The organism is Neisseria sp. HMSC064D07 (assembly GCF_001837185.1).
Lineage (GTDB): Bacteria > Pseudomonadota > Gammaproteobacteria > Burkholderiales > Neisseriaceae > Neisseria > Neisseria flavescens_C.
The window spans coordinates 1-57671 of record NZ_KV831639.1 but is presented as its reverse complement, the minus strand read 5'-3'; the positions used below and the strand labels follow the sequence as shown (position 1 = coordinate 57671).

The 57671-nt window shown below is 49.0% G+C and carries 46 protein-coding genes and 4 tRNA genes (1 of these 50 running past the window's edge); 32 read left to right on the top strand and 18 right to left on the bottom strand.

Annotated features, from left to right (window positions below; translation table 11 throughout):
• The 4 genes from HMPREF2608_RS00285 to HMPREF2608_RS00270 form a co-directional block, all read left to right on the top strand.
• Positions 1 to 324 carry the 3' end of a metal ABC transporter ATP-binding protein gene (locus tag HMPREF2608_RS00285; protein ID WP_141761442.1) on the top strand. The gene continues 402 nt to the left of window position 1, outside the view, so the window shows 324 of its 726 coding nt (coding positions 403-726); the start codon falls outside the window, past its left edge; the stop codon is at positions 322 to 324.
• 75 nt (positions 325 to 399) lie between these two features.
• Positions 400 to 1275 (top strand): metal ABC transporter permease, encoded by an 876-nt coding sequence (locus HMPREF2608_RS00280; RefSeq protein WP_003685375.1) that lies wholly within the window; start codon positions 400 to 402, stop codon positions 1273 to 1275.
• Between the two features lie 79 nt (positions 1276 to 1354).
• Positions 1355 to 2260, top strand: coding sequence for a metal ABC transporter solute-binding protein, Zn/Mn family (locus tag HMPREF2608_RS00275; RefSeq protein WP_049336292.1), 906 nt, complete (start codon positions 1355 to 1357; stop codon positions 2258 to 2260).
• A 267-nt stretch (positions 2261 to 2527) separates the two neighbouring features.
• The gene (locus HMPREF2608_RS00270) at positions 2528 to 3865 is read left to right on the top strand and encodes a sodium-dependent transporter (RefSeq protein WP_070825572.1); all 1338 of its coding nucleotides are present in this window, start codon (positions 2528 to 2530) and stop codon (positions 3863 to 3865) included.
• Between the two features lie 128 nt (positions 3866 to 3993).
• On the opposite strand, the gene HMPREF2608_RS00265 is transcribed toward HMPREF2608_RS00270, so the two are convergent.
• Positions 3994 to 5970, bottom strand: coding sequence for a TonB-dependent copper receptor (locus tag HMPREF2608_RS00265; protein ID WP_070825571.1), 1977 nt, complete (start codon positions 5968 to 5970; stop codon positions 3994 to 3996).
• A gap of 339 nt (positions 5971 to 6309) precedes the next feature.
• Here HMPREF2608_RS00265 and HMPREF2608_RS00260 point away from each other — a divergent pair, with 339 nt between their 5' ends.
• Together HMPREF2608_RS00260 and HMPREF2608_RS00255 are read left to right on the top strand one after the other, a co-directional pair.
• Positions 6310 to 7083 (top strand): FadR/GntR family transcriptional regulator, encoded by a 774-nt coding sequence (locus tag HMPREF2608_RS00260; protein ID WP_070825570.1) that lies wholly within the window; start codon positions 6310 to 6312, stop codon positions 7081 to 7083.
• Positions 7084 to 7193: 110 nt separating this feature from the next.
• Positions 7194 to 8387, top strand: a complete 1194-nt coding sequence (locus HMPREF2608_RS00255) for an amino acid aminotransferase (RefSeq protein ID WP_070825569.1) — start codon at positions 7194 to 7196, stop codon at positions 8385 to 8387.
• 91 nt (positions 8388 to 8478) lie between these two features.
• Here the strand turns inward: HMPREF2608_RS00255 and HMPREF2608_RS00250 are convergent.
• Positions 8479 to 8554: transfer RNA gene (locus tag HMPREF2608_RS00250), tRNA-Arg, on the bottom strand.
• A 285-nt stretch (positions 8555 to 8839) separates the two neighbouring features.
• On the opposite strand from HMPREF2608_RS00250, the gene HMPREF2608_RS00245 reads away from it, so the two are divergent.
• Together HMPREF2608_RS00245 and glmM are read left to right on the top strand one after the other, a co-directional pair.
• Positions 8840 to 9706, top strand: coding sequence for a c-type cytochrome (locus tag HMPREF2608_RS00245; RefSeq protein ID WP_070825568.1), 867 nt, complete (start codon positions 8840 to 8842; stop codon positions 9704 to 9706).
• Positions 9707 to 9922: 216 nt separating this feature from the next.
• A complete protein-coding gene (gene glmM / locus HMPREF2608_RS00240) occupies positions 9923 to 11260 on the top strand; it encodes a phosphoglucosamine mutase (protein WP_070825567.1) in 1338 nt (445 codons plus the stop codon).
• 77 nt (positions 11261 to 11337) lie between these two features.
• On the opposite strand, the gene lolA is transcribed toward glmM, so the two are convergent.
• Positions 11338 to 11958, bottom strand: a complete 621-nt coding sequence (gene lolA, locus HMPREF2608_RS00235) for an outer membrane lipoprotein periplasmic chaperone LolA (protein ID WP_003682545.1) — start codon at positions 11956 to 11958, stop codon at positions 11338 to 11340.
• A 289-nt stretch (positions 11959 to 12247) separates the two neighbouring features.
• Here lolA and HMPREF2608_RS00230 point away from each other — a divergent pair, with 289 nt between their 5' ends.
• The 5 genes from HMPREF2608_RS00230 (at position 12248) to HMPREF2608_RS00210 (ending at position 16406) form a co-directional block, all read left to right on the top strand.
• Positions 12248 to 13078 carry a ferritin-like domain-containing protein gene (locus HMPREF2608_RS00230; RefSeq protein ID WP_070825566.1) on the top strand — a complete coding sequence of 277 codons (831 nt, stop codon included), beginning with the start codon at positions 12248 to 12250 and terminating at the stop codon, positions 13076 to 13078.
• Positions 13079 to 13093: 15 nt separating this feature from the next.
• Entirely contained in the window at positions 13094 to 14038 is a 945-nt protein-coding gene (locus HMPREF2608_RS00225; RefSeq protein WP_070825565.1) for a cation diffusion facilitator family transporter, read from the top strand.
• An 11-nt stretch (positions 14039 to 14049) separates the two neighbouring features.
• Entirely contained in the window at positions 14050 to 14373 is a 324-nt protein-coding gene (locus HMPREF2608_RS00220) for a hypothetical protein (protein ID WP_070647196.1), read from the top strand.
• Between the two features lie 89 nt (positions 14374 to 14462).
• Complete coding sequence (locus HMPREF2608_RS00215) at positions 14463 to 15113, top strand: HAD family hydrolase (protein WP_070825564.1); 651 nt, start codon at positions 14463 to 14465, stop codon at positions 15111 to 15113.
• Positions 15114 to 15212: 99 nt separating this feature from the next.
• A complete protein-coding gene (locus HMPREF2608_RS00210) occupies positions 15213 to 16406 on the top strand; it encodes an amino acid aminotransferase (RefSeq protein WP_004520646.1) in 1194 nt (397 codons plus the stop codon).
• A gap of 66 nt (positions 16407 to 16472) precedes the next feature.
• Here HMPREF2608_RS00210 and HMPREF2608_RS00205 read toward each other — a convergent pair whose 3' ends face one another.
• Entirely contained in the window at positions 16473 to 16886 is a 414-nt protein-coding gene (locus HMPREF2608_RS00205; protein WP_070825563.1) for a YqaA family protein, read from the bottom strand.
• Positions 16887 to 17160: 274 nt separating this feature from the next.
• On the opposite strand from HMPREF2608_RS00205, the gene HMPREF2608_RS00200 reads away from it, so the two are divergent.
• From HMPREF2608_RS00200 to nth, 4 genes are all read left to right on the top strand, one after another.
• On the top strand, positions 17161 to 18384 hold the full coding sequence (locus HMPREF2608_RS00200) for a sugar MFS transporter (protein WP_070825562.1): 1224 nt from the start codon (positions 17161 to 17163) through the stop codon (positions 18382 to 18384).
• Between the two features lie 92 nt (positions 18385 to 18476).
• Entirely contained in the window at positions 18477 to 19100 is a 624-nt protein-coding gene (locus tag HMPREF2608_RS00195) for an alpha/beta fold hydrolase (protein WP_070825561.1), read from the top strand.
• 181 nt (positions 19101 to 19281) lie between these two features.
• Positions 19282 to 20661: a Na+/H+ antiporter NhaC gene (gene nhaC / locus HMPREF2608_RS00190; protein WP_003747540.1), complete on the top strand. Its 1380-nt coding sequence runs from the start codon at positions 19282 to 19284 to the stop codon at positions 20659 to 20661.
• 124 nt (positions 20662 to 20785) lie between these two features.
• Positions 20786 to 21415: an endonuclease III gene (gene nth, locus HMPREF2608_RS00185; protein ID WP_049323145.1), complete on the top strand. Its 630-nt coding sequence runs from the start codon at positions 20786 to 20788 to the stop codon at positions 21413 to 21415.
• Between the two features lie 58 nt (positions 21416 to 21473).
• Here nth and putA read toward each other — a convergent pair whose 3' ends face one another.
• The 4 genes from putA to HMPREF2608_RS00165 all read right to left on the bottom strand — a co-directional run bounded on the left by putA (position 21474) and on the right by HMPREF2608_RS00165 (position 30488).
• On the bottom strand, positions 21474 to 25079 hold the full coding sequence (gene putA, locus HMPREF2608_RS00180) for a bifunctional proline dehydrogenase/L-glutamate gamma-semialdehyde dehydrogenase PutA (protein ID WP_070825560.1): 3606 nt from the start codon (positions 25077 to 25079) through the stop codon (positions 21474 to 21476).
• A gap of 223 nt (positions 25080 to 25302) precedes the next feature.
• Positions 25303 to 26829: a sodium/proline symporter PutP gene (gene putP / locus HMPREF2608_RS00175; RefSeq protein WP_070607607.1), complete on the bottom strand. Its 1527-nt coding sequence runs from the start codon at positions 26827 to 26829 to the stop codon at positions 25303 to 25305.
• Positions 26830 to 27281: 452 nt separating this feature from the next.
• A complete protein-coding gene (locus HMPREF2608_RS00170; RefSeq protein ID WP_070825559.1) occupies positions 27282 to 28076 on the bottom strand; it encodes a formate/nitrite transporter family protein in 795 nt (264 codons plus the stop codon).
• A gap of 198 nt (positions 28077 to 28274) precedes the next feature.
• Positions 28275 to 30488, bottom strand: a complete 2214-nt coding sequence (locus HMPREF2608_RS00165) for a RelA/SpoT family protein (RefSeq protein WP_070825558.1) — start codon at positions 30486 to 30488, stop codon at positions 28275 to 28277.
• Positions 30489 to 30576: 88 nt separating this feature from the next.
• Here HMPREF2608_RS00165 and HMPREF2608_RS00160 point away from each other — a divergent pair, with 88 nt between their 5' ends.
• The gene (locus HMPREF2608_RS00160; protein WP_070825557.1) at positions 30577 to 31287 is read left to right on the top strand and encodes a GrxB family glutaredoxin; all 711 of its coding nucleotides are present in this window, start codon (positions 30577 to 30579) and stop codon (positions 31285 to 31287) included.
• 56 nt (positions 31288 to 31343) lie between these two features.
• On the opposite strand, the gene HMPREF2608_RS00155 is transcribed toward HMPREF2608_RS00160, so the two are convergent.
• The 3 genes from HMPREF2608_RS00155 to HMPREF2608_RS00145 are packed head-to-tail and all read right to left on the bottom strand — an operon-like array spanning position 31344 to position 34830.
• The gene (locus tag HMPREF2608_RS00155) at positions 31344 to 31862 is read right to left on the bottom strand and encodes a PqiC family protein (RefSeq protein ID WP_070646708.1); all 519 of its coding nucleotides are present in this window, start codon (positions 31860 to 31862) and stop codon (positions 31344 to 31346) included.
• Positions 31862 to 33523 carry an intermembrane transport protein PqiB gene (gene pqiB, locus HMPREF2608_RS00150; RefSeq protein WP_070825556.1) on the bottom strand — a complete coding sequence of 554 codons (1662 nt, stop codon included), beginning with the start codon at positions 33521 to 33523 and terminating at the stop codon, positions 31862 to 31864. Before pqiB ends, HMPREF2608_RS00155 begins: the two co-directional genes overlap by 1 nt.
• Positions 33520 to 34830: a paraquat-inducible protein A gene (locus tag HMPREF2608_RS00145; RefSeq protein ID WP_084824499.1), complete on the bottom strand. Its 1311-nt coding sequence runs from the start codon at positions 34828 to 34830 to the stop codon at positions 33520 to 33522. The genes pqiB and HMPREF2608_RS00145 overlap by 4 nt, the downstream gene beginning before the upstream one ends.
• 403 nt (positions 34831 to 35233) lie before the next feature.
• On the opposite strand from HMPREF2608_RS00145, the gene HMPREF2608_RS00140 reads away from it, so the two are divergent.
• The gene (locus tag HMPREF2608_RS00140; RefSeq protein ID WP_049329094.1) at positions 35234 to 35857 is read left to right on the top strand and encodes a biliverdin-producing heme oxygenase; all 624 of its coding nucleotides are present in this window, start codon (positions 35234 to 35236) and stop codon (positions 35855 to 35857) included.
• A 120-nt stretch (positions 35858 to 35977) separates the two neighbouring features.
• Here the strand turns inward: HMPREF2608_RS00140 and HMPREF2608_RS00135 are convergent, their stop codons facing one another.
• Positions 35978 to 37519: a surface lipoprotein assembly modifier gene (locus HMPREF2608_RS00135; RefSeq protein ID WP_070825555.1), complete on the bottom strand. Its 1542-nt coding sequence runs from the start codon at positions 37517 to 37519 to the stop codon at positions 35978 to 35980.
• Positions 37520 to 37886: 367 nt separating this feature from the next.
• Here HMPREF2608_RS00135 and HMPREF2608_RS00130 point away from each other — a divergent pair, with 367 nt between their 5' ends.
• Together HMPREF2608_RS00130 and HMPREF2608_RS00125 are read left to right on the top strand one after the other, a co-directional pair.
• Positions 37887 to 38882 carry a Slam-dependent surface lipoprotein gene (locus HMPREF2608_RS00130; RefSeq protein ID WP_070825554.1) on the top strand — a complete coding sequence of 332 codons (996 nt, stop codon included), beginning with the start codon at positions 37887 to 37889 and terminating at the stop codon, positions 38880 to 38882.
• Between the two features lie 54 nt (positions 38883 to 38936).
• A complete protein-coding gene (locus HMPREF2608_RS00125; RefSeq protein ID WP_070825553.1) occupies positions 38937 to 41354 on the top strand; it encodes a TonB-dependent hemoglobin/transferrin/lactoferrin family receptor in 2418 nt (805 codons plus the stop codon).
• 209 nt (positions 41355 to 41563) lie between these two features.
• Here the strand turns inward: HMPREF2608_RS00125 and mnmC are convergent, their stop codons facing one another.
• Complete coding sequence (gene mnmC / locus HMPREF2608_RS00120; RefSeq protein ID WP_070825552.1) at positions 41564 to 43174, bottom strand: FAD-dependent 5-carboxymethylaminomethyl-2-thiouridine(34) oxidoreductase MnmC1; 1611 nt, start codon at positions 43172 to 43174, stop codon at positions 41564 to 41566.
• Between the two features lie 125 nt (positions 43175 to 43299).
• Between mnmC and HMPREF2608_RS00115 the strand changes: the two genes are divergently transcribed.
• Positions 43300 to 43890 (top strand): tyrosine-protein phosphatase, encoded by a 591-nt coding sequence (locus HMPREF2608_RS00115; RefSeq protein ID WP_070825551.1) that lies wholly within the window; start codon positions 43300 to 43302, stop codon positions 43888 to 43890.
• Between the two features lie 71 nt (positions 43891 to 43961).
• Here the strand turns inward: HMPREF2608_RS00115 and cysE are convergent, their stop codons facing one another.
• Positions 43962 to 44780, bottom strand: coding sequence for a serine O-acetyltransferase (gene cysE, locus HMPREF2608_RS00110; RefSeq protein ID WP_070592110.1), 819 nt, complete (start codon positions 44778 to 44780; stop codon positions 43962 to 43964).
• A gap of 150 nt (positions 44781 to 44930) precedes the next feature.
• Here cysE and grpE point away from each other — a divergent pair, with 150 nt between their 5' ends.
• The 3 genes from grpE (at position 44931) to HMPREF2608_RS00095 (ending at position 48213) form a co-directional block, all read left to right on the top strand.
• Positions 44931 to 45491: a nucleotide exchange factor GrpE gene (gene grpE, locus HMPREF2608_RS00105; RefSeq protein WP_070825550.1), complete on the top strand. Its 561-nt coding sequence runs from the start codon at positions 44931 to 44933 to the stop codon at positions 45489 to 45491.
• 304 nt (positions 45492 to 45795) lie between these two features.
• Complete coding sequence (gene dnaK / locus HMPREF2608_RS00100; RefSeq protein WP_070825549.1) at positions 45796 to 47727, top strand: molecular chaperone DnaK; 1932 nt, start codon at positions 45796 to 45798, stop codon at positions 47725 to 47727.
• 267 nt (positions 47728 to 47994) lie between these two features.
• Positions 47995 to 48213 carry a hypothetical protein gene (locus HMPREF2608_RS00095; protein ID WP_070825548.1) on the top strand — a complete coding sequence of 73 codons (219 nt, stop codon included), beginning with the start codon at positions 47995 to 47997 and terminating at the stop codon, positions 48211 to 48213.
• 73 nt (positions 48214 to 48286) lie between these two features.
• Here HMPREF2608_RS00095 and HMPREF2608_RS00090 read toward each other — a convergent pair whose 3' ends face one another.
• Both HMPREF2608_RS00090 and HMPREF2608_RS00085 read right to left on the bottom strand, forming a co-directional pair.
• Positions 48287 to 49627 carry a DUF2868 domain-containing protein gene (locus HMPREF2608_RS00090; RefSeq protein WP_070825547.1) on the bottom strand — a complete coding sequence of 447 codons (1341 nt, stop codon included), beginning with the start codon at positions 49625 to 49627 and terminating at the stop codon, positions 48287 to 48289.
• A 163-nt stretch (positions 49628 to 49790) separates the two neighbouring features.
• Positions 49791 to 49875: transfer RNA gene (locus tag HMPREF2608_RS00085), tRNA-Leu, on the bottom strand.
• Between the two features lie 161 nt (positions 49876 to 50036).
• On the opposite strand from HMPREF2608_RS00085, the gene HMPREF2608_RS00080 reads away from it, so the two are divergent.
• From HMPREF2608_RS00080 to HMPREF2608_RS00065, 4 genes are all read left to right on the top strand, one after another.
• Positions 50037 to 50702, top strand: coding sequence for a hypothetical protein (locus tag HMPREF2608_RS00080; protein ID WP_070825546.1), 666 nt, complete (start codon positions 50037 to 50039; stop codon positions 50700 to 50702).
• Entirely contained in the window at positions 50695 to 51288 is a 594-nt protein-coding gene (gene ribA / locus HMPREF2608_RS00075; protein WP_003685106.1) for a GTP cyclohydrolase II, read from the top strand. Before HMPREF2608_RS00080 ends, ribA begins: the two co-directional genes overlap by 8 nt.
• A 125-nt stretch (positions 51289 to 51413) precedes the next feature.
• Positions 51414 to 51489, top strand: a tRNA-Val gene (locus tag HMPREF2608_RS00070).
• A 32-nt stretch (positions 51490 to 51521) separates the two neighbouring features.
• Positions 51522 to 51598: transfer RNA gene (locus tag HMPREF2608_RS00065), tRNA-Asp, on the top strand.
• Positions 51599 to 51787: 189 nt separating this feature from the next.
• Here HMPREF2608_RS00065 and parE read toward each other — a convergent pair.
• Together parE and HMPREF2608_RS00055 are read right to left on the bottom strand one after the other, a co-directional pair.
• Positions 51788 to 53773, bottom strand: coding sequence for a DNA topoisomerase IV subunit B (parE, locus tag HMPREF2608_RS00060; RefSeq protein ID WP_070825545.1), 1986 nt, complete (start codon positions 53771 to 53773; stop codon positions 51788 to 51790).
• Positions 53774 to 53841: 68 nt separating this feature from the next.
• On the bottom strand, positions 53842 to 54378 hold the full coding sequence (locus HMPREF2608_RS00055) for an RNA pyrophosphohydrolase (protein ID WP_070825544.1): 537 nt from the start codon (positions 54376 to 54378) through the stop codon (positions 53842 to 53844).
• A gap of 328 nt (positions 54379 to 54706) precedes the next feature.
• Between HMPREF2608_RS00055 and HMPREF2608_RS00045 the strand changes: the two genes are divergently transcribed.
• The 3 genes from HMPREF2608_RS00045 to HMPREF2608_RS00035 all read left to right on the top strand — a co-directional run bounded on the left by HMPREF2608_RS00045 (position 54707) and on the right by HMPREF2608_RS00035 (position 57603).
• The gene (locus HMPREF2608_RS00045; protein ID WP_070825543.1) at positions 54707 to 55852 is read left to right on the top strand and encodes a polyamine ABC transporter substrate-binding protein; all 1146 of its coding nucleotides are present in this window, start codon (positions 54707 to 54709) and stop codon (positions 55850 to 55852) included.
• Positions 55853 to 55959: 107 nt separating this feature from the next.
• The gene (locus tag HMPREF2608_RS00040; RefSeq protein WP_003680574.1) at positions 55960 to 56232 is read left to right on the top strand and encodes an ACT domain-containing protein; all 273 of its coding nucleotides are present in this window, start codon (positions 55960 to 55962) and stop codon (positions 56230 to 56232) included.
• A gap of 15 nt (positions 56233 to 56247) precedes the next feature.
• The gene (locus HMPREF2608_RS00035; RefSeq protein WP_036493871.1) at positions 56248 to 57603 is read left to right on the top strand and encodes a PFL family protein; all 1356 of its coding nucleotides are present in this window, start codon (positions 56248 to 56250) and stop codon (positions 57601 to 57603) included.
• Positions 57604 to 57671 lie beyond the last annotated feature (68 nt).

Below are 57671 nucleotides of genomic sequence, written 5' to 3'. Positions count from 1 at the left end.
GGCCAGTTCCAACGTGTATTATTCGCGCGGATGCTGGTGCAGGATGCCAAATTTTTGCTGCTGGACGAACCATTTAATGCGGTGGATGCACGGACGACTTATGCGCTGTTGGAAGTTTTGCGCCAGTGCCATCAGGACGGTCAGGCAGTGATTGCCGTGTTGCATGATTACGAGCAGGTAAGGGCATATTTTGCCAACACGCTGCTTTTGGCGCGTGAAAAAGTGACTGCCGGTGCGACGGAAAATGTGTTGACCGATGAATTTTTGGCACAGGCAAACCGAATGATGCAGAAACAGGAAGCGGCCGATTGGTGCGCGGTTTAATGGACAAGGCCGTCTGAAAGTAAGTGTTTTCAGACGGCCTAAGGCTTTCAGGGATTAATAAAAAAGCGATAAAACATGGATTTATATGATTTGGTCGTTGCGCCGTTCGCCGAATTTGACTTTATGCGCTATGCCTTGGCGTCGATTTTCTGCCTGGCGTTGAGCGCGGCTCCTGTCGGTGTGTTTTTGGTGATGCGCCGCATGAGTTTGGTGGGCGACGCCTTGAGCCATGCGGTTTTGCCCGGTGCGGCCATTGGCTATATGTTTGCCGGCTTGAGTTTGCCTGCGATGAGTGTCGGCGGTTTTGCGGCCGGTTTGCTGATGGCTTTGTTGGCGGGTTTGGTCAGCCGGTTTACTTCATTGAAAGAGGATGCGAACTTTGCCGCATTTTATTTGAGCAGCCTTGCCATCGGCGTGGTTTTGGTCAGCAAAAACGGCAGCAGCGTCGATTTGCTGCATTTGCTGTTTGGTTCGGTGTTGGCGGTGGACATTCCGGCTTTGCAGCTGATTGCCGTTTCTGCGAGTGTCACTATTTTGCTGATGGCGGTCATGTTCCGCCCGCTGGTGTTGGAGAGCATAGATCCTTTGTTCCTCAAGGCTGTCGGCGGTAAGGGTGGCTTTTGGCATGTGTTGTTTTTGGTGCTGGTCGTGATGAATCTGGTTGCCGGTTTTCAGGCATTGGGTACGCTGATGTCGGTCGGCTTGATGATGTTGCCGGCGATTACTGCCAGACTGTGGGCGAAAAGCATGGGTTGGCTGATGATTTTGTCTGTCGCATTGGCTTTACTTTGCGGCTTGGCAGGACTGTTGTTTTCCTACCATATCGAAATCCCGTCCGGCCCTGCGATTATTTTATGCTGCGGCACGCTTTACCTGATTTCCGTCGTGTTCGGTTGGGAGGGCGGCATTTTGGCAAAATGGCTGCGCCGCAAGAAACACCGCACGGCATAATTTTTCAGACGGCCGCTTGAATAATCAGGCGGTCTGTCTTATGATGATGTTAATGTTACGTTATATCACTGGAGAGAATATGAAACATTGGAAACTCGGCATTGTTGCCGCATTATTGACCGGTGCCGCTTATGCCGCTCCTTTGCCTGTTGTGACCAGCTTCAGCATTTTGGGCGATGTGGCCAAACAGATTGGTGGCGACCGTGTGGCCGTACAAAGCTTGGTGGGCGCAAACCAAGACAGCCATGCCTACCACATGACCAGTGGCGACATCAAAAAAATCCGCAGTGCCAAATTGGTATTGCTCAACGGCTTGGGCTTGGAAGCTGCTGACGTACAGCGCGCAGTCAAACAGAGCAAAGTTCCTTTTGCCGAAGCGACCAAAGGCATTCAGGCTTTGAAAGCAGAAGAGGGCGGCCATCATCATGACCACGATCACGAAGGCCATCATCACGATCACGGCGAGTTTGACCCGCACGTTTGGACCGACCCCGTCCTGATGGGCACTTATGCGCAAAACGTTGCCAATGCTTTGATTCAAGCCGACCCTGAAGGCAAAACCTACTATCAGCAACGTTTGGGCAACTATCAAATGCAGCTGAAAAAATTGCACAGCGATGCGCAGGCTGCCTTTAATGCCGTGCCTGCCGCCAAGCGTAAAGTCTTGACCGGACACGATGCGTTCTCTTACATGGGTAAACGCTACAATATTGAATTTATCGCCCCACAAGGCGTGAGCAGTGAGGCCGAGCCGTCTGCCAAACAAGTGGCTTCCATCATCCGCCAAATCAAACGCGAGGGCATTAAGGCCGTCTTTACTGAAAACATCAAAGACACGCGTATGATTGACCGTATTGCCAAAGAAACCGGCGTCAATGTCAGCGGACGTTTGTATTCAGATGCATTGGGTGGCGCACCGGCTAACAGCTACATCGGTATGTACCGCTACAATGTCAAAGTTTTGACCGATGCCATGAAAAAATAAAGCGGCTTAAGGATAAAGGCCGTCTGAAACCTTAAAAACAAGGTTTCAGACGGCCTTTTATATGCTTATTTTTAAAATAAACCGTCAAATTTAAAATATAAAAATAAAATTTGTGCTATTAAAAGTTTAATTATCAAAAATTCATGCTAATTTGCTTGGTAAGTACGCACCATCCGTGCGAATTGCTTATCGGCTGTCCGTCAGCCACTCACGGCTTGACTTCACCCTGTTACAATTCGGCATCTTCACGTTTCTTAATATTACATCATGAGCAACCATTCGTCTTGGTCATCCAAAATCGGCTTTGTGCTTGCTGCGGCAGGCTCGGCCATCGGTTTGGGTGCAATTTGGAAATTCCCTTATACGGCCGGTACAAACGGTGGCGCTGTATTTTTTCTTTTGTTTTTGATTTTTACGATTTTGGTGGCTTTGCCGGTTCAGCTGGCCGAGTTTTACATCGGCCGCACGGGTGGTAAAAATGCCATCGACTCCTTCAAAGTATTGCGCCCCGGTTCGCAGTGGCCGTGGGTTGGCCGCATGGGCGTGGCCGCTTGTTTTATCTTGCTGTCGTTTTACAGCGTGGTCGGCGGCTGGGTATTGAACTACGTCGTGCACAGCTTTACCGGCGAAATTCACGTCGGCGCAGACTTTAAGACCCTGTTTGAAAATACGATTTCTTCACCGTTTGGCTCGCTGTTTTACCAAGGTTTGTTCATGCTGATTACCATTTGGGTGGTCAAAGGCGGCATTTCAGACGGCATTGAAAAGGCAAACCGCGTATTGATGCCGGGTTTGTTTATCCTCTTTATCGCACTGGCTATCCGTTCGCTGACTTTGCCCGGCGCAATGGACGGCGTGGCATTTTTGTTGAAACCGGATTGGTCGTATTTGAAGCCCGGCACGATGCTGACTGCTTTGGGGCAGGCATTTTTTGCGTTGAGTATCGGCGTGTCCGCGATGATTACCTATGCTTCGTATTTGGGTAAGGATCAGGATATGTTCCGTTCCGGCCATATGATTATGTGGATGAACCTGTTTGTTTCCCTGCTGGCCGGTTTGGTGATTTTTCCTGCGGTATTTGCCTTCGGCTTTGAACCCGGTCAAGGCCCTGGTTTGATTTTTGTTGTGTTGCCTGCGGTCTTCATGAAAATGCCGATGGGTACATATTTGTTTGCCGTGTTTATGCTGTTGGTTGTCTTTGCGACACTGACTTCCGCGTTTTCCATGTTGGAAACCGTCATCGCGGCAACCATCCGCCAAGACGAGAAAAAACGCAGCAGCCATGCTTGGGTAACAGGCATTGCGATTTTCATAGTCGGTATTCCTTCGGCGCTGTCTTTCGGCGTATGGAGCGAGTTTAAAATTTTCGGCAAAACCATTTTTGACTTGTGGGATTTTGTCATTTCTGCCGTCATTATGCCGATTGGCGCGTTGAGCGTTGCCGTGTTTACAGCATGGATTCAGGACAAACAGTCTGTCCTGCGCGATGCAGGCATGGGCAGTACCATTCCGAAAAACCTGCTTTGTGTGTGGCTGGGCGTGTTGCGCTATCTTGCGCCGATTGCGATTATTGTCGTGTTCATCAACTCTTTAGGTTTGATTTAATCCGATAGTGAGCAAACGTTCCGGCGTTGCATTGCTTCGCCGGACTGTTTGTTTAAAAATATCATTAAAAAGTATCAAGGCCGTCTGAAAATTTTTCAGACGGCCTTTTTATATACGCGCGAGGCTGATTAGAACTTCGCTTGCAGTCTCAGCCATGCGGTGCGGCCGGGTTCGTTCACACGCATGGTTTGAGTACCGGCAGACGGGTCGCCACCACGGCTGACGAATTCAGCATAGGTTTTGTTGAATACGTTGTCCACGCCGCCTTGCAATGTGGCGTATTTGCTGAATTTCCAACCGGCGTTGAGCGAGAGTACGCCAAATCCCGAAGAAGCGCCGATGTCTTGGCCGACGATATTGCCTTGGCCTTTGCTGTAACGGTTTTGTTTGGCCACGACGCGCCATAATGCGCCCGCGCTGAATTTGCCGTTGTCAAAGGCGAGGGTGTTGTTCCACTCGAGCGGCGGCGTTTGTGCCAAAGGTTTGCCGTCGGTACGGTTTTTGCCGTGGGTGTAGGCGAGGCTGGTGCCGACTTCCCAGTTAGGCGCAAATGTCCATTTGACTTCGGCTTCGCCGCCAAAGCGTGAAGCGTTGATGTTGCGCACGCCGAAATTCTTGCCTTGGCGCTCCATCATGATGAAGTCTTTGATGTCGCTACCGAATACGGATACGGAAGCGTGGAGATTAGGACGTTTCCAGATTACACCTGCATCAATTTGGCGGTTTTGCTCTGCGCGGATGGCTTTGTTTTCAGACTGCAGGCGTTCCCAGTAGTCAGGTGCGCGTTCGGCAATACCGAAGCCGGCATAGTATTTCAGGCCGTTGTCCGTATTTCTTTCCCAGCGCAGGAAGCCTGAGTTCAAATTGAATTTTTGATGTTTCAAAACGGGGTCGGTCACGCGCGCGGTATCGTAATGTGCTTTGACTTGGTCATGGCGCAAACCTGCTACCCAGCGTTGATTGTCGGTTTGCTGCCAAGAGGCTTCGGTGAAAATACCCCATTGTTTGAAACTTTGGTTGGGCATGTAAGGCTTGTGGCTGTAGCCGTCGCCGCCACGCTCCATGCGTGCGACGTGGACGTCGTCCAGATAGTCCAAACCGGTTTGCAGGTTGAGCTTGTCCCAGTCGAAAGTGGCTTTCAGACGGCCTGTATCGGTATTGCGTTTAGGGTTGTTGGCATTTTTAATCTGCTTGCCGGCACGGTCGTAGATGGTACGCAGGCTGTATGTGTCCATCACGTGGTCGATTTCGCTTTTACCGTAGCGCAGTTCCAACTCGCTGAACCATGGAGTGAGGTTGCGTTGGGTAAAGCGGATGTTCCACGCATCACGGTCGAATTTGCTGCCGTCCATCATGCGGTCAGCGTAGGCAACCTTGGCCCTGCTGCGCTCGTATGTACCGGCAATGATGGTGTTTTCTGTCGGGGTAACACCCAGTTGCAACATTTGGCTGTCGCGTTTGAAGTTGGAGTGAATGCGGTTGCCGTTGCCGTCTTTGTAGTCGTCGGCTTCGTTATGGGAGATATTGGTACGGACGTAGCCGTATTTTCCGCCAAACTCGGCTTCCAGCGAGCCGTCAAGGCGGTCATTGCTGCCCGCCGTCAGGGTGGCGTTGATGTTGTAAGGTTTTTCAGTGAAATCAGGATCTTTACGGATAAATTGCACCGAGCCGCTGACCAAGCCCATACCTTGGGTAACGGTTTGCGGGCCTTTGGTAACCACGACTTTGTCAAATGAATTTGGGTGGATATAGGCAGTTGGCGGGTCCATGCGCATACCGCAACCGCCATAAATAAACTGGTCGTCGGCATTGACGGAGAGGCGCGAGCCACCCAAGCCACGGAACAGCGGATCGCCCGAGCTGCCGCCTTTGCGGATGATGCTCATGTTGGGTACGGATTGTAAAAGGTCTGCCCCGTCTCCGGCAGGGAGGGGTTGCAAAGCAGCTTTGGGGTTGAAAGTAACGCGATTGGCTTTTTCTTGTTGTGTGCCGGTGACGGTGACAGGGGAAAGGGTAACCGTTTCTTCAGGTGTAGGATCGGTATCTGCCCATGCTTGGGATACGGCTAAGGCAATGGGTAAGATAAGTAATGGTGGGTATTTCATATCGTTTCTCTCTATTATTAGGGATTATGTTAACTAATACCGAAGTATTATACATAAAGTCTAGTAAAATAGAAGCAGTGGGATTTTAATCTAAATCAATATTTTCAGATTTTTGGCGCATAGGTTGTTTATTAAGATTGGTCATACCAAAATGTTGATTTGAAGGCATTGGTGAGGTTACTCAATAAAAATGAATGTGTTTGAATTAAACTGCTTGCAATGGGGAGAATGGCATTTCTTGACGAAAAAATAGGGGATTGATTAGAATGGGCGGCCAATTGGTCAATCCAATTTATGGCCGTCCGAATACAACTGTCCTTCAATCATCAGGAATACAACATGACGAAATTGGTTCGTCCGCAAAAAATCAGCGATCAGGTTTTAGCCGTTTTGGAAGAACGTATCGCTACCGGCATTTATGAAGAAGGCAGTAAATTGCCTCCCGAACGTACGCTTGCGGAAGAATTCGGCGTGTCGCGTCCGTCGGTCAGGGTGGCGTTGAATATTTTAATTGCCAAGCAGGTTTTGGAAGCGCGGCAGGGCGATGGCTATTATGTTTCCGTCAAGCCGCAGCAGGATTTTTTGCAAAGCTGGCAGGAGTTGCTCGGCAAACATACCAATTGGGAAACAGACGTTTTCGATTTCAGCTGCCACGTTGAGGGATGTATGGCGGCGCTGGCCGCCGAAAGACGGACTGACGCCGATTTGAAACGCATTGATTTCTGGCGGCAGAAGTTTGAAACGGCCTGTGAAAGCGGAAATTTGGAGCATCAAGCTGAGGCAGACGTCAGTTTCCATCAAACCATTGCCGATGCCGCACACAATATCCTGTTCAGCCACCTTTCCAGCAGCCTGCTCAAAATGCTTTATAAGCAAACACGCAGTGGCATTATCTATATACATCAAACCGAAGACCCGCGCCCGACGCTGATTGCCCAGCACCGCGCTATTTTTGAAGCCGTTGCCCAGGCCAAACCGGCCGAGGCGGCGGATGCGGCCAAACTGCATTTGAATTATGTCGCCCGCCGCATTTTGCAGGACAGGGAATATCAAAGCCGCAGCGAGCATGCGGATGTATTGGCACAAAATGATTTAAAACGGGTAGATTGGTAGCGTTTAAAAATAATCAGGCCGTCTGAATTTTTCAGACGGCCTGATTTTGCAAATAAGGCCTTTTAGTGACACAATCTTCATCAATTATGTCTGAAAACAAAGGAAGCACCATGTACCGTCATGTCGAGTATTATCCGGGCGATCCGATTTTGAGTTTGGTTGAAACCTTCAAACGCGACGAGCGTCCTGAAAAAGTCAATTTGAGCATAGGCATTTATTTTGATGACGAAGGCAAAATGCCGGTTTTGGAATCTGTCCGCCGGGCAGAAGCAGAGCGTGCGGCCGTACCGCGCCCCTCTCCTTATCTGCCGATGGAAGGTTTGGATACTTATCGGAGTGCCGTTCAGCGTTTGTTGTTTGGCAAGGATAATCCGGCATTGGCAGAAGGGCGCATTGCGACCGTACAGACTTTAGGCGGATCGGGGGCGTTGAAAGTCGGTGCCGACTTTTTGCACCGTTGGTTCCCCGATGCAAAAGCCTATGTCAGCGATCCGACTTGGGACAACCATAAAGGCATTTTTGAAGGCGCAGGTTTTGAAGTGGGGACGTATCCTTATTACAACCCTGAAACCGTCGGCGTGAAATTTGAAGAAATGACTGCGTTTTTCAAAACATTGCCGGAAAACAGCGTCTTGATTTTGCATCCATGCTGTCAAAACCCGACCGGCGTAGATATGTCGCAAGCACAATGGGATGAGGTGTTGGATATCATCAAAACGCACAAGCTGATTCCATTTATGGATATTGCCTATCAAGGTTTCGGCGAGGATTTGGACAACGATGCCTATGCAATACGTAAAGCCGTCGAAATGGGCCTGCCTTTGTTTGTCAGCAACTCTTTCTCGAAAAACTTGTCGCTGTACGGCGAGCGCGTCGGTGGTTTGAGCGTAGTGTGTCCCAATAAGGAAGAAGCAGAGCTGGTGTTCGGACAGTTGAAATTTACCGTCCGCCGCATTTATTCCAGTCCTGCCGCGCATGGCGCATACATCGCTTCTGATGTGATGAACAACAAGGAGCTGCGCGCTTTGTGGGAATACGAGGTTTATGCCATGCGCGACCGCATCCGTGCCATGCGTCAGAAGCTTTATGATGTTTTGACGGCCAAAATTCCCAATCTCGATTTCAGCTATTTCATCAAACAGCGCGGTATGTTCAGCTATACAGGCCTAACCGTAGAGCAGGTACACCGCCTGCGCGACGAGTTTGCCGTTTACCTGCTGGATTCGGGCAGGATGTGTGTGGCAGGATTGAATGCATCGAATATCGATTATGTGGCCGAAGCATTTGCCAAAGTGTTGCAATAGCCGTTCAATCTGAAATTGAATGTAGTTTTATTTGAAGTAAATCAAAAGGCCGTCTGAAAAATTTTCATCTTTCAGACGGCCTATTTATAATTGGCGCACCCAACAGGGATCGAACCTGTGACCTCCAGCTTCGGAAACTGACACTCTTCCAACTGAGCTATGGGTGCGAAAGCCGTAAGGTTAACGCATATTGGCTTTATTGGCAAAGTTTATCTTGAAAGTGTCTGAAAGTGGCATTGGCGGTCACTTTTTTGCATAGCTGGAATAATCAATTAACTACAAAGGCTTAGCAGAATTTAGATGGCCTTTTGAGGATTTTTGCGTATCTTTTTCTCAAGATGGATTGGAAAGCCTTTGCGAATTCAGTATAATCCAGCAAAATATTGTTAACTGCGTTTAACACATAAACTATAACTTACAGCACAACCTAACCTAACGGCGAGGCCTACCAAATGAAACAACTCCGCGACCACAAAGCCCAAGGCTCTGCATTGTTCACCCTTGTGAGCGGTATCGTTATTGTTATTGCAGTGATTTACTTCCTGATCAAACTGGCGGGAAGCGGTTCATTCGGCGATGTTGCCGAAACAACCGAAGCTGCGACTCAAACCCGTATCCAGCCAGTCGGCCAACTGAAATTGGGCGATGGTATTCCAGTCGGCGAGCGTCAAGGCGATCAGATTTTCAACAAAATCTGTATTCAATGTCACGCGGCAGACAGCATCGTTCCTAACGCGCCTAAATTTGAAAACAAAGGCGATTGGGCGCCTCGCATTGCACAAGGTTTCGATACCTTGTTCCAACACGCTCTGAATGGTTTCAACGCAATGCCTGCCAAAGGCGGTGCGGCTGATTTGACCGATCAAGAATTGAAACGCGCCATTACTTACATGGCCAACAAAGCCGGCGGTACTTTCCCTGATCCTGATGCCGCAGCTCCTGCCGATGCAGCCGCTTCCGGTGAAGCCGCTTCAGCTCCGGCGGCTGAAGGTGCAGCTCCTGCAGAAGCCCCTAAAGCAGATGCGGCCAAAGCAGATGACAAAGGTGCGGCAGCTCCAGCAGCCGGCGGTGCAGACGGCAAAAAAGTTTACGAAGCCAACTGCCAAGCATGTCACGGCGGTGCAGTTCCAGGTGTTCCTCATGTAGGTAAAAAAGAAGACTGGGCTCCTCGTATCAAACAAGGTAAAGACACTCTGCACAAACATGCAATCGAAGGCTTTAACGCAATGCCTGCCAAAGGTGGTAACGGCAGCCTGAGCGATGATGAAGTGAAAGCTGCAGTTGATTACATGGCTAATCAGTCTGGTGCTAAATTCTAAGATTTGATTTTGAATCTCGAATAGAAGGCGCATTCTGCAAAAGGATGCGCTTTTTTCGTGCAGGAAATCCGGATCTTGCTATAATACTGAAGTAGTAAATTATTCTCATGATCAAGGGTCGTCTGAAAGATTCAGACGGCCTTCGAATACAATCAAGATTCTTTTAAAGAAGTTCAACAATATTCACATACGACAAAACAATCACGGAGTTATCTCATGGCAAAAAAATATTTCGGTACTGACGGTGTGCGCGGCGAAGTCGGTCAGTTTCCTATCAATCCTGATTTTGTCTTGAAATTAGGCTATGCGGCAGGCCAGGTTTTGGTGCAGCACGAAGGCGAAATCAAACCGACCGTATTAATCGGTAAAGACACGCGTATTTCAGGCTATATGCTGGAAGCTGCGCTGATTGCCGGTTTTACCGCCGCCGGTGTCAATGTTATTCAAACCGGCCCTCTGCCAACCCCGGGCGTAGCATATCTGACCCGTGCTTTGCGTTTGTCTGCCGGTGTGATGATTTCTGCTTCCCATAACGTTTATTCCGATAACGGCATTAAATTCTTTGCCGAAGGCGGTGTGAAGTTGAGCGATGAAATCGAGTTGGAAATCGAAGCCAAAATCGATGAAGAAATGAAAACCCAGCCGTCCAGCCGTCTTGGCCGCGCACGCCGGATTAATGGTGCGGATGACCGCTATATCGAGTTCTGTAAATCCACTTTCCCAAGTCATTTGGACTTGCGCGGTCTGAAATTGGTGGTCGATACCGCCAATGGTGCAGGCTATGCAGTTGCGCCTAAAGTATTCCACGAATTGGGTGCGCAAGTGGTCAGTATCGGTGATGAGCCAAACGGCTACAACATCAATGAGAAATGTGGTGCGACCCATCCGAAAGCTTTGCAAGCGGCTGTATTGCAAAATGAAGCCGATTACGGTATTGCATTGGATGGCGATGGTGACCGTTTGATGATGGTTGACCGCAATGGCAAAGTGTATGACGGCGACAGCTTGATTTATGTGATTGCCAAAGCACGTGCGCACGAAGGCGTGGAAATCGGCGGCGTAGTGGGTACGGTGATGACCAATATGGCGATGGAAGTTGCTTTGAAAGAGCAGGGTGTTGATTTCTGCCGCGCCAAAGTGGGCGACCGCTATGTGTTGGAACAGCTCCATCAACGCGGTTGGTTGATTGGCGGCGAAGCCAGCGGCCATATTTTGTGCATGGACAAACACAATACCGGTGACGGCATCATTTCCGCGCTGCAAGTTTTGGCCGCACTGCAAACCTTGAATCAAGACCTTGCCACCGTTTGCGCCGATTGGCAGCCGTATCCGCAAACCATGATCAACGTCCACATCAAAAAAGGCCAAAACTGGCAGGACGCTTCCAAAGAGGCTTTGGCTGAAGTGGAAAAAGAACTCGAAGGCAAAGGCCGCGTGGTCTTGCGCGCATCCGGTACCGAGCCTGTCGTACGCGTGATGGTGGAAGCCAAGCAGGCAGACTGGGCGAAAAAAGGCGCAGAAAAAATTGCCACTGCCATTCAAGGTCAAAAGTAACAGTATGTTTGATGTTGAATTGAACTAAATAAAAGGCCGTCTGTCGTTCAGACGGCCTTTGTGTTTCAGCTGAAAGCTTAGTTGCTCAAGACATCAACGCCTTTAGGAGGGGTAAATTTGAACATACCGCTGGAAAGGTTAGGCTTGGTGTTCAAACCGCTGAAGCTGATGCTGGTTTGGTTGCCGAAGCTGTCTTTCAGCTGCATGGCGGCGAGGTTGTCGCCTTTGAAGCCGATGCGGATGTATTGGTAGCCGGCGTTGTTTTTCTTAGGCGTAGCCAAAACATAGTCGATACCGTTAGCAGAACCGTCTTCTTTCAGCGTGTAGCTGCTGTCCAATGCCGTTTTGTTGGAAAGGATGGCGGCAGGGCTGTCACCGATGGTTTGGTCTTGTGAGGACTTGGTTACTTGCGCCAAATCTACGTCATAGAGCCAAATGGTTTTGCCGTCGCCGACGATGGTTTGTTTGTAGGGTTTGGTGTATTCCCATTTGAACAAGCCCGGGCGCAGGATTTTGAATGTGCCGTGTGTGGTTTGGGTTTTCTTTTTGCTGTGAACGGTTTGGCTGAAGTTGCCGCTGATACCGTCAGCATCATTATTGAATTTTTTCAGGGCATCCACTGCGCCGGCTTGTGCAAAGCCGATGGCTGAAGAAAGCAGCGCGGCAGCGGTCAGGGTGAACAGTCGGGTAGTTTTCATGTTTTGGTTCCTTGTTCGGAGAGATGGGTTCAGTATAGACGTTATGGTGTAACAGGCAAGGGGCTGAATGGAGGGTTTAATTTGTGTAAATATGAAAAATCCAATCAAGTGACTGAAATAATTTCATTTCTTCAGACGGCCTGCATTTGGTTTTGACGTTTTTTTAATGAAGCACACAAGGGTTTGGTGTGGTATTTAATGTCATTTTACGGAAAGCGTGAAATTATAGTCTTTCTGTTTGCTTTTTAAAACGGTTATAATATTTATCTTTTGAAAACAATGGTTTTGTATGTATCTGAATCCTTATCCTTTATTGGAACAGGCTTTGCTGTCGGACAATCCAGATGAAAAGGGAAGGTTGACGCAGGCCTTGTTTGCGCAGTTGGGCGAGGCGGAAGGTTTGACGGTTGAAAAGTCAAAACCTGTGGATTGCCGTTTTGCCGGACATCCGTTGCGTCCGCGTTTGGTTGCACCTTCGGAAGTCACGCCGCGCAAGATGAATACGGTCGAAGGCTATGCGGCGATGTTGCATGCGATTGCGCACATTGAATTTAATGCGATTAATCTGGCTTTGGATGCGGCGTATCGTTTTCGCAATATGCCGTTTCAGTTTGTACGCGATTGGGTAAGGGTGGCGAAAGAAGAAGTGTTTCACTTCGGCTTGATGCGTGGCCGTCTGAACAGCTTGGGCTACGATTACGGCGATTTTGAAGCGCACGGGCATTTGTTGGACATGGCGTATAAAACCGCTTACGATCCCTTGTTGCGCATGGCTTTGGTGCCGCGGGTGTTGGAAGCGCGCGGTTTGGATGTCACGCCGGGTATTCGTGCAAAAGTGGCGCAGCGTGGCGATATGGAAACCTGCGATGTGTTGGATATTATTTATCGCGATGAAGTGGGGCATGTCGCCATCGGCAATCATTGGTATCAGCATCTTTGCCGTGAGCGCGGTTTGGAACCGGTTGCCCTGTTCCGCAGCCTGATTGCGCGTTACGATATGTTTATCTTCCGCGGCTACGTCAATATCGAAGCACGGGAACGTGCAGGATTCAGCCGTTTTGAGCTGGATATGTTGGAAGATTTTGAGAAAAGTTTGAAACAGGATAAAAAGGCCGTCTGAAACGGTAAAATCATCATGGCACATCATTACGATCATTCGCACGCGCACACGCATACCGCCAATAAGCAGGTATTGCGCATTTCATTTTTCGTCATTGCCGGATTTATGCTGGTTGAAGCGGTCGGCGGTTGGCTGACCAACTCTTTGGCCCTGCTTTCCGATGCGGGGCATATGTTCAGTGATGCGTTTTCGTTGGGCGTGGCATTGTGGGCGTTCAAACTTGGTGAGAAACAGACCACGCTGCAAAAGACATTCGGTTACAAGCGTTTTGAAATTTTGACGGCGATGTTTAACGGATTGTCGCTGGTGTTGATTGCGGCGATGATTTTTTATGAAGCAGTCAAACGATTGTTTTATCCGCCGGAAATTTTGACGGGCGGCATGTTGGTGGTCAGTATCATCGGTTTGCTGGTCAACATCGGCGTCGCTGTTTATATGTTGAAAAATGGCGATACCGAAGAAAACGTCAATATGCGCGGCGCGTATCTGCACGTAATTAGCGATTTATTCGGCTCGATAGGGGCGATTGTCGCAGCGGTACTGATGATGGCGTATGGTTGGCAATGGGCAGATACGGTTGCCAGCATATTGGTGGCGGCTTTGGTAGGGAGTAGCGGCTGGAAGCTGTTTAAACAGACTTTGCACATTTTGATGGAAGGCGCGCCGAAAAACATCCATACCGATGAGTTGCTCAGCGTTATCCGCAATACGGAAGGCGTAAAATCCGTTCACGACTTGCATGTTTGGACGATTACCAGCAATATCCACGTTTTGTCCTGCCATATTGTTGTAGATGGCAGCATGACAGTTGCAGAGTCCGAACAAATCGCCTACTGCATCGAACATGAATTGGCACATCACAACATCGGGCATTGTACGATTCAGATTGAAAGCGAACAGCATCCGCATAAAGATGAAGTTTTGTGTTCGCAGGAAATGCACGAACACCATAATGAATAATGAGGAAAAAAATGGATAAGAAACAATTAGAGGCAGATTTTCATCATGCTATGTTAGAAATTTATGATTTGGCAAAGAAATTACCAACGCCTTATAGGGCTACGCGGTTTAAGCAAATGGTAGATGAGATGGGTGGTAAGGCTGCAGCCGATAAATTACTGGCTTCGCCAAATATTAGTCAAGGATTGCATGATCTATACTTGTACGGCCAAGAAAAAGGATTAAAAATCAGCATGGAGTATTTAATTCTCCAAGAACGATGGTCGCCGTTGTTTACAGAAGAACAGAAAAGCATTGCGCGTAAAAAATTAAAGCAATGCGGTTTAGATGTTTAAATCTTTACTACCACCATTAACCATATTCAGGCCGTCTGAAACTTGTTGGATTGTTCAGACGGCTTTCTAAAATCATCAAAGGAACACTTATGACCCAAGCCGTATTATTCGACCTTGACGGCACGCTTGCCGATACCGCACTTGATTTGGGTGGCGCGCTCAACACGGTATTGCGCCGACACGGTTTGCCAGAAAAAAGCATGGATGAAATCCGTCCGCAGGCCAGCCACGGTGCAAGCGGTTTGCTCAAACTTGGTGCAGGCATTACGCCCGACCATCCGGACTATATACAATGGCGCAAAGAGTTTTTGGACGAATACAGCCGCTGTTATGCCGATCAAACCATCTTGTTCGACGGCGTAAACGAAATGCTAGAAGCCTTAGTTCAACGCTGTATCCAATGGGGCATTATCACCAACAAGCCTATGCGCTTTACCGATGTCCTCGTGCCTAAGCTCGGGTTTACCGTGCCTCCCACCGTGATTGTCAGCGGAGATACTTGCGATGAACCCAAGCCCAGCGTAAAGCCTATGTTTTATGCGTGCGAACAGATTGGCGTTGAGGCGCAGCGATGTTTTTATGTCGGCGATGCAGAGCGCGATATGCAGGCAGGCAAAAATGCAGGCATGACGACTGTGCTTGCCGATTGGGGCTATATTTCTGCCGAAGACCAAACCGAAAACTGGCTTGCCGATTTCCGTATTTCCACGCCTTTGGATTTGTTGGCAATCTTGCGTTAAAACCCTGTAATAATCCGTTTTCAGACGGCCTGAAACGGCGTAAAATCGTACTAAGTTTGTATTTTTTTAACCGTTTTACTACTTGTAAAGAGAAAAATCATGTTCTTCAAGCATATCGAAGCAGCTCCTGCTGATCCGATTTTAGGTTTGGGTGAAGCGTTTAAAGCCGAAACCCGTCCCGAAAAAGTCAATCTCGGCATCGGCGTGTACAAAGACGCATCCGGCGCGACGCCTATTGTCAAAGCCGTCAAAGAGGCTGAAAAACGCCTGTTGGAAAGCGAGACAACTAAAAATTACCTGACCATCGACGGCGTTGCCGATTACAACGAGCAAACCCAAATCCTGTTGTTTGGTAAAGACCACGAAATCATTGCCAGCCGTCGCGCCAAAACAGCGCAAAGCCTTGGTGGTACAGGTGCATTGCGCATTGCGGCCGAATTTGTCAAACGCCAGTTGAACGCGCAAACCATCTGGATTTCCAATCCGACTTGGCCAAACCACAATGCCATCGCCAAAGCGGTCGGTATCCAAGATAAACCTTATCGTTACTATGATGCCGCCAAACACGGTTTGGATTGGGACGGCATGATTGAAGACTTGAGCCAAGCGCAAAAAGGCGACATCGTCCTGCTGCACGGCTGCTGCCACAACCCTACCGGCATCGACCCTACGCCCGAACAATGGGAAACTTTGGCAAAACTTTCTGCCGAAAAAGGCTGGTTGCCACTGTTTGACTTTGCCTACCAAGGCTTCGGCAATGGCTTGGAAGAAGATGCCTACGGCTTGCGCGTGTTCTTGAAACACAATACAGAATTGCTGATTGCCAGCTCTTATTCCAAAAACTTCGGTATGTACAACGAGCGCGTCGGTGCGTTCACTTTGGTGGCCGAAGATGAAGAAACAGCAGCCCGCGCCCACAGCCAAGTCAAAACCATCATCCGCACCTTGTATTCCAACCCGGCTTCACACGGTGCGAACACCATTGCGCTGGTGTTGAAAAATGATGATTTGAAAGCACAATGGATTGCCGAACTCGATGAAATGCGTGGCCGCATCAAAGCCATGCGCCAAAAATTTGTCGAGTTGCTCAAAGCCAAAGGTGCAACCCAAGATTTTGATTTCATTATCGAACAAAACGGTATGTTCTCTTTCAGCGGTCTGACTCCCGAACAAGTCGACCGTTTGAAAAATGAGTTTGCCATTTATGCCGTCCGTTCCGGCCGCATTAATGTTGCCGGCATTACTGATGACAACATCGATTATTTGTGCGAGAGCATTGTGAAAGTCTTGTAATTGTCGAATTAAAGGCAAAAGGCCGTCTGAATTATTCAGACGGCCTTTATTTTTGGTTGTCGAAGCTTATCCGGCAACTGTGTTCATTCCCCAATAAATCATGGCATAGCGCAGCAGTTTGCCTGTAATCAGAATGATGGCGCAATGCAAAGCATTGAGCCTGAGCCAGCCTGCGGCAAGGGGAAGGGTATCGCCGATAATCGGCAACCATGCAAACAACAGCGGCCAAATTCCCCATCTTTGTATACGCGCCAATACTTTTTCAGACGGCCTTTTCTTGGCCGGAAACATTCTGCCCATGTAATAAGAAACCATACTGCCCAAGCCATTCGCCAAACCGGCACACAAACATGCGCCGAGGGCATGTTGCGGATATTGGTACACAAATGCGGCGTATGCCGCCTCGGATGTACCCGGAAGTAGTGTGGCAGAAGTAAAGGCAGAGGCAATCAGGCCAAGGTAAGCGTAAAGAAGAGGCATATTTTGAGTTATATCAAGGAGTATTGTAAAAAAGAAATAACAGGTTTAATAAGAGGATTATGCCTTTATTTTTTAATATATTAAGAGATAAGTCACATATTATTGAATTTTTTAAAATTAAACGGTTGAAGGATAATGTAGTCGGCTGCTAGAAAATAGTTTTCAAAGTGACGGATTATCAGTATGATACGGGCGGCTGTTAATGGGTGTTAAGTTTAATGAACTGATTTAAGCTCATTTTTCCAGCAAATCTTAACAAAACGAAAGGCAAATCATGTCTGCGCATTCACAACAAAATCATACTCCTGCGCTGGTTGTCCTAACCACACTCTTTTTCATGATGGGTTTCATTACCTGCATGAACGATATTTTGATTCCGCATTTGAAAGATATTTTCGACCTGACTTATGTTCAGGCGATGCTGATTCAATTCTGTTTCTTTACCGCTTATGCGATTATGTCGATTCCGATGGGCTATTTGGTCGGCAAAATCGGCTATAAAAATGGCGTGATTAGCGGCTTCATATTGACTGCCATCGGCTGTCTGCTCTTCTATCCTGCTGCCGGCAGTCATTCTTATGCAACTTTTTTGGGTGCATTGTTTATTTTGGCTTCAGGTGTAACCCTGTTGCAAGTAGCGGGTAACCCTTATGTAACCCTGTTGTCTAAACCAGGTAAAGAATCTGCAACACTGACTTTGGTTCAGGCATTTAACTCTTTGGGTACGACCATTGCTCCGCAAATCGGCGCATTCCTGATTTTGGCTGATGCGACACAAACTGTCAGCAAAACCGAGCAAATTTCTTCCGTTCAAATTCCGTATTTAGGGTTGGCTGGTTTGCTGATTATTTTGGCTGTGTTTGTCAAAATGATTCGTTTGCCTGATGCGCGTAAAATTGCCGAAGAAGAGAGCGAACATAACCATGATGGCAAACACAGTGTTTGGCAATACCGTCATTTGGTTTTTGGTGCGGCCGGTATTTTCTGTTATGTCGGTGCGGAAGTATCCATCGGTTCTTTATTGGTCAGCGTGTTGGGCTATCTGAAAGGTTTGGACCACGCATCTGCCGCAAAATATTTGTCGTTCTACTGGGGTGGTGCAATGGTCGGCCGTTTCTTAGGCTCTGCCATCATGGCGAAAATTGCGCCTAACCGCTATTTGGCATTTAACGCTACTGCTGCTGTTGCCTTGTTGGGCGTTTCTATGTTGGCAGGTAAAGCCAGTGCGGATATTGCGATGTGGGTATTGTTGGCCATCGGTTTCTTCAACTCCATCATGTTCCCGACCATTTTCTCTTTGGCAACCAAAGGTCTGGGTCGATTTACCAGCAGCGCTTCCGGCGTGTTGTGTACTGCGATTGTCGGCGGTGCGGTTGTGCCTGTGGTACAAGGTTGGGCAGCGGATACTTACGGCTTGATGATTTCTTTCGTTGTATCAGCGATTTGTTACGTATACATCGTCTTCTTTGCTATAAAAGGCTACAAAGCTGACGAATAATCCATCATGATAACAGGCCGTCTGAAACCTTATGGGATTTCAGACGGCCTTTTGACTTTGTGGCATAATGATTTAAATGACAGGAGGAAAAAATGGCCAAAATCATTTTGCTGCATGGCTTGCACATGCATTCGTGGGTCATGAGGCTGCTGGCGTATTTGCTGGAACAAGAAGGTTTTGAAGTTGCGCTGTTCGATTATTGCAGTGTGTTGCACTCGATGAATCGACATGTTGAGGACCTGGCGCGATGGATTGATGAGAACCATGCTGATGAAACGCTGCACTTTGTCGGCCACAGTTTGGGCGGCTTGGTTTTACGCAATTTTGCGGCGGCATATCCGGATAAAGTCAGCGGCCGTATCGTTACCATGGGTACGCCGCACCAAGGCAGCCGGGCTGCGCAACGCGTGCTCAATTTGGGTTTGCAAAAGCCGGTATTGGGCGGCTCTTACAAAGGGGCGTTGGACGGCAGTATGCCTGAATTGCCCGTAAGTGTTGAGCTGGGCAGTATTGCCGGTAACAAACCGTATGGGCTAGGCCGTGTTTTAGGTTTGCACGGCGAACATGATGGTACGGTTTTGGTCAGCGAAACGCATTGTCCGAATATGCGCGATCATGTCGTTTTGCCGGTCAGCCATAGCGGTATGCTGTTCAACCGCAAAACTGCCGGGCAGGTGGTGGCATTTTTGCATGATGGATATTTTAAAAAGCAATAAAAACACCATTTATTCTGATTAAAAAATATTTTATTCTAAATAATTCGTTTATTTTAAAGAAAATGGCAAGGATTTGTGAGCGTTGTTTTCGTAAAATAATCAGCAGGCCGTCTGAAACCGGTTTTTCAGACGGCCTGTTATGCTAAAATCTGTTAAATACTTATTAAAAAGGCAAAGAACAATGTTTGCTTTCAAATCCTTACTCAATATGCCGCGTTTCGAGGCCATTGCGGTGGCCTTGGCTTTGGTGGCGGCAATGGGTTATACGATTATTTCGCTTGAATGGCTGCCGCATATGTCGATTGTGACGGCGATCGTGGTCTTGCTTTTGTACGGTTTGATGCGCGGCTTGAAATATCAAGACATGCAAAACGGTATGATAGGCGCGGTCGGGCAGGGCATGGGCGCGATTTATCTGTTTTTCTTTATCGGCCTGATGGTCAGCGCGTTGATGATGAGCGGTGCGATTCCGACGCTGATGTATTACGGTTTCGGATTGATTTCCCCGACTTATTTTTATTTTTCGGCGTTTGCGCTTTGCTCGGTCATCGGTATTTCCATCGGCAGTAGTTTGACGACTTGTGCAACTGTCGGCGTGGCCTTTATGGGGATGGCGGCTGCGTTTCATGCCGATATGGCGATGACGGCAGGTGCGATTGTGTCGGGTGCGTTCTTCGGCGATAAAATGTCGCCGCTTTCCGATACGACCGGTATTTCCGCTTCGATTGTCGGCATTGATTTGTTCGAGCACATCAAAAACATGATGTACACCACTGTGCCTGCGTGGTTGATCAGTGCGGCGTTGATGTTGTGGCTCTTGCCCAATGTGGCCGCACATGACATGAACAGCGTCGAGGCTTTCCGCGCGCAATTGGAAGCAACCGGTTTGGTGCATGCTTATTCATTGATTCCGTTTGCTTTATTGGTTATCCTCGCCCTGATGCGCGTCAATGCCATTGTGGCCATGCTGTTTACCGTTGTGGTGGCACTGATTGTGACTTATTTCCACAGTACGCCTGATTTGAAACAGCTGGGCGCGTGGTTTTACAGCGGATACAAACTCGAAGGCGAAGCATTCAAAGACATTGCCCGCTTGATTTCGCGCGGCGGCTTGGAAAGCATGTTCTTTACGCAAACCATCGTGATACTCGGCATGAGCTTGGGCGGCCTGTTGTTCAGCATTGGTGTGATTCCGTCTTTGCTGGAGGCCATTCGTGCGTTCCTGACCAATGCCGGACGCGCTACTTTCAGCGTGGCCATGACATCGGTCGGCGTCAACTTCCTGATTGGCGAACAATATTTGAGTATTCTGCTTTCCGGCGAAACCTTTAAGCCGGTTTATGACAAACTCGGCCTGCATTCGCGCAACCTTGCCCGTACGCTAGAAGATGCGGGTACGGTCATCAACCCGTTGGTGCCTTGGAGCGTCTGCGGCGTATTCATCAGCCATGCCTTGGGCGTGCCTGTTTGGGAATACCTGCCTTATGCCTTCTTCTGCTACTTGAGTTTGGCTCTGACGCTGGTGTTTGGCTGGACAGGGCTGACTTTGAGTAAAAAATAAACAGTAGGCTGTTTGATAATCAGGCCGTCTGAAAACAATTTCAGACGGCTTTGTTTTACTTGAAGTAGCCGTATCAACATGATTTCACTATAATTGCTGCGCCAATAAAAAAATAATCCAAACAATGAACAAACAAATCCGCCAAGAAATTTTCGAGCGTTTCCGCGCTGCCAATCCTCATCCGACTACCGAGTTGAATTTCAGCTCGCCGTTTGAGCTGCTTATCGCCGTTTTATTGTCTGCGCAGGCGACTGATGTCGGTGTGAACAAAGCGACTGCCAAGCTCTTTCCCGTTGCCAATACGCCGCAAGCCATGTTGGATTTGGGGCTGGACGGCGTGATGGAATACACCAAAACCATAGGTCTTTACAAAACCAAATCCAAGCACATCATGCAGACTTGCCGTATTTTGCTGGAAAAATACAATGGCGAAGTGCCTGCCGACCGAGAGGCTTTGGAATCTTTGCCTGGTGTTGGCCGTAAAACAGCCAATGTGGTGTTGAATACTGCATTCGGGCAACCTGTTATGGCGGTCGATACCCATATTTTCCGTGTGGCCAACCGCACCAAAATCGCGCCTGGCAAGGATGTGCGCGAAGTTGAAGACAAGCTGATGCGCTTTATTCCCAAAGAATTTTTGATGGATGCCCATCATTGGTTGATTTTGCACGGCCGCTATACATGTAAGGCTTTGAAACCGCAATGCAGCAAATGTTTGATTAATGATTTGTGCGAATATCCAGCAAAAATGTAAATAAAAACAGATAAAAAAAGGCCGTCTGAATTTCAGACGGCCTTTGGTTTGGCTACGATTAGTCGGCAACTGCCATCAGGCTGGCATTACCACCGGCAGCGGTAGTATTGATACTGCAAGAGATTTCTTCAAATACTTGCAGGATGTCCAGACCTTGTTCGGAAGGCAGGATGCGGATGAGCGCACCGTCGCGGCCGGCCAACTCTTGTTTGCGCTCGCTGCTCAAAGGCTCGATAGCGGCAACGTGGCTGATGCCTGCGTTTTCAGGTTTGCTGTTGACTTGCAACAAACCGTCCAAATCGGCTGAGTAGGAAGCCAACGGGCTGTTAGGCTCAACAACGGTTTGGATGCCTGCGGCTGCCAGCTCGGTCAGGGCAGAGAAGGCTTGCAGCAGATTGCCGCCATGTGCCCAAACACGTTTTGGAGAGCGCCAGCTCAATGAGTTGCGTTCGCCGGTCGGGCCGACCAATACGGTTTCGGCTTTGCGCAGAGTGCGAACTCGTGCGTGACCCAAAGCTGCGGCTGCAGCTTTTTTCTCTTCTGCGTTAAACGGCAGTTTGTGAACCAGAGTTTCCAAACGTTTGAGTGCGTCTTCGTCTGCTTGGCCGATTCGGCTGAGGGTTGGGGCAACCCATTCAGGAGTGCGAACCAGGCGTTGCAGATAGAATGAACCGCCTGCTTTTGGACCGGTACCGGACAAGCCGTGACCGCCGAAAGGTTGTACGCCGACAACAGCACCAACGATGTTGCGGTTAACGTAGATGTTACCGGCTTCAATGCGGTCGCGGATATGGTCGACAGTGCCTTCGATACGGCTGTGTACACCGCTGGTCAGAGCATAGCCTTTGGCGTTGATTTGGTCGATGAGTTGATCCAATTCGCTGGCGCGGTAGCGGACAACGTGCAGTACAGGACCGAACACTTCGCGTTGCAACTCGTTCAGGTTGTTCAATTCAAACAGGATTGGACGAACGAAGGTAGAGTTGTTGTCATCAACGTCGGTGGCAGTTTTGATTTCGTGGTAAGCCTTTGCTACGCCTTTCATTTTGTTGATGTGGGCCAACAGGTTTTGTTGGGCTTCAGCATCGATGACAGGGCCGATGTCTGTGGTCAGTTGGGTCGGTTTGCCGACAACCAATTCGTCCATTGCACCTTTGATGATGTTGACCATTTTATCGGCAACATCTTCTTGAACGCACAAGATACGCAGAGCGGAACAACGTTGGCCTGCGCTGTCGAAGGCAGAGTTCAATACGTCGAGGCAGACTTGTTCCGGCAGGGCGGTAGAGTCCACAATCATCGCGTTTTGACCGCCGGTCTCGGCAATCAGGACAGGGCTGTCGTCGCGTTTGGACAGGGCTTTGTTGATCAGGCGCGCTACTTCGGTAGAACCGGTAAAGATCACGCCGCCAATGCGGGTATCGCCGGTCAGGGCAGAGCCGACATCGCCTGCGCCGAGTACGAGTTGCAACGCAGAAGTCGGAATACCGGCTTGATGCATCAGGGAAACTGCGTAAGTAGCAATCAGGCTGGTTTGTTCGGCAGGTTTTGCGATAACAGTGTTACCGGCTGCCAATGCAGAAACCACTTCGCCGGTAAAGATGGCCAATGGGAAGTTCCATGGGCTGATGGCAACGATTGCGCCGACGCCTTTGGCATCTTTAGGCAGGGTGTTTTCAGCTTCGTTGGCATAGTAGCGGCAGAAGTCAACGGCTTCGCGTACTTCGGCAACGGCGTTGTTCAGGGTTTTACCGGCTTCACGGACAGCCAGCATCATCAATGCAGGCGTGTGTTGTTCCAACAAATCGGCAAAACGGCGCAGGCAGTCGGCGCGTTCTGAAGCAGGTTTGGCGCTCCACTCCGGTAGGGCGGCAACGGCTGCACCAATAGCTTCTTGAGCCAATGCGGCATCGGCAAAGCTGACAGTACCGACAACATCGTTGTGGTCTGCAGGGTTGCGGACGGGTTGAGCTTCGCCCACGTTACGCGCTTCGCCATTGACGATAGAAGCGGCGTGGAAGTCTTCGGAAGAAGCTTGGTTGAGTTTTTCTTGCAGGTTTTGCAATACGTTTTCGTTGCTGAAATCGACGCCTTGGGAGTTCAGACGGCCTTTGCCATACAAATCGCGCGGCAGAGGCAATGCCGGATGCAGGTGGATGCCTTGTTCGGCGATGGTGTCGAACGGGCTCTTAATCAGGCGGTCGATGCTGATGTTTTCGTCAACGATTTGGTTCACGAAAGAAGAGTTCGCACCGTTTTCCAACAGACGGCGTACCAAGTAGGCAAGCAGGGTTTCGTGTGTGCCGACCGGGGCATACACGCGTACGCGACGGCCTAAGTTTTGCGGGCCAACCACTTGGTCATACAGGGTTTCGCCCATGCCGTGCAGACATTGGTGTTCGAAGTCTTTGCCTTTACCCATTTGGTAGATTGCGCCCAAAGTGTAGGCGTTGTGGGTGGCAAATTGTGGGAACACGGCATCTTGCGCATCCAAGAGTTTGCGTGCGCAGGCGAGGTAGGAGATGTCGGTGTGGACTTTACGGGTGTAAGTCGGATAGCCGTCCATGCCGTCTACTTGAGCCCATTTTACTTCGCTGTCCCAGTATGCGCCTTTAACCAAACGGATCATCAGTTTTTGGTTGTTACGGCGTGCCAGGTCGATCAGGTAGTCGATAACGAACGGGCAGCGTTTTTGGTAGGCTTGAACAACGAAACCGATACCTTTGTAGCCGGCCAAGTCAGGATCGGAAACCAAAGCTTCCATCAAGTCCAAAGACAATTCGAGACGGTTGGCTTCTTCGGCATCGATGTTGATACCGATATCGTATTTTTTACCCAAAAGGAACAATTCTTTCAGGCGTGGCAACAGTTCGCTCATAACGCGTTCGTGTTGGGCGCGTGAGTAGCGTGGGTGGATGGCGGAAAGTTTAACGGAGATACCGTTGCCTTCGTAAACGCCTTGGCCTGCGGCATCTTTACCGATGGCGTGAATGGCTTGAACGTAGTCGTTGTAGTAGCGGTTGGCATCTTCTTCGGTGTATGCGGCTTCACCCAACATATCGAAAGAGAAGCGGTAACCCATTTTTTCGCGCTCTTTACCGTTTTGCAGCGCTTCTTCAATGGTTTGGCCGGTTACGAACTGTTTGCCCAACAGGCGCATGGCGTAGTTCACACCTTGACGGATCAGAGGCGCGCCGCCTTTGCTGATCAGACGGCTCAATGCGGAACTCATCTGTTTGTCGTTTGTCGCGGTCAGTTTGCCGGTAATCAGCAGACCCCATGCGGCCGCGTTAACGAAGAGGGAAGGGCTGTTGTTCAAGTGGCTTTTCCAGTTGCCTTCGGAGATTTTGTCGGCAATCAGGCGGTCGCGGGTTGCATTGTCCGGAATACGTAGCAGAGCCTCGGCCAGACACATCAGTGCAACACCTTCTTCACTGGAGAGAGAGAACTCGTGCATCAAAGCATCTACACCGCTGGCTTTGGTGCGGCTGGCACGGACTTGGGTAACCAAACGACGGGCAAGCTCGGAGGCGGCATTGCGTTCTTCGTCGGTCATCTGTGCACGTTGCAACATATCCTGAACGGCCTCAATTTCATCGCGGCGGTAGGCATCAGTTACAGCTTGACGCAGAGGAGTTTGTGTTGGAAAAGCGAAGTTAAACATTATTTATGTTCTCCAAAGGTTTTTTCATGGTTTCAGACGGCCTGAATTAAGACTGCCAAAACAGACATTCTGAAGGATAGTAATATCGTAATAAAATTATGATGCGGATACAAGATGCATCCGCATAAATTGCTGTTTTTTCTGATAAGGCTCAGATTATTTTGAAACAGTTTATGTCGTAAAGACGGCCTGCACGGAATCATGCAGGCCGTCTGAAAACGTCTTATTTAGAGGCGCGGTATTCTGCGTCTGCTTTTTCGAAACGTTCTTGCAATTCGCGTGACGGTTGTTTGTCCATCAGGGATACCAAAACAATCACGAGGGTACAAGCGATAAAGCCTGGAACGATTTCATAAACGGTAGAGAAGCCTGTTTCTTGTGCGGCCAAAGCAGGTTTTTTAATCCACTCAGCCCAAACAACCACAGTCAGCGCACCAGCAATCATGCCGGAGAGTGCGCCGTAGGCAGTAATGCGTTTCCACAAAACAGACAGGATCACAACCGGACCGAATGCGGCACCAAAGCCTGCCCATGCGTAAGCTACCAAGCCCAATACTTTGCTTTCAGGGTCAGAAGCAATCAGGATGGAAATCACGGCGATAGCCAATACCATTACGCGGCCAATCCATACCAATTCAGCTTGTTGGGCGTTTTTACGCAGGAAGCCTTTATAGAAGTCTTCGGTAATCGCGCTGGAGCAAACCAACAATTGGCAAGACAGGGTGGACATTACAGCAGCAAGAATCGCGCTCAAGATGATACCGGCAATCCAAGGGTTGAAGAGCAGGGTAGCCAAAGCGATGAAGATACGTTCGTGGTTGCCGTTCATTTCATCAACGTGGGCAGGGTTGGCGCCGAAGTAAGCGATACCGAAGTAGCCGACAGCCACAGCACCGGCCATACACAGAATCATCCAGGTCATACCGATACGGCGTGCAGAAACCAGAGATTTAGCGCTTTCAGCAGCCATGAAACGAGCCAAAATGTGTGGTTGGCCGAAATAGCCCAAGCCCCAAGCGGCGGTAGAGATAATGCCGATGAAAGTAGTACCGGCAAACAGGCTGCCGTATTCTTTACCGGTAGAAGCGGCAACTTGTTGGATGGCAGCATTCATTTGATCTGCACCGCCCAAACCCAAGTACACCATTACAGGAGTCAGTACCAATGCAAAAATCATCAAAGAAGCTTGCAGGGTATCGGTCCAGCTTACTGCCAAGAAACCGCCCAAGAAGGTATAGGCGATGGTTGCTCCGGCACCCAGCCACATGGCTTGAGTGTAAGACATACCGTGGAACAGGCTTTGGAACAGTGTAGCACCGGCCACGATGCCTGAAGCACAGTAAATAGTGAAGAAGAACAAGATAATCAGTGCAGAAACCACTTTCATCAAGTGACCGCCGGCACCGAAGCGGTGGAAGAAGTAATCAGGAAGCGTCAGCGCATTGTTGGCGTATTCGGTATGTACGCGCAGACGGCCTGCAACCAAAAGCCAGTTGAGGTATGCACCCACAATCAGACCAATGGCGATCCAAGCTTCATTCAAACCGCTCAGGTAAATGGCACCTGGCAATCCCATCAAAAGCCAACCCGACATATCGGAAGCACCGGCAGACATCGCGGTCACGAACGGACCTAAGCTGCGACCACCGAGGATGTAGTCGTCGAAGTTTCGTGTTGAAAAATAGGCGGCGAGGCCGATCAGTAATACGGCGACCAAATAGATCGCGAAAGTGATATACATGGGATTCATGTACTTATTCCTCATCTAACTTTTAAAACGGGTTTGAAATTGCAAGCAATTCATACCCAAACTTTTTTCTAATAAAAATACAGCTTAAAAATCCTGTTTTTTGCGAGAGAGACAGGATAAATTATTTTCAAATACAATAAAATACGAAATCTTAATGCATTAAATTGTAAATAATTTAAACCAGCATACCGCAAAAAGTCGCTTTTGCAAAGCGAAGAACTCAGCCTTTATTCGAAATTGATGCCGCCTTTTGGCTAAGTCATTTAAAAACATAAAAATATATAAATTTTTACCGATGATGACGAAGGAAAGTGTGTGAAACTATCTTTCCTGATGTTTTTTGGGGATTAAAGAGAAAAAGTAATTAAACGACTTGGACTTTCAGACGGCCTTGTGCAGAAACCCCGTATCTGTGTCGGGCAAATACGGGGTTTTTAGAAAAAAAGGCTACATTAAATAGAAAAATCGTCTTTTAGTAAGTGTTTGTAAGCAAAGAGATAAGAGGCTGCGACAAAGGATGACCCGCCCAGGACGTTGCCTAAGAAAACGGGAATCATGTTGTAGAAAAATTGACCCCAGCTGACGTTTGCGCCCGCCCAAATGCCGGCAGGAATGATGAACATATTGGCAACAAAGTGTTGAAAGCCGATTAATACGAAGATCATAACAGGGAACCACATGGCTAAGATTCGTCCTGAAGTATGGCGTGCGCCGAAGTAAAACCAGATGCCCATACACACCATCCAGTTACATGCGATGGCAGAAACGAATGCGCGGCCGAAGTCCATATTGACTTTAGCTTCGGCAATGGCAATGGTTTTCGCTGCGGCCGGCCCTTCGGCAAGGCCGACGTAGTGGCCGAGGAAATAGGCCATGGCTACGGCGCCTGCCAGATTGCCCAAGCTGACAATCAGCCAGTTGCGCACCAGTTTGTGGGTGCTGACGCGGCCGGTCAATCTGCCCAAAGCCATAATCATCATATTGCCTGTTGCCAACTCGCCGCCGCCGATTAAGATACAAATCAGTGCGATAGGGAACACGGATGCGCCCAAAAGGGCGGCTAGGCCGTTCCATTCGGCCGGAATGCCGCTGATGACGCGCAGGCAGGCAAGATAGCCGAAGCCGACATAACCACCGCCTAAGAAACTCAAAATCACCAACATCTTGATGCTGAATTCAGATTTGGCGCAACTTTTGCCGATGGCGTCCTGCAAAATTTCATGAGGGAACAGGTCTCGTGTATCCATGAAGTTTCCTTAAGGTTAATATAAGAATAAAAATATCTTTCTTTATCATACGGATGGCGAGTTTGCCTGAGAATATGGCGGACAGGAAATAACGGCTGATTGTAAGGATAGAAGCGTAGGTTATATATTGGCAGCTGATGTGTGAAAGGCCGTCTGAAAGCAATACTTTCAGACGGCCTTTAGATGGGGGAATGGGAATTATAAGCGCGTTACGCTTAAAACGCCTTTGATGTCGCCCAGACTGGCTAATACGCGCGGCAGGTCGTTGACTTGGCGGACTTCAAGGGTAAAGCGCATGCTGGCTTCCAAATCGCGTGATTGGGTTTGAACCGCGGTAACGTTGAGCTTGTGCCGCGCCAGCGCATCCGAAACGTCGCGCAGCAAACCGGAGCGGTCTTGGGCGCGGATTTCAACATCGACGGCAAATACTTGTCCTTCTTGCAAGGCTGCCCAGCTTGCATTCAACACTTTTTCAGGAGACTGTTCGGCAAGGTGGCGGAAAGAAGGGCAGGTGTTGCGGTGGACGGAAATGCCCCGGTCGCGCGTAACGAAACCGATAATGTCGTCAGGAGGTGCTGGTTTGCAGCATTTGGCAAGCGTGGTCATTAGGCCGTCTTCGCCGTCAATCAAAATGCCGTTTTTGCCGCCTTTTTTGATTTTGGACTGCTTGACGATATTGGTTTCATCAATCGGCACAGGAGGCGGCTCATTCAGCGCGCCGCAGGCTTTGTGGATGGCGCGGTTAGAAACTTCGCCCTGACCGATGGCCGTATAGAGTTCATCGGTTTTTTTGAAGCCGAGTTTTTCCGCCAATGCTTGCAGATTGGGTTTGGGGAAGATTTTTGACAACTGTTTGTCCAGCTGGGCGCGGCCTTCTTCGCGCACGGTATCCGCATTTTGCTGGCGGATATAGGCACGGATTTTGCTGATGGCGCGGTTGGATTTGACCCAGCCTTCGTAGAGCCAGTTGACGGAAGGATTTCCTTCTTTGGCGGTAATGATTTCAACGCGTTGACCGTTTTCCAACGGCGTTGACAGCGGCACGATTTGTCCTTCGACTTTTGCGCCGCGGCAACGGTCGCCTACGCTGCTGTGCAGGGCATAGGCAAAGTCGATGGGAGTAGCGCCCGTAGGCAGGGAGAGGACTTTGCCATGCGGGGTCAAAACATAAATCGTATCGTTGAACAGCTCGGTTTTAAAGGCGGCGGCAAGGTCTTCTTTGCCGCTTTCGGCCATGTTTTCGCGCCAGTCCAAGAGTTGGCGCAACCAAGCGATTTTCTGTTCATAGGCGGAATCACCCTTGCCACCTTCTTTATAACGCCAGTGGGCGGCAACACCGAATTCGTTGAATTGGTGCATGTCAAAGGTGCGGATTTGGACTTCCACACCTTTGTCTTCCGGGCCGACGATAACGGTGTGCAAACTTTTATAGCCGTTGCCTTTCGGGTTAGCGATATAGTCGTCGAACTCGCCCGGAATCGGCTGCCAGAGGCTGTGGACAATGCCCAGCGTGGTGTAACACTCGGGAATGGTGTCCACTAAAATCCGCACGGCGCGGATGTCGAACAGGCCGTCGAAAGTGAGCTTTTTCTTCACCATTTTTTTGTAAATGGAGTAGATATGCTTCGGTCTTCCGGCAACTTCAAAATGAATATTGTATTTTTTCAGTTCCGTACGCAGGATATTGAGGAAGTTTTCGATGTATTCGAGGCGCTCGGTGCGCTTTTCGTCCAAAAGTAGGGCGATTTCGCGGTATTTTTCCGGCTCTTGATGGCGGAAGCCCAAATCTTCGAGCTGCCATTTGAGTTGCCACACGCCCAAGCGGTTAGCGAGCGGGGCAAAAATGTCGAGGGTTTCTTTGGCAACGGCACGCTTTTCAGGATTGTCAGGAACGTTGCTTAAAAATTGCAGGGTGCGCGTACGCATCGCCAGTTTGATCAGGACGACGCGGATGTCGGTAACCATTGCCAACAGCATTTTGCGCATGGTTTCGGCCTGTTGGCTGCGTTCTTCCGGCGTGGCAAGGCTGTCCACGCGGGCGAATTGGGTCAGTTTCTGCACTTCGTCCACACCTTTGACCAGCTCGCAAACGGTGCTGTTGCAGCGTTCGGTAACCAATTCTTGCCAAGTGGGAACGTATTTGCCGATGTCGGACAAAATCGTAGCCGCCACGGCATCGGGCAATAAGTCGAGTTCGCTGACGATTTGCATCGAGCCGAGAAAATGTTCCATTAAAGGCTCGCCGTAAGTCGTTAGTGCATCGGCGGGGTAATGTTCTTTAGACAGGTCAAAGGCCGTCTGAATCAGGTTTTTATCGGAATCGGGCAGCGCGGCAACATAGCCGTCGAACCAAGCGAGGAGGCCTTCCAGCGTTGCACTCGATGTTTGGGGCGTTTGGCGAATAGTGGTCATGGCGTGCGTTTTTTTCTTTTTGATAAAAACGTCGCCATTGTAACAGTTTATTGCCGACAGCCCTAGATTTGTATGCGAATGCTGCACTATGTTTCAGGAAGTCTTGTTTCAGACGGTCTTGGGTGTTATGGTTAACCGTTTTGAAATTTTAAGGAGTATTTCGATGAAACTGTATATTTACGACCATTGCCCGTTTTGCGTTCGTGCAAGGATGATTTTCGGCTTGCGCGATGTGGCGGTGGAAGAGGTCGTCTTAGCAAACGATGACGAAGCTACGCCGATTGGCATGATTGGCTCAAAACAAGTGCCGATTTTGCAAAAAGAAGACGGTTCGTTTATGGGCGAGAGTTTGGATATTGTCCGTTACATCGATCAAGGCCGTCTGAAAGAAGAGGTTCGTCCCGAAGTTCAGGCTTGGTTGGATAAAGTGGGCGAATACAATAACAAATTGGTACAGCCGCGCATGGTTAAAATCGGCCTGCCCGAATTTGAGACCGATGAAGCGAAAAAATACTTTATCGACAAAAAAGAGAAAAGTACCGGCAATTTCGAGACTAATCTGAACAAAACGGCGCAATATCTGGAGCGTCTGCATCAAGACTTGGCAGAACTGGAAGTGCTGGTGTGCGAAGGCGAGGGCTTGGGCGGTGAAATCAGTTTGGAAGATATCCTGACTTTCCCTATTTTGCGCAACCTGACTGTTGTGCGCGGTATTCAATGGCCGCAAAAATTGATGGATTATTTGTTGGCGATGAGCGAGCGATCCGGCGTGGCTTTGTATTTTGACCGCGCATTGTGATGAATGTTTGAAACATGAAAAAGGCCGTCTGAAAGTTTTTCAGACGGCCTTTGGGTTTAATAGGCAATCGTATCGGCAACCTGTGACAAACCGTTTTCCAACGATTCGAGCATGGCGGTATAGCCGTCGCCTTGTTGCGGCGTGACGGCGTTAAACGGTTTGCTGCGTCCGTCCGGCCATTGTGCATAACCGCTGATGGTGGTCTGCCCCTGATAGCTGCCTTGGAAGGCTTCGATATAGACTTTCAGGGTTTGGCTGCTTTGGCTGCGTGAAGCAGGCACGAAGGTGCGATGCGGATTGAGGCGGTTGAGCTTGTTGCTGAGATTTGCTGCCAACGCGCCATCGAGCGGCGCCGCCCACAGGTGGTTTTTCGCCAGATTCACATGATAGGCATCGGTTTGGTAAACGAGACCGCCGTTGGCAAGCGGTTCGGCAAGGTTGACTTTGACCGCGATTTCGTTGCCATGCGCAGCCGGACGGATGTACTGGCTGTCGGGCAGGACGAAATATTGTGTGCTTTGCGCAGTGCCGCAGGCGGCAAGCGTCAGGGCGGCGGCAATCGGGAAGAGGCGCATTATCGGCTTCCTTTCGGGATAGGGTCTTTGCTGCTGCTGTTGAAAATCAGCGCGTTGGGTTTTTCTTTCAAAGTATTAATCACGGGTTGAACGTCTTTTAAGGTTTTGTCCAAACTTTGCAGCGTATTTTGTACGTCGCCGTAGATAGGCGATTGAGGCGATACGCCTTGCAGGGTTTGACGCAATTCTTTCAGGGTTTGGTTCAACTCGTTCGGAATGTTTTGTGTCTGCGGTTTGCCGACCAGTTTGTCGATGGAGCTTAGGGCGGCATTGGCAGATTTGAGTGTAGACTTGAGCTCGGCAAGCGAACCGTTCAAGCCGGCAACGGTTTTATCCAATGGCAGATTGTTGAACTTGTCTAACAAGTCGGCCACTTTTGCCTGCAAATCGTCCAAACCGCCACCTTGGGTCGCGATAACAGTATCGCCTGCATAAACGGTATGCGGTCGCAGCTTAGGCGAGGCAGAAGGCTGATCGTTCAACTCAATCATTTTGCTGCCGGTCAGCAGGTTGTTGCTGGAGATGGTGGCAGTCAGGCCTTTGTTTAAGGCCGTCTGAAATTGTTGTTTCCAATGTTCTTTACTTTGCTCGTCGGCATTGATTTCCAAACGGGAAGGCTCAATACGGATGCGTACGGGAATCCAACCGTTTTCAAACAAATGCAGGCTGTCGTTGCGGTCGAAATATGGAACATCGGAAACCACGCCGACATTCAGGCCTTTGTATTCGACAGGCGAACCGGCAGACAGGCCGCGTACGGATTGTTTGAAAAACGCAGTGTAATACAGCGAGCGGTCGTCAGGCAGGTTGGCGACTTCGCTGCGGCTATCGTAAAGCGTGAAGCTGTCTTCGCTTTTGACGTTTTTGCTGTCGCTTGTTTTGGGCGAGTCAAAGGAAATTGCGCCGGACAGCAGGGCAGGCAGAGGGGCGGAATTGAGTTTGACACCGCTGCCTGTGGTTTCGATATTGATGCCGCTTTCCAGCCAAAAACGGCTGGCGGAATTAATCAGTTTGTCGTTGGGGCTTTGGATGAAGATGGTGTAATGCACGCTTTGGTCGGACGGGTCGAAATGCGCGCTTTCTACTTGACCGACCATAAAGTTTTCATACAAAACAGGGCTGCTGACGTTGAGGATGCGGTCGTTTTTTCCGATCAAATTCAGGCGCAGGCCGCTTTGACCGATGGCGGCAATCGGCGGAATGTCTTGGACGACAAATACATCTTTGGTTTCTTGGCTTTTGCCCGGTGTAAATGCAATATATGAGCCGGAAAGCAAGGTTCCCAAGCCGGTAACGCCGCTTTGGTCGATACGCGGTTTGACCACCCAAAATTGGGTATCACTGCGGATAAGGTCTTTGGCGTCGGCGCTGAGCTGGGCAGTAACTTCCACACCTTTTTGGTCGTCGCGCAATTTGATGCGGGTAACGCGTCCGACATCGACGTTCAACACCTTAATGACGGTGTTGTTGACTTCGATGCCTTCGGCGCTGTCCATCAACAGCGTAACGACAGGGCCGCGGTTGCGGATGTCTTTAATCAAAAGCCAGCCGCCGGCAATCAGCGCAATCAGCGGAATCAGCCACACGATAGACGTGAAGACATTGGTTTTCTTGACACGCGCCGGGGCGTGATAATTGGGTGAAGAATCGTGTTTTTTCATTGTGTTAAGGTCTGGTCAGAATCAAGGCCGTCTGAAAGCTGCTGTTGCTTGTCCCAAATCAGACGGGGATCGAAATAATAGGCCGAAAGCATGGTCAAAATAACGACCAGGCAGAAGTAAATCGCCGCACCACCCGGCACGACGCGCGCCATATTGGTGTGGAACGAACTCATCAAAAGAATAATCACAAAAATATCAATCATCGACCAGCGGCCGATGGATTCGGTAATCCGATACAAAACCGACATTTTGTCCGCGCTCATCACAGGTTTGAAGTATGCGGAATAAATCAAAACCGCCATCGCAATAATCTTCAAAACCGGCAGCATAATACTGGCACTAAAGATAATCACGGCAATCAACCGGTCGCCTTCGTCCCACATATAAACAATGCCGTTGAAAATCGTATTGATCTCCAAAGTCGTCGGGTTGGACGAAATCATAATCGGCAGGATGTTGGCAGGGAAATACAGGATAAACGCCGCGACTAAAAACGCCAGCGAAATACTCAGGCTTTTCGGGCGGCGGCGGTATAAGTCTGCTCCGCATACGCCGCAAGGTTGCTCGTCTTTATTGCGGAAATACAGGCAGCGGCTGCAACAGATTTTGTCTTCAGTGGCCGTTTGAACCGCATGGCCGCCGGTTAAACGGTGAATCTTATAATAAACCCAATGCTGCGGAATCGATACCGAAGTCCGAATCAGCATGACCGACAACGGAAACATCAGGTAAAACGCCGAGCCGAACTCTACTGTAGCAACGGACGAGAGCTTGATATACGCCACCAAAGTGGAAATAAAAAACACATCCACCATAATCCAATGGCGTAGCCGCACCAATACGCGCGTTGCAAAGCGCAGCGCAGGGTAGGCCTTTTCGCGTATCAAAGCCGTATAAACATAAAGGCAGAGCAGTAAAAACAGTAAAGGCGCGCCGAAGGTGAGGATAAACATCACTTCCGCCAGAAAACCGTAATCCAGCGAAATCAAAAGCCGCATCATTTGTGGCAACGACAAAATCGAAGTCACGCCGAACAAATCCACGCGGATATACACCATATTGTACGCGAACGCCATCAGAATCAAGGTTGTCAGCGCATAGGCAATCGGCGCGATATACGGATTGTTTTCCACTTCCACGATTTCATGGTTGCACACCGGACAATGCGCTTCCTGCCCCTGACGCAGGCGCGGAATATCCATACGGCAGCCGCAATCCGGGCATTCCACCGTATGTGCAGGCAGCGTCGCATCAGGAAGATAAGACTTGTAGCGCCACCAGCGATGGTAGGCAGGAATCCGTTTCATGGTTCGGCAGGGGATAAAGAAGGTGCAAAGAGTGTCGCATTATAAAGGAAAACAGAAGGATAGCCCAAATTTAGGTCGATATTTGATTGAATGGCAGCTGCTTAATAAGGTTTGGGCCGTCTGAAAAGTTTGAAAAGACTTCAGAAGGTTATTGCTATGGACCGTTAAATTTTATTAATAGGTCTTAGTTTGGTTTATTTCCATTAGGATAAAAATAAGATATATTCTCAATATTTAAAAACACGATAATCCTTGTAGATTTGTGGAAGGTACACGGTCAACGAACCTGAAGTAGGCTAAAAATTATCTTCTTTGTTTTTAAAACAATTCTTTTCAAATTAGACGGATTTTTAACCATAAAGGCCGTCTGAAACTATTAGTCTTTTAATTCAAAGGAAACATCATGAGTGAAACCCAAGAGCTGACTTTCGCCAAACGCTTGAAAGAGCAAACCACGACAACGCACGACAGCGTTGATAACTTGGTTATGTCCGTTCAGCCTTTTTCCAGCAAAGAAAACTACATCAAATTCTTGAAACTTCAATCTGTTTTCCATAAGGCCGTCGATCACATCTATAAAGATGCCGAATTGAACAAAGCCATTCCAGAACTTGAATATATGGCGCGTTACGATGCCGTGACTCAAGACTTGAAAGACTTGGGCGAAGAGCCTTACAAATTTGACAAAGAATTACCACACGAAACCGGTAATAAAGCCATCGGCTGGCTGTATTGCGCCGAAGGTTCTAATTTGGGCGCGGCATTCTTGTTCAAACATGCTCAAAAACTCGAATACACCGGCGAATTTGGCGCACGCCACCTGGCTCCTCATCCGAACGGCCGTGGCAAACACTGGCGCGCTTTTGTCGAGCATCTGAACGCTTTGAACTTGACTCCGGAAGCTGAGGCGGAAGCCATTCAAGGCGCGCGCGAAGCTTTTGAATTCTATAAAGTGATTCTGCGTGAAACCTTCGGTTTGCCGGAAGGTGCGGAAGCGCCTGAAGGTATGACGCCGCACAGACTCTAAAAAATAATTCAATCAAACAGATAAGGTCTCGGCGTAGATGTTTGCAGAGACCTTTAATTACACTACAAAGTTTTGTTTGAACGGGTTGCTGTCTTACACCTACTCAGATTTGATTCTCCTTTAAAAATTCCATTCACCACCTAATGACCATTGATGAATATTACGCATTGCATATGGCGCATTGCTACGGATGTGACTATAACTATAATTCAAAGTAGGGGTAATGCCTTTATAAGATAATTTGTTGTGACTAAGGTTGATAGAGAGGGAGCGCTCCCGGTTGTGTTGCGGCTCCGTACCGAATGCCATAATGCCTTTATAGTGGCGGTTGGCAAATGAAGCGGTAAGTCTGCTGTTAAGCTCACCTAAAACCTGCCATTGCTGTATCCAACCTATATTGAAACCGTTGCGGTGGTAGGCCGCATTGTTGATGGCATTGTGTATGCTTTTGTTTTCAGGAACAAAGCGGTTGTATTGCCAACCACCGAACAGAGTCGTTCTGCCAAAACGGCGCGCCAGGGAGAGATAGGTACTGTCGTGCCAACCGTCGTTACGCAGCGCACGATCAGTTTCCCGATAGTTTTGGCGGTAGCGTTCCAACGAGTAATAAAGTTGTGTCGCGTTACTGAGATTGACCATATGCGAAAGCTGTACGCCAACCCCGTGTGCCAGCATATACGGCGCGGCGCGGCGTTTATTTTCTTTTTTGCTGTCAAACTCGCTGCTGCCTGCCAACTGTGCCTGATAAAACGGTAAAACGCTGACGGTTTGTTTGCCGTCCTTGCGCTGCCAGCCCAAATAAGCCCTACCGAACGCATCGTCGTAAGCCGATTGGCGGTCGAAAAAATAGCTTGTACCGCTGAGGTTAGCACGGAATTTGATGGCGTGATGCCCATACAATGGGGTGAGTTTTTCGGTGTTCAATTCGTAATTCAAGCCGTTGGCACTGACAGGTAAGGTAACACTGCATGCGGTTTGCCCTTTTGTTTCGATGCAATAACGCGGAGCAGCGTTGTTGGCATTATCGTTATGCACGGGGCTGATTCCGCCAGACAATTTCCATTCTGTCTGCCGTTTGACGGCTTCTTGAAAACGTTTGACATTTTCCAAAACGGGGGCTGGTATATCGCGCTGCGCGGCTTGACGGAAATGTGCGGCAGCATCGCCCAAGCGATAATCCTGAAACTCCGCCGCCGCCAAATCCAACAGTACGCGGTCGTCTGAAACATCAGATTCATAAAGAGTACGGTAACGTTCGACCGCTTCGGAAGTCCGTCCTTTCAACTTTGCCAGCAAAGCATCGGCACGCGTAATCAGTTTGGGATTGTGGTTGGGCTGTTTGCAGTAAAGGGCGACAAGAGAGGAAACTAGATCTGCGCTATTGCTGTTAAGTGCTTGAACTAACGCGTCCTCAAGAATATGCGGGTTTGCCGCTAAAAAATCATCATTAACCAGAGTTGGTCTGCCTATATTCTCATTCTTTTCAGGCGACCTTTCCTCCTCAGATAGAATATCTAACCATTGTTTCTGTTGTACTTGTACAGCAGTATTCTGAGAAGAAATATTCTGCCGAACACCCTCTTCGGGAAATTCAGCAAAGGCTGCTGACGGCAATAGGTAGCACAAAGAAGCTGAGACAATTTTTTGTTTTATTTTTAGCATTTAAAGTCATCCGAAATATATGTATATCTGAGGGCAAATCGTTTCTAATAAGGGATTTGCTCTTATCATAAAACTGCCTGAAACATCTCAGGTGATTTTATTTTTGCATAAAAAATACAGATTCGTATTTAGATTTATCATTATAACGGCAAATTTACGAAATAAATATAACTTATTTATTTTTATAGGATTATAAATTGCGTAAATATATTTAACAGAGAGAGGATGGCATAAAGATTCACCCTAACTACTGATAGAAAAAATATTGGTATTGCTAAAATAAAATATTTGTTACACAATATTGCATATTATTAGTAATACTTATCATTATTGTATCTGAGAAGCTTGTATTTTAGAGAGATTGGTTATGAAAATTAATGTATTTATAGTGCCTATTGCAACTACCTTTATTTTGACTGCATGTGCAGGTGGAGGTGCATCTGAACCCAAAGTTCCCGTTGCTATTCCGACAGCGCAACCTATTGCCAATGTTAAGCTGAGCGATGAAAGCAATGCAGTAAAGACCATTAATACCCTTTCCGATAAAGGCGGCAGTCTGCGTGAAGCGGAACTCGAAGTGAAAACATCATGGGGCTACAGCTATACCGATAAACAATATGTCTATCAAACCCCTTCTGGTAACTATTACAACATTAGTTCATATTCTGATCCGATTGTCCCATCATATTCCAGCCCGTCTTATGCCCTTCGTACACGCCATGAAGGACAACCTTTATCTGAAGGTGGCAAACTGTTTGTCTGTTGCAGTAGTTCGGGACAATTCACCTATGCACCGGCAACCAAACAGGACCACCTCAAATTCGGCGCATGGATAAATGCAGACGGCACGGCAGACCTGTTTGTCGGCGGCAAACCCGTCGGAACGGCGAAACCGTCTTATTACACTCCGTCAGACAGTACAGTGGCAAAAGGCAAGACTACATACGAAGTTTGGGCTGTCCGCGTCCGCAACGGCAATATCGTTACCTCAACCTACGATCCGGGCAAATCCTCCGGGTCGTCTGAAAAAAACACGCCCAAACTTTCACTGCTGACAGCCAATTTCAACACCAACAAACTCGGCGGCACGATTTTAGGTAATGCTGATTACGGTCCGGACGTTGTGATGAAAGATGTAGGCATCAACGGCGTTGATTTCTCAGGCACTGCCGAATCCGATGGTAAAAACGGCAAAGTCGAAGGGAAATTCTTTGGTCAATTTAACGGCGATAAAACAGAAGTCAGTATAGGCGGTAAAGTTACCTTTGATGCCGATAAATCGTTGGATACCGTGTTCGGCGGCGTGAAGAATGATGACGACCGCAATACGACAGATACAAGCTTGACACCTGTCAGCCAGTAACTGCACATCAAGCATTCCAATAATAGATAATCAATATATATTAAGAGGCAAAAAATGTCCTTCCATTTTAAACCTGTACTGCTGGCAGCTATTGTCAGCCAAACTTTCCCTGCCTTAGCGGCCGATCCTATTCCTCAAGCTTATCAGGAGTTGAATGAAGTCAAAGTCATTGGCGGCCGCAAAGTACAAAAACTCGGTGAAGAGAAAATCCGCCGTCAGGCTTTGGATAAACAAATGGTCTCCGATGAAAGCGACTTGGTGCGTTACGATCCGGGCATCAGCGTCGTTGAAGGCGGACGCTCAGGTTCTAACGGTTTTACCATACGCGGTGTCGATAAAGACCGCGTTGCCATCAACGTGGACGGACTGGCACAAGCAGAAAGCAGGTCGTCTGAAGCGTTTCAAGAGTTGTTCGGTGCATACGGCAACTTCAATGCAAACCGCAACACTTCCGAACCCGAAAACTTTTCGGAAGTAACCCTTAACAAAGGCGCGGATTCGCTCAAATCCGGCAGCGGCGCATTGGGTGGTGCAGTTAACTATAAAACCAAATCTGCAAGTGACTATGTTTCCGAAGAAAAGCCCTACCACTTAGGTATTAAAGGTGGCTATATCGGACGCAACAGCCAAAAATTCAGCAGCATAACCGCCGCAGGAACCTGGTTGGGTCTGGACGCATTGATGGTCTACACCCGCCGTTTCGGTAAAGAAACCAAAAACAACAGCGACGCTGCCGATACCGTCATCACTGACAACAAACAAAGCTGGAGTCCGAATGCTGGTATGACCAACTACGGCAGCCGCGGTGTAGCGCGCAGCAAACCTGACCCTCAAGACTGGGAAAACAAAAGCACCCTGTTCAAACTGGGTTACAACTTCAACGATAAAAACCGTATCGGCTGGATTTACGAAGATTCACGCACCGACCGCACGACGATTGAATTGTCCAATATGTGGGCGGCAGACTGGAAAGGCGACGCACTGGGCGACACCCGTTCCCGTCAAGATATTTCCTACCGCAAACGCATCGGTTTCGAATACAAAAACCAACTTGACAAAGGACCATGGGACAACCTCAACCTGCGTTACGACCGTCAAACCATCGACATGAGCACTTGGACCTGGGACTTGCCGACGGATTATGGCCGTAACGGTGTCAACAGCGACGTGTACCATATGTTCCGCAACATCCGTCAAAAAAATACCCAATTCGGTGCCGATGCCGAAAAACAAATCGACTTCTCCAAATCGGTATGGGCAATGCAATACGGATTAGGTGGCTCCAAAAACGATAACGGTAATAGCGACCATAGCTATTGGGTACGCCTATATGACCCGAAATACCAAACGTCCAACAACCAAGAATTGACTATGCTGGTCGAAAGCTCGTCCAAAAACCGTTTTGCCTACTGGAACAACACCTTCCAATTCGGCGACAGCAGCCAATACCGCCTCAATGCCGGGCTTCGCTACGACAACAGCAGCAGCAAAGCCAAGGACAACCCCAACTATACCCCTGCCATTCGCGGTCAAATCCCCTATCTTGGCAGCGAGCGTAAACACAGCGGTTTCAGCTACGGCTTAGGATTAGACTGGAAATTTACGCCACATTTGAATCTTCTGGCGAAATACAGTACAGGCTTCCGCGCGCCGACTTCGGACGAAACCTGGCTATTGTTCCCGCATCCTGACTTTTACCTTAAAGCCAACCCTAACCTGAAGGCAGAGACCGCCAAAAACTTCGAGCTGGGACTTGCCGGCAGCGGCAAAGCAGGAAACTTTAAATTCTCCGGTTTCCAAACCCGCTACCGTAATTTTATCGAACTGACCTATATGGGCGTATCTTCCGATAATCCCAACAGCCCTAATTACGCGCCGATTTCCGACGGTACTGCATTGGTCAGCTCACCCGTTTGGCAAAACCAAAACCGTTCCTCCGCATGGGTGAAAGGTTTGGAATTTAACGGCACATGGAACCTTGACAGCATCGGTTTGCCGCAAGGCACGCACGCAGGTGTTAATGTCAGCTACATCAAAGGCAAAGCCAAACAAACCAACGGACAGGAAACCCCGATTAACGCCCTTTCCCCGTGGTCTGCCGTTTACAATTTGGGCTACGATGCTCCCTCCAAACGCTGGGGTATCAATGCGTACCTGACACACACCGCAGCTAAAAAACCGTCTGACACCGTTCACAGCAGTGATGATTTGAACAACCCATGGCCATTTGCCAAGCACAGCAAAGCCTATACGCTTTTCGATCTGACAGGTTACGTCAATTTGGGCAAATACTTCACTGTGCGTGCTGGTGCTTATAACATCGGTAACAAAAAATATTACACTTGGGAATCTCTACGTAGTATCCGTGAATTTGGTACAGTTAATCGTGTCGATAATAAGACACATGCAGGTATAGAGCGTTTCTCTTCACCAGGAAGAAGTTACAACTTTACACTTGAGGCTAAGTTCTAAGGTAATTAGAACAAAAAGGAAGGCCTGTACAGCTACAGCACCACCAACGGCGTTGACCGCGATGGCAAAGGCTTAGACCGCTACCGCGCCCCAGGCCGCAATTACGCTGTATCGCTGGAATGGAAATTCTAAGCAGTTGACGGATAGCTAAAGGCCGTCTGAAAGTTTTGATGACTTTCAGACGGCCTTTTTTATTTAAAACGAAATCTTTAAACGGATAACAACGGCTGCTGCCGAACAATCGCGCGGATGATGGCGCGGTTGGGGTGTAGCGCGGTTCTCAGCCTTTGCGATAGCGGATGCGGCAAGCCGAGTATTTCGGCTGCAATGGTGGCGGCGCAGATGGGGGCTGTCGCCAGGCCACGCGTGCCGTGTGCCGTATTGATGTAGGCATTGGGCAGGTAAGGGCAGGGGATACTGTCGAGGCGGTAGTTTTTGTCCAATGCCAGCTTGGCGTAGGCGGACTGCATGGCGGCGATGTCGCCGAGTGCGCCGACAACGGGCAAGTGGTCGAGGCTGTCGCAACGCAGGGCGGCATGGCCTTGTGTATCGTGAAGGCCGTCTGAAAACGAATCTTGATCAAACAGGGATTGTGCCAATGGCAGATTGAGTTGTTGAAGGGCGGCACGGTTGTCGATTTCTTCGTTTGGATACCAAGTTTCATCGTTGCTGTTGAGGATAAATGTCGCGCCGTAGCAGTGGCGGCCTTGCCAGCTCGGGCTGATGTAGCTTTCGCCGGAAATGGCACAATGCAGTTTTTGTGAAAACGGGCTGGCAGGTACAACGCCGGTTTGTCCACGAATTTGGCGGAAAGGCAGGGCGGAGACGTTGGTGTCGGCGGCAGTCGGGCTGTGCGCGCCCATACAGTAAACGATATGGCTGGCATTGAAATGCGCGTTTGGCGTGTGTGCCGTCCATTGTGTGCCGTCATGCGATACGGCAGTCAGCGGCGAGTGTTCGTGCAACTCAATCAGCGGATGATTCAATAAGGTATGCACGACGGCGGGCGGATTCAGCCATACGCCTTGCGGCCAATAAAGGCCGTCTGAAAATACGTCTATGCCTGCAATGTGCGCAGCCTCTTCGGCAGATACGCTGCGGTAGAGGTGTTTATGCTGGTGTTGCAAACCCAAGGCCTGATTGCGTTTGCGTTCGCTGCCGTCAAAATTTAAATGCAATACGCCGTCGCCGCCCCATACGTCGGAATCAGGCAGCAAGTCTTCCAACAATCGGCGCGTGTAGCCGTAGCCTGTCAGCAACAGCTCGGTTTGTTCGGTATCGTGTGGCGATATTTTGGCGTAGAGCAAGCCTTGGCGGTTGCCGCTGCCTGCCTGCGCCGCTTTGCCTGCTTCCAAAACCGTAACGCGTACGCCGTGTTCAGCCAGTTTACGCGCGGTTGCCGCGCCGGCAATGCCTGCGCCGATAATCAGGACGTGTTCGGGCGCGGCTTGATGTTCAGGCCGTCTGAACCAAGGTTTTAGGGGAGTTGGGACGGATTGGGGCATGGCTTCGGTTTGCCATTCGATATGATGGAAATGTTCGTGTAAGCGGTCGGCGCGGTGTGGCGGAACCAGCCAGAGATGCACATCAGGCAAGAGGTTTTCCAAAACATTGACGCTGTTGAACTGAAGGCATTTCATGGCTTGAGCGAGACGGTTGTTCAGACGGCCTTCAAGCTCGGAGGGATGATTTGGCAGCGGAAAATCGGGAATATGGTTTTCAGGCAGACAGACAATCAAATAAAGCGGCGCGGTATGTTGTTCGATGGCGCGGCAAAGGGTAGCAAGGGAAGGCGTGGTGTTCCAAGCAAGGCAGGTCATGATGAAAGGCCGTCTGAAAAAAGAGGCTTTATTGTAACGCGGTTTGCGCGGATAGAATATCCGAACGGGTTTTGATAGAATCGCATGATATTTTGATTTTTAATTGATTTTCATACAGGAATTTTATGCGCCGTCTTTTATTGTGCCTTCTCGCTTCCGGCTTGCCCATCGCTTGTTCGTCCGCACCGACGGATAACGGCAGCAAAGTCGTTCAGTCCGAACGCTGGGCAACGCCCGTCAAACACGATGCCAACCTTTATCGCATCGACGACAAGCTTTACCGCAGCGAGCAGCCTGTTGCCGAAGATGGGGAAGCTATCGTCAAGCTGGGCATTCAAAGCGTGATCAACCTGCGCTTTTTCGACCGCAACGATGACGACCATTTGAAGGCGTATGGTTTAACCTTGCTAAACCGTCCGTTGCTGTCATGGAGCATTAAGCCGAAAGAAATTGCGGAAATCCTATACCTGATTGAAAAACAACAGCAAAACGGCGCAGTGCTTATCCATTGTTATCATGGCGCAGACCGTACCGGTTTGATTGCCGGAATGTACCGCATCATCTATCAAGGCTGGCCGGTGGAAGAGGCAAAAGCCGAAATGCAACACGGGCCTTACGGTTATCACAGCATTTGGAAAAACATTGCCAACCTGTTTACCGAAGAGAAAGTCAAGCAGGTTAAAACGCACTTGGAAGCCTTGCGCAAACGTGGTTAACACCAAGATTTAAATGATAAAAGGCCGTCTGAAAGATTTGTTTTCAGACGGCCTTTTAAATGGCAGATTGCTTAAATCACAAAATCCGTAGTCGATAATTGAATGTTTTGATCCATATCGGCAGACGGGGTTTTGGACGAGCGGCCAACCGGTTTGGCCGGTACGCCGACAACGGTAATCGAAGACGGTACATCGGCAACCACCACGCTGCCTGCGCCGATTTTGGCGTTTTCGCCGATGCGGATGTTGCCCAAAATTGAGGCATTCGCACCAATCATCACGCCATTGCCGATTTTCGGGTGGCGGTCGCCGCTTTCTTTGCCCGAACCGCCCAGCGTTACGCCGTGGAGGATGGAAATATTGTTGCCCAAGACGGCGGTTTCGCCGGCCACAAAACCGGTGGCATGGTCGAGCATCAGGCCGTGACCGAAACGGGCGGCCGGGTGGATATCGACACCGAAGACTTCCGACATGCGGTTTTGCAGGAAATACGCCAGCGTTTTACGGCCGTTTTGATAGAGCCAGTGGTTGATGCGGTGTGCCTGTACGGCGTGGAAACCTTTGAAATACAACAGCGGCAGCGAATATTCATCACAAGCCGGGTCGCGCTCATAAATGGCTTTCAAGTCGGCCTCGACGCATTTGCTGATGCGGGTGTCCACGCTCAAAGCCTGCTGATAAATTTCAAACAGCGCGCGTACATCCATAATCGGACTGCCGAGCTTGCTGGAAAGATGGTAGGCAAGTACCGAATCGAGCGAATCGTGGCGCAACACGGTTTGATGTAGGAAGCTCGCCAGCATCGGTTCGGCTGCGGCTGCGGCTTCGGTTTCTTCGCGGATGGTGTGCCACAGATTAAAATCAGTTGAATTCAAATGGTCTTTTTTCATATTCGAGGCCGTCTGAAGAATAAAATCAGATGGCTATCTTACCGTTTTCCAACGTCTTTTAACAAGGCATTTGATAATCGACGTTCAAATGCTTGAAGTTTTTTCAGACGGCCTTATATATGGATTATTGAATGCTAACACTCTAAAAGGATGTCAGAAATGACGGATCGTAACGAACAACACCAAAACGAAGCCGAGGAAGCGGCAGCCGTAGAGACTGCCGAAACCGTTGAAACCGAACAAGCAGAACCGACTTACGAAGAGCTTCAGGCGCGTGTCACCGAGTTGGAAGGCCAACTCAAAGACAGTGAGCTGCGCGGTTTGGCAAACGAGCAAAACCTGCGCCGCCGCCATCAGCAAGAAATTGCCGATACCCATAAATTCGCCGGACAAAAATTTGCGGCCGAAATGCTGCCTGTCAAAGACTATCTTGAAATGGCGCTGCTCGACCAAAGCGGTAATTTCGATGCCCTGAAAATGGGCGTGCAAATGACTTTGAACGAGCTGCAAAAAGCATTTGATGCCACACACATTAAAGAAATCAACCCACAGCCGGGTGACAAACTCGATCCGCACCAACATCAAGCGATGCAGGCAGTCGTCAGCGAGCAAGAGCCGAATACCATCGTCAGTGTGATGAAAAAAGGCTACACACTATCTGACCGCGTGCTGCGTCCTGCGATGGTTGTCGTGGCGAAAAAAGAAGATTGAAGGCACCGCTTGATAAAGTTTATCAAGCATAAAATCTTCAGACGGCCTTATCCGGTTTCAAAACCCGATATTCCGCTATTAGAAAATCATTCCGATAAACCGGAATCGGAAAATTAAAACCGGCTGTCTGGAAAAAGAATAAACGGCTTGTGGATAAATAAATCAAGTACTTGAATTTAATTTAAAAAAAAATTCAAATTAAGCCTTGAAAAAAAATGAAGCAACCTTATTTACAAGCCATCGGAACGAAATGTTCCACAGGATTATTAATTTAGAAAAGTTTATTTATTAGGAGCAACATAATATGGCAAAAGTAATCGGTATTGACTTAGGTACAACCAACTCTTGTTTGGCCATTTCTGAAAACGGTCAAACCAAAGTGATCGAAAATGCAGAAGGTGCACGCACCACTCCTTCCGTTATCGCTTATTTGGACGGCGGCGAAATCCTCGTCGGCGCGCCTGCAAAACGCCAAGCGGTAACCAACGCTAAAAACACTATTTACGCCGCCAAACGTTTGATCGGCCACAAATTTGAAGACAAAGAAGTTCAACGCGACATCGAATCTATGCCTTTCGAAATTATCAAAGCCAGCAACGGCGACGCATGGGTGAAAGCGCAAGGTAAAGAGCTGTCTCCTCCTCAAATTTCCGCAGAAGTTTTGCGTAAAATGAAAGAAGCAGCCGAAGCTTACTTGGGCGAAAAAGTCACCGAAGCCGTGATTACCGTTCCGGCCTACTTCAACGACAGCCAACGTCAAGCTACCAAAGACGCAGGCCGCATCGCAGGTTTGGAAGTAAAACGTATCATCAACGAACCAACCGCTGCCGCTTTGGCATTCGGTATGGACAAAGGCGACAACAAAGACCGCAAAGTAGCCGTATATGACTTGGGTGGCGGCACTTTCGATATTTCCATCATCGAAATCGCCAACCTCGACGGCGACAAACAATTCGAAGTATTGGCTACCAACGGCGATACTTTCTTGGGCGGTGAAGACTTCGACCAACGCTTGATCGACTACATCATTGACGAATTCAAAAAAGAACAAGGCATTGATTTGAAACAAGACGTAATGGCTCTGCAACGTCTGAAAGAAGCTGCTGAAAAAGCCAAAATCGAATTGTCCAGCGGTCAGCAAACTGAAATCAACCTGCCATACATCACTATGGATGCAACCGGTCCGAAACACTTGGCCATGAAAATTACCCGTGCCAAATTCGAAAGCCTGGTTGAAGATTTGATCCAACGTTCTATCGAGCCTTGCAAAATCGCATTGAAAGATGCCGGCTTGAGCACCAGCGATATCGACGACGTGATTTTGGTTGGTGGTCAAAGCCGTATGCCGAAAGTACAAGAAGCCGTTAAAGCCTTCTTCGGTAAAGAGCCTCGTAAAGACGTGAACCCTGACGAAGCTGTTGCCGTAGGTGCAGCGATTCAAGGCGAAGTATTGAGCGGCGGCCGTAGCGACGTATTGCTGCTGGACGTAACTCCTCTGTCTTTGGGTATCGAAACCATGGGCGGTGTGATGACCAAGCTGATTCAAAAGAACACTACTATTCCGACTAAAGCGTCTCAAGTGTTCTCTACTGCCGAAGACAACCAAAGCGCAGTGACCATCCACGTACTGCAAGGCGAACGCGAACGCGCTTCTGCCAACAAATCTTTGGGTCAGTTCAACTTGACCGACATCGCACCTGCACCACGCGGTATGCCACAAATTGAGGTTACTTTTGACATTGACGCCAACGGTATCTTGCACGTTTCCGCCAAAGACAAAGGTACAGGCAAAGCGGCCAACATCACCATCCAAGGCTCTTCAGGTTTGAGCGAAGAAGAAATCGAACGCATGGTGAAAGATGCCGAAGCCAACGCTGAAGAAGATAAAAAACTGACTGAATTGGTCGCTTCCCGCAACCAAGCCGAAGCCCTGATTCACTCTGTGAAAAAATCTCTGGCTGACTACGGCGACAAACTCGATGCTGCAGAGAAAGAAAAAATCGAAGCTGCGTTGAAAGAAGCTGAAGAAGCAGTTAAAGGCGACGACAAAGCCGCTATCGATGCCAAGGCCGAAGCTTTGGGTGCAGCCAGCCAAAAATTGGGCGAAATGGTTTACGCTCAAGCACAAGCTGAAGCCCAAGCAGGCGAAAGCGCACAAGCCGAACCGTCTTCCGCCAAGAAAGACGATGACGTGGTAGATGCCGACTTTGAAGAAGTAAAAGACGACAAAAAATAATTGATGCCGTCTGAAAAAAGCGCGAATCGAAAGATTCGCGCTTTTTGTCGTTTGGGAAATGTGTAAAGACGCTTTGTCAAAACTGACGGTAAACTTTCAAAAGCTTGCTACATCATTGTGTTGCCATACTTCTATTGCCGAATTTTGAACAGATTTCGCCGAATACTGATAGCAGCTGACAGTCAAAGCCATTAATATTTGTCCATCGCTTGAGTGCGAATAAATCCTTATTTTTACCTCAAATCAACCACTTGAAAGAAGATAAATATGAAAAAATTGATTCAAATGACCTCTTTGATGGTTGCGGCTGCCGGTTTGGTATTGGCTCCGGTCGCTTCTGCACACGGCAAACACGAAATGCATCCGAAACAAGAGCGTATGCACAAAAAAGCCAAACTGCAAAAAATGAAAAAAACTGCACCTAAAGCCAAACACCACGCAGCCAAGCCCAAACATCATCAAGAGCATCGCCACGACCATCATTAAGATGAATCCTCAACAATAAATAAGGCCGTCTGAAACCCAAACATCAGGTTTCAGACGGCCTTCGATTTATCTGTCAAATAGAGCTTTGCCGTTTTTCTTGTGCCAAACGGGTCGGCTCCAGCCAGGCAATGTTTCTTTCTGCCAGCGCATCGCGCCAATAATCCAGTTTGGTATCCAAATCTTCAGAGAAACTGTCTTGATTCAAAAGCTGAATGATAACGCCGCCGTCCGTAGCTTCGGCCAAACGGCTGATTTGACGCAAAATGCCGCGATCGGGAACAGTTTGCGTGCGTACGCCGATGAGAAGTTGCGCTGGAGTTTGTTTCAATTCGGCTTCCAATTGTTCCAAATCTTTTCTGCCGGCGGCAACGCCTTTATCTATCCATTCTTGCGCCAAAACGCCGGAAAACCAAAGCGGATCAGGCCATTTCGTTTCCAGTGTAACAGCCCATTTGGGCGCATTATTCAGCGTAATTTTGGATGAAACGGGAACGATGTTTTCGTGAAAATCATCGTCATCAACAATCTTCGTTTGCCATGTGCGAAGGATGTTTTGATAGTAGGGCTGATTCAAATCCAAACATTCGCGCAGGGTTTTTAAAGTAATTTTGCAAGCCAGCCAAGCAAGCAAGCGCGGCAGAATGCCATAGCAGATAATGCTGCCGATGAGTAAACCCGCCCAAGCGCGTGCATCTTCGATATGATTGTTCAGACGGCCTGCAATTACGGCCTGACTGTCGGGAACAGGAAAGCCCAAACGTTCCGGCAGCCATGACAAAGCTTCAATTGTTTTCACCAATGCCGTATTGCTTAAAAGCGTACTTTCCCAGTTGAACGTATATTGACGCACCAAAAGCAGCAGCAAAACAGAAATCAACATTCCCGACAGCGTGCAAAGCCACAGGCCGTGTGAAGTTGCACCAATCAGCCAACGCGTTTGCGGTTTGCGCCATTCATCCACATAAAGCCGCAAAATTGCCTGATTGACCGGGTCTTTACCTCGGAACCAAGTTGTCGGACTGCTGATAAAGTGCACATTTTTCAAACGCAGGAATAAAGTCGCCAGCCACACCAGCAGCATGACTGTATTCATGCCCAAAATCCCGGCCAATACCAGAAAAAAGTTCAGCCCCTGATTGTCCATCAACAGATAAGTGCTGGAAAAACCGACCGTAAACAACAACGTCGCCGCAACAATCCAAAGCCAAAACGAGCCTGTCTCCACCTGTTGCAGCACATATTTCAAATGCTGGTCGCGGTCGATAATTTGGGCACGGCGTATCAGTTTTTCCTCGTTGCCGCCATCAATATGTCGCAACGCTTCCGTCGCCTGCACAGGATCTCCCGGAAAAATATAGGCACGTTCTTCAAGGATACGGACTAATTCGACAAGTTTTTGCGATGGATTCAACATAAATGATAGGCCGTCTGAAAGATAAAATGGAAACGTCTGTTATACCCCCAAATAAACCCCTCTTTTGCAAAGGTCAAAAAATTAAAAGCAGTTTTGATTTTGAATAGGGTATATAGTGGAATAGATGTAAAAAAAGCAGCCCGAAAGCTGCTCATTTTGAGTGTGGTGCGGACGGAGAGACTCGAACTCTCACACCTCTCGGCGCCAGAACCTAAATCTGGTGCGTCTACCAATTTCGCCACGTCCGCACTAATTTGAACCGTGGATTATACACAAGATTAATGGGGGTGCAAAGTCTTGTTTGCTTGAATTTTTCGGCTTATCCCTTATATAATGGTTTATTCTGGCCGTCTGAAAGCAGGGTTTGTTTTCAGACGGCCTCAACTTTCCATTTGGTGAGGAAGGGCTGATGCCTGCTTTATTGATTAAAGATTTTTTGCAGACGCAAGGTTTGAAGTTGCCTGCGGATGAGATACATGTTGCTTATTTGACTGCCCAAGCTGTGATTAAAATGGGCAATGCTTCGGTTGAGCGTTCGATTTTGTGGCCGTCTGAAGACGGTTGGCAGTTGGCGGATTATGTTGATGCCGAACATGAATTGTTGCTGAAACAGATTTTTATGGCTTTGGATTCGGTTGCCGAGCGCACCGAGCATTTGAAAAGCGCAGCAGTTTATACAGCGTTTCCAAAAGATGGTGCGTTGTCGCTGGTTCGACTGAGCCGTTGGGGCATGCCGTTGGAAAATGTGATTCCAATCGACGAGCAGGCCGGACAGGCTTTTTTGGCTGTGCGTACGGCGCAAAGCGGCTGGATGAATGTTTGTCAGAATGTGGCGTATTGGCAGGAAATTGGTGAATTGTCGGCCGAACGCAATCATCCCGGTTTGAGTCAGATTTCTGTTCCTGTCTGTATGCCCAGCGGTGCGGTTTTAGGCGTGGTATATGCTGAATTTGATGTCAAGGACGGTGCGCCTGACGAAGTGTTGGTGGCCTGGATTGCCCTTGCATTAGCCTTGGCAGAACCTTTGAAAAACCTCTTGGGCGTAGCTGAAAACGAGGAAGCGGAAAATGAGTAACGCGTTGAAGTTTGTCGCGTCATGCCGTTTGCCTACGGAATGGGGCGAATTTACCATGCACGGCTTCGAAGAAGAGGGCGGGCAGGAACATGTCGCATTGACGATGGGCGATGTTTCAGACGGCCTGCCTGTGTTGTCGCGTATTCATTCCGAGTGTTTGACCGGTGACGCTTTATTTTCGGTGAAATGTGATTGCGGCCCTCAGTTGCAAGCGGCGATGCAGGCCGTTCAGAAAGAAGGGCGTGGCGTTATCGTATATTTGCGCCAAGAAGGCAGGGGCATTGGTTTGATAAACAAAATCCGTGCTTATCGACTGCAAGACCAAGGCTTGGATACGGTTGAGGCCAATGTAGCGCTCGGCCTTCCTGTTGATGCGCGCGACTTTACTTTGGCCAAGCAGATTTATGATTATCTGCATATTCGGGAGGTCAGATTGTTGACCAATAATCCTGAAAAAATCCAAACGTTGAAAGATTCCGGCATTAATGTGGTCGAACGGATTGCATTACATGTCGGCGAAAATGTGGAAAATGAACGTTATCTGCATACTAAAGCGGATAAATTGGGACATTTGATTTTTGATTGATGGATAGGCATAACGGTAATTTTTGCGTTTAAATAAAATATTCTATATTCTTTCAATGGGATATATTTTTATTTAAATAAAAACCTTGCGCGTAGCCTGATTTTTTGATTTAATGTCGGCTTATCGGGTGATTAGCTCAGTTGGTAGAGCGTCTGCCTTACAAGCAGAATGTCGGCGGTTCGACTCCGTCATCACCCACCAAGTTTCCTTTCATTGTCTTTGACAGTGGATGCGCGGTGGTAGCTCAGTTGGTTAGAGTACCGGCCTGTCACGCCGGGGGTCGCGGGTTCGAGCCCCGTCCGCCGCGCCATTATTTAAAAAGCACTGATAATATTAGTGCTTTTTTATTTTTCTTAAAGACACTATTAAACTGCGAAAATAGAAACAGGTAAGTAACAGGATATTGAAATACTGTTTAATCTTAATTTCTGATGATTGAAAAAAGGCCGTCTGAAACTTTGAAAGTTTCAGACGGCCTTTAGTCTATTGAAACAATGGATTAAATATCCAATTCTGCCGTATCGCCTTCTTTTTCCATCCATGCGCGGCGGGCGGCGGCTTCGCCTTTGCCCATTAGTTTGACGAAGATGTCGCGTGTTTCGTCATCCGCGCCTTCTGGGATTTGCACTTGCAACAGGCGGCGGGTGTCGGGGTGCATGGTGGTGTCTTTGAGCTGGTCGGGGTTCATCTCGCCCAAGCCTTTGAAACGGCTGATGGAATAAGCAGTTTCTTTAACGCCTTCTTTTTGCAGTCGCTCCAAAATGCTGTCGAGTTCGTTTTGATCGAGGGCGTAGAATTTGCGGGCGGGTTTGCTTTTGCCTTGTGCGTTGACATCGACGCGGAATAGCGGAGGCTGGGCGACGTAGATGTGTCCGTCGGCAACCAGTTTCGGGAAGTGGCGGTAGAACAGGGTCAACAGCAAAACTTGAATATGCGAACCGTCCACGTCAGCATCGGACAGGATGGCGATTTTGCCGTAGCGCAGGCCGCTTAAGTCGGGATTGTCATTGATTCCATGTGGATCAACGCCGATGGCGACGGAAATATCATGGATTTCGGCGTTACCGAAGAGTTGGTCTGGGTGGACTTCAAAGCTGTTGAGCACTTTGCCGCGCAGGGGCAGGATGGCTTGTGTGGCTTTGTCGCGGGCGAGTTTGGCGGAGCCGCCGGCGGAATCGCCTTCGACGAGGAAGAGTTCGTTTTCGCGGATGTCTTCGCTTTCGCAGTCGGTCAGCTTACCGGGTAAGACAGCGACGCCGCTGCCTTTTTTCTTTTCAATTTTTTTAACCGAACGCATCCGTGCTTGTGCCTGACGGATGGCGAGTTCGGCGATTTTTTTGCCGTAGTCCACGTTTTGGTTCAGCCACAATTCCAAAGGGTCGCCCGATACGGTGGCAACGAGTTTCAGCGCGTCGCGGTTGGTCAGCTTGTCTTTGGTTTGACCTTGGAACTGCGGGTCGAGGACTCGGGCGGAGAGGACGAAGGCGGTTTTGCCGAACACGTCGTCGCTTTGCACTTTCACGCCGCGCGGCAAGAGGTTGTGCAGATTGATGAAGTTGTTGACGGCGTTGAACACGGCTTGTTTCAAGCCTGCTTCATGCGTGCCGCCCAAAGGGGTGGGAATCAGGTTGACGTAGCTTTCGTTGGCACACGAGCCTTCTTCCAGCCAAGTCAGGGCAAACGCGGCACCTTCGCCAATGCTGAAATCGCCGTTGTGGCCGTCTGAAATGTAGTTTTCACAAGAGAAGATAGGTACGGCTTCCTGAGCGTCGGCAATCAGATCGGTCAAATAGCTTTTCAGGCCGTCTGGATAGTGCCAGGTTTGGGTGTGTGCTTCGTCTTCGCCTTTGACTGGGCGGGTCAGTGAAACGCGTACGCCCGGCAATAATACGGCTTTGGCGCGCAGCAGGCGTTCGAGTTCGGGAATGCTGTAATTCGGGCTTTCAAAATATTTGCCGTCCGGCCACACGCGCACTTCGGTACCGCTGTCTTTGACGGCGCATTTGCCCACTTCAGTCAATGGCTCAATGACGTCGCCACCGGAAAAGACGATGCGGTGGACTTTGCCTTCGCGTTTGACCGTTACTTCAAGGCGGGTGGAAAGGGCGTTGGTAACAGATACGCCGACGCCGTGCAGACCGCCTGAAAAGGCATACGCGCTGCCGCCGTCTTTTTTGTTGAACTTGCCGCCTGCGTGCAGACGGGTGAACACGAGTTCGACTACGGGTACGCCTTCTTCAGGGTGCAGGCCGACGGGAATACCGCGGCCGTTATCACGGACGGAAAGAGAACCGTCTTCATGAATTTGCACGTCAATTGCAGTCGCAAAACCACCCAACGCTTCATCCGCCGCGTTATCAATCACTTCCTGACAGATATGGGTCGGGCTGTCGGTACGGGTGTACATGCCGGGACGTTCTTTGACCGGCTCCAAGCCTTTGAGGACGGTAATGCTGGATTCGCTGTATTGATTGTTTTTAGCCATAGGAATAATGTAAAGGCCGTCTGAAAGGATGAAAAACAACGCTTTCAGACGGCCTGAAAGCGTTTGGATTATAGGTTTTCTATTGGATTGCGCCGGATAAAGTCTTCATAGCTTTCTATGCCGCGCAAGAAACGGGAGAGTTCGGTCAATGCGTCCAAATACACGCCACGCTTGAAGTCGATGACTTCGTCAACCGGCGCCCAGTATTGGTGCCAGCGCCAGCCGTCAAACTCAGGATGGTGGCAGGCGCGGAGGTTGACGTCGCTGTCGCGGCCGACCAAACGCAAAAGATACCAAATCTGTTTTTGTCCGCGATACGAACCGCGCCATTCGCGGCGCACCCAGTGGCTGGGCACGTCATAACGCAACCAGTCGCGCGTACGGCTAACGATTTTGATGTGTTGCGGCAACAGGCCGACTTCTTCGTACAATTCGCGGTACATGGCGGTCTCAGGACTTTCGCCCGGCTTGATGCCGCCTTGCGGAAACTGCCATGAATGTTCGCGTACGCGTTTGCCCCAAAAGACTTCGTTACGTTCGTTAATCAGGATAATACCGACATTGGGGCGATAGCCTTCTCTGTCTAACACGGGGTCGCCCTTCATTAAATTCAATCGTGCAATTTTCCCACAAATTGGGCGGTTTTGACAAATCTTGAGGCCGTCTGAATAAGCCCACAGTTTTTTCCAGACGGCATGAGACTGTTTCTGAAAAAATGTTGTTTATGAATAAAACCATAGCTTCAGGCCGTCTGAAAAATGAAATTTTTTTCTGCTTTAAGGTCTTGCATTCAAAAGCTTTTTGCCGTTTAATGCAAACCTTGCTGAATCAAGGGCAAAGGACACATGCCGGCCGCCCCCACAGTTTCCCTTTTGTAAGTGGCATCCGCCACCGCTGCAATATTTTTACCCCCCGAACAAAAGGTCTGAAACCATGAAAAAATCTTTGATGGCGGCGGCAATCGTGAGCCTCGTCTTGACTGCGTGTAGCGGTGGAAAAGAAACCGCCGCAGAATCTTCCGCATCTCAAACTCAAACTTCTTCCTCTCAAACGGATAAACTCAATATCTACAACTGGTCGGATTATGTCGATCCTGCCACGCTGTCTGCGTTTGAAAAAAATACGAATATCAACGTCCGCTACGATTACTACGACAGCAACGAAGCGCTGGAAGCCAAGCTGCTGACCGGCAAGTCGGGTTATGACCTGGTTGCGCCTTCTATTGCCAATGTCGGCCGTCAGATTAAAGCCGGCGCGTATCAAAAAATCGACAAATCGCAAATTCCCGATTACGCCAATATCGATCCCGATTTGTTGAAAATGATGGAAACCGTCGATCCGGGCAACGAATATGCCGTCCCTTATTTCTGGGGCATCAATACGCTGGCGATTAACAAGCAGCAGGTTCAAAAGGCTTTGGGTACGGACAAACTGCCTGAAAACGAATGGGATTTGGTGTTCAATCCTGAATACACCCAAAAACTGAAATCCTGCGGCATCAGCTATTTCGACAGCGCCATCGAGCAGATTCCTTTGGCTTTGCATTATTTGGGCAAAGATCCGAACAGCGAAAACCCTGACGACATCAAAGCCGCAGTCGATATGATGAAAAAAGTGCGTCCCGACATCAAACGCTTTACCTCGTCGGGCTATATTGATGATATGGCTGCCGGTAATCTTTGCGTATCGGTAGGCTATGGCGGCGACCTCAATATTGCCAAAACCCGTGCCAAAGAAGCAGGAAACGGCGTCGAAGTCGAAGTATTGGCGCCGAAAAGCGGCGTCGGTATTTGGGTGGATTCGCTGATGATTCCGCGTGATGCGCAAAATGTGGCCAATGCCCACAAATACATCAATCACACGCTCAATCCGGAAACAGCGGCCAAAAACGGCAACTATGTGACTTATGCTCCGGCCAGCCGTCCGGCGCGTGATTTGATGGATGAAAAATATACCTCTGACGAATCGATTTTCCCAAGCAAAGAATTGATGGAAAAAAGCTTTATCGTCTCTCCCAAGTCAACCGATGCGAGCAAACTCAGCGTTCGCCTGTGGCAGGCTTTGAAAGCAGGACGATAATTAACATTGAAATTTGAATACTCAGGCCGTCTGAAACAGTTTTTCAGACGGCCTGAGTGTTATAATTGTCAACACTTTTCAAATATCCTATGAGGAGAAACAGCGTTATGAACAATTCAGTCATCACCGTCATCGGTAAAGACCGTGTGGGCATTGTGTACGACGTTTCCAAAATTTTAGCGGAAAACCAAATCAATATTCTCAACATCAGCCAACAGCTGATGGACGATTTTTTTACCATGATTATTTTGGTGGATACTTCAAAATGCACCAAATCGCGTCAAGAGGTTTTGGATTTGTTTGCGGAGGAGAGCAAAAAACTCGCGCTTGATATTCGTATGCAAAACGAAGAAATTTTCCAAGCCATGCACCGTATTTAAGTCGGAGGGAGAGTCATGAGTATTCAATCCGGCGAGATTTTAGAAACCGTCAAAATGGTAGCCGACCAGAATTTTGACGTGCGCACCATTACCATCGGCATTGATTTGCACGACTGCATCAGCAGCGATATCAATGTGTTGAACCAAAATATTTACAATAAAATCACCACAGTCGGTAAGGACTTGGTGGCGACGGCAAAATATCTGTCTGCCAAATACGGCGTACCGATTGTGAATCAGCGTATTTCCGTTACGCCGATTGCCCAAATCGCCGCGGCCACCCATGCCGATTCCTATGTCAGCGTGGCGCAAACTTTGGATAAGGCTGCCAAAGCCATCGGCGTGTCCTTTATTGGCGGCTTTTCCGCGCTGGTGCAAAAAGGCATGTCGCCTTCGGACGAAGTGCTGATCCGTTCCATTCCCGAAGCGATGAAGACTACCGATATCGTGTGCAGCTCCATCAATATCGGCAGCACGCGTGCCGGTATCAATATGGATGCGGTCAAGCTGGCAGGCGAAACCATCAAACGCACGGCCGAAATCACGCCCGAAGGTTTCGGTTGCGCCAAAATCGTCGTGTTCTGTAATGCAGTAGAAGACAACCCGTTTATGGCGGGTGCGTTTCATGGTTCGGGCGAAGCGGATGCCGTTATCAATGTCGGCGTTTCCGGCCCTGGTGTCGTAAAAGCCGCGTTGGAAAATTCAGATGCAACGACATTGACCGAAGTTGCGGAAGTTGTGAAGAAAACCGCTTTCAAAATTACCCGCGTGGGCGAACTTATCGGCCGCGAAGCCTCAAAAATGTTGAATATCCCGTTTGGTATTCTCGATTTATCGTTGGCACCAACCCCTGCCGTCGGCGACTCGGTGGCGCGCATTCTTGAAGAAATGGGTTTGAGCGTCTGCGGTACGCACGGCACGACAGCGGCTTTGGCCTTGCTGAATGATGCCGTGAAAAAAGGCGGCATGATGGCTTCCAGCGCGGTCGGCGGTTTGAGCGGCGCATTTATCCCTGTTTCGGAAGACGAGGGCATGATTGCGGCTGCTGAAGCCGGTGTGCTGACACTGGACAAACTCGAAGCCATGACCGCCGTATGCTCCGTTGGTTTGGACATGATTGCCGTCCCCGGCGATACGCCTGCGCACACCATTTCCGGCATCATTGCCGACGAAGCCGCTATCGGCATGATCAACAGCAAAACTACTGCCGTGCGCATTATTCCGGTAACCGGCAAAACCGTCGGCGACAGCGTTGAGTTCGGTGGCCTATTGGGCTACGCGCCTGTAATGCCGGTCAAAGAAGGTTCATGCGAAGTGTTCGTCAACCGAGGCGGCAGAATCCCGGCTCCGGTTCAATCAATGAAAAACTGATTGGATTGATGAACATAAAAGGCCGTCTGAAATTGATTTTCAGACGGCCTGAGACCTTTGCAAAATTC

Coding starts and splice junctions, on each gene's coding strand:
- glmM (WP_070825567.1), top strand. CDS start 9,923: ATGGCAAAAAAATATTTCGGTACTGACGGTGTGCGCGGCGAAGTCGGT.
- grpE (WP_070825550.1), top strand. CDS start 44,931: ATGTCAGAAATGACGGATCGTAACGAACAACACCAAAACGAAGCCGAG.
- nhaC (WP_003747540.1), top strand. CDS start 19,282: ATGTTTGCTTTCAAATCCTTACTCAATATGCCGCGTTTCGAGGCCATT.
- HMPREF2608_RS00155 (WP_070646708.1), bottom strand. CDS start 31,862: ATGCGCCTCTTCCCGATTGCCGCCGCCCTGACGCTTGCCGCCTGCGGC.
- HMPREF2608_RS00130 (WP_070825554.1), top strand. CDS start 37,887: ATGAAAATTAATGTATTTATAGTGCCTATTGCAACTACCTTTATTTTG.
- HMPREF2608_RS00165 (WP_070825558.1), bottom strand. CDS start 30,488: ATGACCACTATTCGCCAAACGCCCCAAACATCGAGTGCAACGCTGGAA.
- HMPREF2608_RS00125 (WP_070825553.1), top strand. CDS start 38,937: ATGTCCTTCCATTTTAAACCTGTACTGCTGGCAGCTATTGTCAGCCAA.
- HMPREF2608_RS00280 (WP_003685375.1), top strand. CDS start 400: ATGGATTTATATGATTTGGTCGTTGCGCCGTTCGCCGAATTTGACTTT.
- HMPREF2608_RS00170 (WP_070825559.1), bottom strand. CDS start 28,076: ATGGATACACGAGACCTGTTCCCTCATGAAATTTTGCAGGACGCCATC.
- lolA (WP_003682545.1), bottom strand. CDS start 11,958: ATGAAAACTACCCGACTGTTCACCCTGACCGCTGCCGCGCTGCTTTCT.
- HMPREF2608_RS00245 (WP_070825568.1), top strand. CDS start 8,840: ATGAAACAACTCCGCGACCACAAAGCCCAAGGCTCTGCATTGTTCACC.
- HMPREF2608_RS00265 (WP_070825571.1), bottom strand. CDS start 5,970: ATGAAATACCCACCATTACTTATCTTACCCATTGCCTTAGCCGTATCC.
- HMPREF2608_RS00205 (WP_070825563.1), bottom strand. CDS start 16,886: ATGCCTCTTCTTTACGCTTACCTTGGCCTGATTGCCTCTGCCTTTACT.
- nth (WP_049323145.1), top strand. CDS start 20,786: ATGAACAAACAAATCCGCCAAGAAATTTTCGAGCGTTTCCGCGCTGCC.
- ribA (WP_003685106.1), top strand. CDS start 50,695: ATGAGTAACGCGTTGAAGTTTGTCGCGTCATGCCGTTTGCCTACGGAA.
- HMPREF2608_RS00255 (WP_070825569.1), top strand. CDS start 7,194: ATGTACCGTCATGTCGAGTATTATCCGGGCGATCCGATTTTGAGTTTG.
- HMPREF2608_RS00080 (WP_070825546.1), top strand. CDS start 50,037: ATGCCTGCTTTATTGATTAAAGATTTTTTGCAGACGCAAGGTTTGAAG.
- dnaK (WP_070825549.1), top strand. CDS start 45,796: ATGGCAAAAGTAATCGGTATTGACTTAGGTACAACCAACTCTTGTTTG.
- parE (WP_070825545.1), bottom strand. CDS start 53,773: ATGGCTAAAAACAATCAATACAGCGAATCCAGCATTACCGTCCTCAAA.
- HMPREF2608_RS00230 (WP_070825566.1), top strand. CDS start 12,248: ATGTATCTGAATCCTTATCCTTTATTGGAACAGGCTTTGCTGTCGGAC.
- HMPREF2608_RS00140 (WP_049329094.1), top strand. CDS start 35,234: ATGAGTGAAACCCAAGAGCTGACTTTCGCCAAACGCTTGAAAGAGCAA.
- HMPREF2608_RS00055 (WP_070825544.1), bottom strand. CDS start 54,378: ATGAAGGGCGACCCCGTGTTAGACAGAGAAGGCTATCGCCCCAATGTC.
- pqiB (WP_070825556.1), bottom strand. CDS start 33,523: ATGAAAAAACACGATTCTTCACCCAATTATCACGCCCCGGCGCGTGTC.
- HMPREF2608_RS00225 (WP_070825565.1), top strand. CDS start 13,094: ATGGCACATCATTACGATCATTCGCACGCGCACACGCATACCGCCAAT.
- HMPREF2608_RS00115 (WP_070825551.1), top strand. CDS start 43,300: ATGCGCCGTCTTTTATTGTGCCTTCTCGCTTCCGGCTTGCCCATCGCT.
- HMPREF2608_RS00220 (WP_070647196.1), top strand. CDS start 14,050: ATGGATAAGAAACAATTAGAGGCAGATTTTCATCATGCTATGTTAGAA.
- HMPREF2608_RS00210 (WP_004520646.1), top strand. CDS start 15,213: ATGTTCTTCAAGCATATCGAAGCAGCTCCTGCTGATCCGATTTTAGGT.
- HMPREF2608_RS00160 (WP_070825557.1), top strand. CDS start 30,577: ATGTTTCAGGAAGTCTTGTTTCAGACGGTCTTGGGTGTTATGGTTAAC.
- putA (WP_070825560.1), bottom strand. CDS start 25,079: ATGTTTAACTTCGCTTTTCCAACACAAACTCCTCTGCGTCAAGCTGTA.
- HMPREF2608_RS00260 (WP_070825570.1), top strand. CDS start 6,310: ATGACGAAATTGGTTCGTCCGCAAAAAATCAGCGATCAGGTTTTAGCC.
- mnmC (WP_070825552.1), bottom strand. CDS start 43,174: ATGACCTGCCTTGCTTGGAACACCACGCCTTCCCTTGCTACCCTTTGC.
- HMPREF2608_RS00215 (WP_070825564.1), top strand. CDS start 14,463: ATGACCCAAGCCGTATTATTCGACCTTGACGGCACGCTTGCCGATACC.
- HMPREF2608_RS00040 (WP_003680574.1), top strand. CDS start 55,960: ATGAACAATTCAGTCATCACCGTCATCGGTAAAGACCGTGTGGGCATT.
- HMPREF2608_RS00200 (WP_070825562.1), top strand. CDS start 17,161: ATGTCTGCGCATTCACAACAAAATCATACTCCTGCGCTGGTTGTCCTA.
- cysE (WP_070592110.1), bottom strand. CDS start 44,780: ATGAAAAAAGACCATTTGAATTCAACTGATTTTAATCTGTGGCACACC.
- HMPREF2608_RS00195 (WP_070825561.1), top strand. CDS start 18,477: ATGGCCAAAATCATTTTGCTGCATGGCTTGCACATGCATTCGTGGGTC.
- HMPREF2608_RS00035 (WP_036493871.1), top strand. CDS start 56,248: ATGAGTATTCAATCCGGCGAGATTTTAGAAACCGTCAAAATGGTAGCC.
- HMPREF2608_RS00275 (WP_049336292.1), top strand. CDS start 1,355: ATGAAACATTGGAAACTCGGCATTGTTGCCGCATTATTGACCGGTGCC.
- HMPREF2608_RS00145 (WP_084824499.1), bottom strand. CDS start 34,830: ATGAAACGGATTCCTGCCTACCATCGCTGGTGGCGCTACAAGTCTTAT.
- putP (WP_070607607.1), bottom strand. CDS start 26,829: ATGAATCCCATGTATATCACTTTCGCGATCTATTTGGTCGCCGTATTA.
- HMPREF2608_RS00270 (WP_070825572.1), top strand. CDS start 2,528: ATGAGCAACCATTCGTCTTGGTCATCCAAAATCGGCTTTGTGCTTGCT.
- HMPREF2608_RS00090 (WP_070825547.1), bottom strand. CDS start 49,627: ATGTTGAATCCATCGCAAAAACTTGTCGAATTAGTCCGTATCCTTGAA.
- HMPREF2608_RS00045 (WP_070825543.1), top strand. CDS start 54,707: ATGAAAAAATCTTTGATGGCGGCGGCAATCGTGAGCCTCGTCTTGACT.
- HMPREF2608_RS00095 (WP_070825548.1), top strand. CDS start 47,995: ATGAAAAAATTGATTCAAATGACCTCTTTGATGGTTGCGGCTGCCGGT.
- HMPREF2608_RS00135 (WP_070825555.1), bottom strand. CDS start 37,519: ATGCTAAAAATAAAACAAAAAATTGTCTCAGCTTCTTTGTGCTACCTA.